55 protein-coding genes (2 of these 55 only partly in view) are annotated in these 56,769 nt (G+C 71.3%); 36 read left to right on the top strand and 19 right to left on the bottom strand.

What is annotated here, in order from left to right:
* Positions 1 to 66 carry the beginning of a hypothetical protein gene (locus ACZ7CH_RS22140; RefSeq protein ID WP_470374720.1) on the bottom strand. 618 nt of this gene lie to the left of the window's left edge, so 66 of the gene's 684 nt are visible here — the first part of the coding sequence; its start codon is at positions 64 to 66; its stop codon lies beyond the left edge, outside the window.
* A 79-nt stretch (positions 67 to 145) separates the two neighbouring features.
* On the opposite strand from ACZ7CH_RS22140, the gene ACZ7CH_RS22135 reads away from it, so the two are divergent.
* The 4 genes from ACZ7CH_RS22135 to ACZ7CH_RS22120 all read left to right on the top strand — a co-directional run bounded on the left by ACZ7CH_RS22135 (position 146) and on the right by ACZ7CH_RS22120 (position 3,605).
* Positions 146 to 766, top strand: coding sequence for a class I SAM-dependent methyltransferase (locus tag ACZ7CH_RS22135; RefSeq protein ID WP_470374719.1), 621 nt, complete (start codon positions 146 to 148; stop codon positions 764 to 766).
* A gap of 135 nt (positions 767 to 901) precedes the next feature.
* Entirely contained in the window at positions 902 to 2,584 is a 1,683-nt protein-coding gene (locus tag ACZ7CH_RS22130) for a CTP synthase (protein WP_458430917.1), read from the top strand.
* Entirely contained in the window at positions 2,581 to 3,201 is a 621-nt protein-coding gene (locus ACZ7CH_RS22125) for an NUDIX hydrolase (RefSeq protein WP_360392617.1), read from the top strand. Before ACZ7CH_RS22130 ends, ACZ7CH_RS22125 begins: the two co-directional genes overlap by 4 nt.
* Positions 3,202 to 3,209: 8 nt before the next feature.
* Positions 3,210 to 3,605: a DUF2752 domain-containing protein gene (locus ACZ7CH_RS22120; protein ID WP_360392615.1), complete on the top strand. Its 396-nt coding sequence runs from the start codon at positions 3,210 to 3,212 to the stop codon at positions 3,603 to 3,605.
* A 76-nt stretch (positions 3,606 to 3,681) separates the two neighbouring features.
* On the opposite strand, the gene ACZ7CH_RS22115 is transcribed toward ACZ7CH_RS22120, so the two are convergent.
* Complete coding sequence (locus ACZ7CH_RS22115) at positions 3,682 to 4,308, bottom strand: NINE protein (protein ID WP_360392612.1); 627 nt, start codon at positions 4,306 to 4,308, stop codon at positions 3,682 to 3,684.
* A gap of 53 nt (positions 4,309 to 4,361) precedes the next feature.
* Here ACZ7CH_RS22115 and ald point away from each other — a divergent pair, with 53 nt between their 5' ends.
* The 8 genes from ald (at position 4,362) to ACZ7CH_RS22075 (ending at position 10,490) form a co-directional block, all read left to right on the top strand.
* Entirely contained in the window at positions 4,362 to 5,435 is a 1,074-nt protein-coding gene (gene ald / locus ACZ7CH_RS22110) for an alanine dehydrogenase (RefSeq protein ID WP_458430920.1), read from the top strand.
* Between the two features lie 5 nt (positions 5,436 to 5,440).
* Positions 5,441 to 6,316, top strand: coding sequence for a site-specific tyrosine recombinase XerD (xerD, locus tag ACZ7CH_RS22105; RefSeq protein ID WP_360392705.1), 876 nt, complete (start codon positions 5,441 to 5,443; stop codon positions 6,314 to 6,316).
* A gap of 24 nt (positions 6,317 to 6,340) precedes the next feature.
* Positions 6,341 to 6,670 (top strand): ArsR/SmtB family transcription factor, encoded by a 330-nt coding sequence (locus ACZ7CH_RS22100; RefSeq protein WP_360392606.1) that lies wholly within the window; start codon positions 6,341 to 6,343, stop codon positions 6,668 to 6,670.
* A gap of 141 nt (positions 6,671 to 6,811) precedes the next feature.
* Positions 6,812 to 7,735, top strand: a complete 924-nt coding sequence (locus ACZ7CH_RS22095) for a ParA family protein (RefSeq protein ID WP_360392604.1) — start codon at positions 6,812 to 6,814, stop codon at positions 7,733 to 7,735.
* The gene (locus ACZ7CH_RS22090; RefSeq protein WP_458430921.1) at positions 7,732 to 8,061 is read left to right on the top strand and encodes a hypothetical protein; all 330 of its coding nucleotides are present in this window, start codon (positions 7,732 to 7,734) and stop codon (positions 8,059 to 8,061) included. Before ACZ7CH_RS22095 ends, ACZ7CH_RS22090 begins: the two co-directional genes overlap by 4 nt.
* Positions 8,058 to 8,891: a segregation and condensation protein A gene (locus ACZ7CH_RS22085; RefSeq protein WP_360392598.1), complete on the top strand. Its 834-nt coding sequence runs from the start codon at positions 8,058 to 8,060 to the stop codon at positions 8,889 to 8,891. Before ACZ7CH_RS22090 ends, ACZ7CH_RS22085 begins: the two co-directional genes overlap by 4 nt.
* Positions 8,888 to 9,763 carry an SMC-Scp complex subunit ScpB gene (scpB, locus tag ACZ7CH_RS22080; protein ID WP_470374718.1) on the top strand — a complete coding sequence of 292 codons (876 nt, stop codon included), beginning with the start codon at positions 8,888 to 8,890 and terminating at the stop codon, positions 9,761 to 9,763. The genes ACZ7CH_RS22085 and scpB overlap by 4 nt, the downstream gene beginning before the upstream one ends.
* A complete protein-coding gene (locus ACZ7CH_RS22075) occupies positions 9,756 to 10,490 on the top strand; it encodes a pseudouridine synthase (protein WP_360392593.1) in 735 nt (244 codons plus the stop codon). Before scpB ends, ACZ7CH_RS22075 begins: the two co-directional genes overlap by 8 nt.
* 111 nt (positions 10,491 to 10,601) lie before the next feature.
* On the opposite strand, the gene ACZ7CH_RS22070 is transcribed toward ACZ7CH_RS22075, so the two are convergent.
* Positions 10,602 to 10,835 (bottom strand): hypothetical protein, encoded by a 234-nt coding sequence (locus tag ACZ7CH_RS22070; RefSeq protein WP_360392590.1) that lies wholly within the window; start codon positions 10,833 to 10,835, stop codon positions 10,602 to 10,604.
* Between the two features lie 242 nt (positions 10,836 to 11,077).
* Here ACZ7CH_RS22070 and ACZ7CH_RS22065 point away from each other — a divergent pair, with 242 nt between their 5' ends.
* From ACZ7CH_RS22065 to ACZ7CH_RS22040, 6 genes are all read left to right on the top strand, one after another.
* On the top strand, positions 11,078 to 13,780 hold the full coding sequence (locus ACZ7CH_RS22065; RefSeq protein ID WP_470374717.1) for an nSTAND1 domain-containing NTPase: 2,703 nt from the start codon (positions 11,078 to 11,080) through the stop codon (positions 13,778 to 13,780).
* A gap of 237 nt (positions 13,781 to 14,017) precedes the next feature.
* Positions 14,018 to 16,750 carry an nSTAND1 domain-containing NTPase gene (locus ACZ7CH_RS22060; RefSeq protein WP_470374716.1) on the top strand — a complete coding sequence of 911 codons (2,733 nt, stop codon included), beginning with the start codon at positions 14,018 to 14,020 and terminating at the stop codon, positions 16,748 to 16,750.
* Between the two features lie 81 nt (positions 16,751 to 16,831).
* Positions 16,832 to 17,575, top strand: coding sequence for an ABC transporter permease (locus ACZ7CH_RS22055; protein ID WP_470374715.1), 744 nt, complete (start codon positions 16,832 to 16,834; stop codon positions 17,573 to 17,575).
* On the top strand, positions 17,572 to 18,339 hold the full coding sequence (locus ACZ7CH_RS22050) for an ABC transporter permease (RefSeq protein WP_360392580.1): 768 nt from the start codon (positions 17,572 to 17,574) through the stop codon (positions 18,337 to 18,339). Before ACZ7CH_RS22055 ends, ACZ7CH_RS22050 begins: the two co-directional genes overlap by 4 nt.
* Positions 18,323 to 19,120 carry an ABC transporter ATP-binding protein gene (locus ACZ7CH_RS22045; protein ID WP_360392578.1) on the top strand — a complete coding sequence of 266 codons (798 nt, stop codon included), beginning with the start codon at positions 18,323 to 18,325 and terminating at the stop codon, positions 19,118 to 19,120. The genes ACZ7CH_RS22050 and ACZ7CH_RS22045 overlap by 17 nt, the downstream gene beginning before the upstream one ends.
* Positions 19,121 to 19,133: 13 nt before the next feature.
* The gene (locus tag ACZ7CH_RS22040) at positions 19,134 to 19,547 is read left to right on the top strand and encodes a DUF5956 family protein (protein ID WP_360392575.1); all 414 of its coding nucleotides are present in this window, start codon (positions 19,134 to 19,136) and stop codon (positions 19,545 to 19,547) included.
* A 243-nt stretch (positions 19,548 to 19,790) separates the two neighbouring features.
* Here the strand turns inward: ACZ7CH_RS22040 and ACZ7CH_RS22035 are convergent, their stop codons facing one another.
* Both ACZ7CH_RS22035 and ACZ7CH_RS22030 read right to left on the bottom strand, forming a co-directional pair.
* Positions 19,791 to 20,522, bottom strand: coding sequence for an IniB N-terminal domain-containing protein (locus ACZ7CH_RS22035; protein ID WP_458430926.1), 732 nt, complete (start codon positions 20,520 to 20,522; stop codon positions 19,791 to 19,793).
* A gap of 154 nt (positions 20,523 to 20,676) precedes the next feature.
* Positions 20,677 to 21,846, bottom strand: coding sequence for a 4-hydroxybenzoate 3-monooxygenase (locus ACZ7CH_RS22030; protein WP_470374714.1), 1,170 nt, complete (start codon positions 21,844 to 21,846; stop codon positions 20,677 to 20,679).
* A gap of 178 nt (positions 21,847 to 22,024) precedes the next feature.
* Between ACZ7CH_RS22030 and ACZ7CH_RS22025 the strand changes: the two genes are divergently transcribed.
* The 6 genes from ACZ7CH_RS22025 to ACZ7CH_RS22000 all read left to right on the top strand — a co-directional run bounded on the left by ACZ7CH_RS22025 (position 22,025) and on the right by ACZ7CH_RS22000 (position 28,974).
* Positions 22,025 to 23,041, top strand: a complete 1,017-nt coding sequence (locus ACZ7CH_RS22025; protein ID WP_360392566.1) for an ABC transporter substrate-binding protein — start codon at positions 22,025 to 22,027, stop codon at positions 23,039 to 23,041.
* A gap of 299 nt (positions 23,042 to 23,340) precedes the next feature.
* Positions 23,341 to 26,043, top strand: coding sequence for a nitrate- and nitrite sensing domain-containing protein (locus tag ACZ7CH_RS22020; protein ID WP_360392564.1), 2,703 nt, complete (start codon positions 23,341 to 23,343; stop codon positions 26,041 to 26,043).
* Positions 26,040 to 26,462, top strand: coding sequence for a roadblock/LC7 domain-containing protein (locus ACZ7CH_RS22015; RefSeq protein ID WP_360392562.1), 423 nt, complete (start codon positions 26,040 to 26,042; stop codon positions 26,460 to 26,462). The genes ACZ7CH_RS22020 and ACZ7CH_RS22015 overlap by 4 nt, the downstream gene beginning before the upstream one ends.
* Positions 26,463 to 26,493: 31 nt before the next feature.
* The gene (locus ACZ7CH_RS22010; RefSeq protein ID WP_360392559.1) at positions 26,494 to 27,090 is read left to right on the top strand and encodes a GTP-binding protein; all 597 of its coding nucleotides are present in this window, start codon (positions 26,494 to 26,496) and stop codon (positions 27,088 to 27,090) included.
* Between the two features lie 126 nt (positions 27,091 to 27,216).
* The gene (locus ACZ7CH_RS22005; RefSeq protein ID WP_470374713.1) at positions 27,217 to 28,374 is read left to right on the top strand and encodes an alkaline phosphatase PhoX; all 1,158 of its coding nucleotides are present in this window, start codon (positions 27,217 to 27,219) and stop codon (positions 28,372 to 28,374) included.
* Between the two features lie 105 nt (positions 28,375 to 28,479).
* Positions 28,480 to 28,974, top strand: coding sequence for a snapalysin family zinc-dependent metalloprotease (locus ACZ7CH_RS22000; protein ID WP_360392554.1), 495 nt, complete (start codon positions 28,480 to 28,482; stop codon positions 28,972 to 28,974).
* Positions 28,975 to 29,157: 183 nt separating this feature from the next.
* Here ACZ7CH_RS22000 and ACZ7CH_RS21995 read toward each other — a convergent pair whose 3' ends face one another.
* The 3 genes from ACZ7CH_RS21995 to ACZ7CH_RS21985 form a co-directional block, all read right to left on the bottom strand.
* Complete coding sequence (locus ACZ7CH_RS21995) at positions 29,158 to 29,604, bottom strand: hypothetical protein (protein ID WP_360392551.1); 447 nt, start codon at positions 29,602 to 29,604, stop codon at positions 29,158 to 29,160.
* Positions 29,582 to 30,211 (bottom strand): RNA polymerase sigma factor, encoded by a 630-nt coding sequence (locus ACZ7CH_RS21990; RefSeq protein WP_360392548.1) that lies wholly within the window; start codon positions 30,209 to 30,211, stop codon positions 29,582 to 29,584. Before ACZ7CH_RS21990 ends, ACZ7CH_RS21995 begins: the two co-directional genes overlap by 23 nt.
* 65 nt (positions 30,212 to 30,276) lie before the next feature.
* Entirely contained in the window at positions 30,277 to 31,143 is an 867-nt protein-coding gene (locus ACZ7CH_RS21985; protein WP_470374712.1) for a S8 family peptidase, read from the bottom strand.
* Here ACZ7CH_RS21985 and ACZ7CH_RS21980 point away from each other — a divergent pair.
* Genes ACZ7CH_RS21980 through ACZ7CH_RS21970 form a run of 3 tightly spaced genes read left to right on the top strand, consistent with a single transcriptional unit; the run spans position 31,135 to position 35,736 of the window.
* Positions 31,135 to 31,557, top strand: coding sequence for a hypothetical protein (locus ACZ7CH_RS21980; protein ID WP_360392543.1), 423 nt, complete (start codon positions 31,135 to 31,137; stop codon positions 31,555 to 31,557). The genes ACZ7CH_RS21985 and ACZ7CH_RS21980 overlap by 9 nt on opposite strands.
* On the top strand, positions 31,554 to 34,142 hold the full coding sequence (locus ACZ7CH_RS21975) for a CHAT domain-containing protein (RefSeq protein WP_470374711.1): 2,589 nt from the start codon (positions 31,554 to 31,556) through the stop codon (positions 34,140 to 34,142). The genes ACZ7CH_RS21980 and ACZ7CH_RS21975 overlap by 4 nt, the downstream gene beginning before the upstream one ends.
* A 40-nt stretch (positions 34,143 to 34,182) precedes the next feature.
* A complete protein-coding gene (locus tag ACZ7CH_RS21970) occupies positions 34,183 to 35,736 on the top strand; it encodes an FAD-binding oxidoreductase (RefSeq protein WP_470374710.1) in 1,554 nt (517 codons plus the stop codon).
* Here the strand turns inward: ACZ7CH_RS21970 and ACZ7CH_RS21965 are convergent.
* Positions 35,699 to 35,992: a YggT family protein gene (locus ACZ7CH_RS21965; protein WP_360392534.1), complete on the bottom strand. Its 294-nt coding sequence runs from the start codon at positions 35,990 to 35,992 to the stop codon at positions 35,699 to 35,701. The genes ACZ7CH_RS21970 and ACZ7CH_RS21965 overlap by 38 nt on opposite strands.
* Before the next feature lie 147 nt (positions 35,993 to 36,139).
* On the opposite strand from ACZ7CH_RS21965, the gene ACZ7CH_RS21960 reads away from it, so the two are divergent.
* Positions 36,140 to 38,464: an immune inhibitor A domain-containing protein gene (locus ACZ7CH_RS21960; RefSeq protein WP_470374709.1), complete on the top strand. Its 2,325-nt coding sequence runs from the start codon at positions 36,140 to 36,142 to the stop codon at positions 38,462 to 38,464.
* A gap of 10 nt (positions 38,465 to 38,474) precedes the next feature.
* Positions 38,475 to 38,921, top strand: a complete 447-nt coding sequence (locus ACZ7CH_RS21955; RefSeq protein ID WP_360392528.1) for a nucleoside deaminase — start codon at positions 38,475 to 38,477, stop codon at positions 38,919 to 38,921.
* Positions 38,922 to 39,048: 127 nt separating this feature from the next.
* Here ACZ7CH_RS21955 and ACZ7CH_RS21950 read toward each other — a convergent pair whose 3' ends face one another.
* Genes ACZ7CH_RS21950 through ACZ7CH_RS21940 form a run of 3 tightly spaced genes read right to left on the bottom strand, consistent with a single transcriptional unit; the run spans position 39,049 to position 40,531 of the window.
* Positions 39,049 to 39,411, bottom strand: a complete 363-nt coding sequence (locus ACZ7CH_RS21950; protein WP_470374708.1) for an STAS domain-containing protein — start codon at positions 39,409 to 39,411, stop codon at positions 39,049 to 39,051.
* A 20-nt stretch (positions 39,412 to 39,431) separates the two neighbouring features.
* Positions 39,432 to 40,199, bottom strand: a complete 768-nt coding sequence (locus ACZ7CH_RS21945) for an iron-containing redox enzyme family protein (protein ID WP_360392523.1) — start codon at positions 40,197 to 40,199, stop codon at positions 39,432 to 39,434.
* On the bottom strand, positions 40,199 to 40,531 hold the full coding sequence (locus ACZ7CH_RS21940) for a hypothetical protein (protein ID WP_470370871.1): 333 nt from the start codon (positions 40,529 to 40,531) through the stop codon (positions 40,199 to 40,201). Before ACZ7CH_RS21940 ends, ACZ7CH_RS21945 begins: the two co-directional genes overlap by 1 nt.
* Before the next feature lie 49 nt (positions 40,532 to 40,580).
* On the opposite strand from ACZ7CH_RS21940, the gene ACZ7CH_RS21935 reads away from it, so the two are divergent.
* Positions 40,581 to 41,504, top strand: coding sequence for a DNA topoisomerase IB (locus ACZ7CH_RS21935; protein WP_360392518.1), 924 nt, complete (start codon positions 40,581 to 40,583; stop codon positions 41,502 to 41,504).
* Between the two features lie 15 nt (positions 41,505 to 41,519).
* Here ACZ7CH_RS21935 and ACZ7CH_RS21930 read toward each other — a convergent pair whose 3' ends face one another.
* The 3 genes from ACZ7CH_RS21930 to ACZ7CH_RS21920 are packed head-to-tail and all read right to left on the bottom strand — an operon-like array spanning position 41,520 to position 43,184.
* Positions 41,520 to 41,945 carry a DUF4383 domain-containing protein gene (locus ACZ7CH_RS21930; RefSeq protein WP_360392515.1) on the bottom strand — a complete coding sequence of 142 codons (426 nt, stop codon included), beginning with the start codon at positions 41,943 to 41,945 and terminating at the stop codon, positions 41,520 to 41,522.
* Between the two features lie 42 nt (positions 41,946 to 41,987).
* Positions 41,988 to 42,707, bottom strand: a complete 720-nt coding sequence (locus ACZ7CH_RS21925; protein ID WP_360392512.1) for a SigB/SigF/SigG family RNA polymerase sigma factor — start codon at positions 42,705 to 42,707, stop codon at positions 41,988 to 41,990.
* A 12-nt stretch (positions 42,708 to 42,719) separates the two neighbouring features.
* The gene (locus tag ACZ7CH_RS21920; RefSeq protein ID WP_360392510.1) at positions 42,720 to 43,184 is read right to left on the bottom strand and encodes an SRPBCC family protein; all 465 of its coding nucleotides are present in this window, start codon (positions 43,182 to 43,184) and stop codon (positions 42,720 to 42,722) included.
* Positions 43,185 to 43,626: 442 nt separating this feature from the next.
* Here ACZ7CH_RS21920 and ACZ7CH_RS21915 point away from each other — a divergent pair, with 442 nt between their 5' ends.
* Positions 43,627 to 43,890, top strand: coding sequence for a hypothetical protein (locus tag ACZ7CH_RS21915; RefSeq protein WP_470374707.1), 264 nt, complete (start codon positions 43,627 to 43,629; stop codon positions 43,888 to 43,890).
* 148 nt (positions 43,891 to 44,038) lie between these two features.
* Here ACZ7CH_RS21915 and ACZ7CH_RS21910 read toward each other — a convergent pair whose 3' ends face one another.
* Entirely contained in the window at positions 44,039 to 45,025 is a 987-nt protein-coding gene (locus tag ACZ7CH_RS21910) for a PHP domain-containing protein (RefSeq protein WP_360392505.1), read from the bottom strand.
* Between the two features lie 38 nt (positions 45,026 to 45,063).
* On the opposite strand from ACZ7CH_RS21910, the gene ACZ7CH_RS21905 reads away from it, so the two are divergent.
* The 4 genes from ACZ7CH_RS21905 to ACZ7CH_RS21890 all read left to right on the top strand — a co-directional run bounded on the left by ACZ7CH_RS21905 (position 45,064) and on the right by ACZ7CH_RS21890 (position 52,664).
* A complete protein-coding gene (locus ACZ7CH_RS21905) occupies positions 45,064 to 47,916 on the top strand; it encodes an ATP-binding protein (protein ID WP_470374736.1) in 2,853 nt (950 codons plus the stop codon).
* 113 nt (positions 47,917 to 48,029) lie between these two features.
* Positions 48,030 to 48,716 carry a zinc-binding dehydrogenase gene (locus ACZ7CH_RS21900; RefSeq protein WP_360392502.1) on the top strand — a complete coding sequence of 229 codons (687 nt, stop codon included), beginning with the start codon at positions 48,030 to 48,032 and terminating at the stop codon, positions 48,714 to 48,716.
* A complete protein-coding gene (locus ACZ7CH_RS21895) occupies positions 48,713 to 50,851 on the top strand; it encodes a molybdopterin oxidoreductase family protein (RefSeq protein WP_360392499.1) in 2,139 nt (712 codons plus the stop codon). Before ACZ7CH_RS21900 ends, ACZ7CH_RS21895 begins: the two co-directional genes overlap by 4 nt.
* 31 nt (positions 50,852 to 50,882) lie before the next feature.
* Positions 50,883 to 52,664 carry an AMP-dependent synthetase/ligase gene (locus ACZ7CH_RS21890; RefSeq protein WP_470374706.1) on the top strand — a complete coding sequence of 594 codons (1,782 nt, stop codon included), beginning with the start codon at positions 50,883 to 50,885 and terminating at the stop codon, positions 52,662 to 52,664.
* A 184-nt stretch (positions 52,665 to 52,848) separates the two neighbouring features.
* Here ACZ7CH_RS21890 and ACZ7CH_RS21885 read toward each other — a convergent pair whose 3' ends face one another.
* Both ACZ7CH_RS21885 and ACZ7CH_RS21880 read right to left on the bottom strand, forming a co-directional pair.
* Complete coding sequence (locus tag ACZ7CH_RS21885; protein WP_470374705.1) at positions 52,849 to 53,832, bottom strand: LacI family DNA-binding transcriptional regulator; 984 nt, start codon at positions 53,830 to 53,832, stop codon at positions 52,849 to 52,851.
* 90 nt (positions 53,833 to 53,922) lie between these two features.
* Positions 53,923 to 54,477, bottom strand: a complete 555-nt coding sequence (locus tag ACZ7CH_RS21880) for a TetR/AcrR family transcriptional regulator (RefSeq protein WP_458430941.1) — start codon at positions 54,475 to 54,477, stop codon at positions 53,923 to 53,925.
* A gap of 103 nt (positions 54,478 to 54,580) precedes the next feature.
* On the opposite strand from ACZ7CH_RS21880, the gene ACZ7CH_RS21875 reads away from it, so the two are divergent.
* Positions 54,581 to 55,468 carry an alpha/beta hydrolase family protein gene (locus tag ACZ7CH_RS21875; protein ID WP_470374704.1) on the top strand — a complete coding sequence of 296 codons (888 nt, stop codon included), beginning with the start codon at positions 54,581 to 54,583 and terminating at the stop codon, positions 55,466 to 55,468.
* An 88-nt stretch (positions 55,469 to 55,556) separates the two neighbouring features.
* Here ACZ7CH_RS21875 and araD read toward each other — a convergent pair whose 3' ends face one another.
* Positions 55,557 to 56,769, bottom strand: partial view of an L-arabinonate dehydratase gene (gene araD, locus ACZ7CH_RS21870; protein WP_470370876.1) — the 3' portion only. It continues 509 nt past the right edge of the window; 1,213 of the gene's 1,722 nt are visible here — the last part of the coding sequence; its start codon lies off the right edge, out of view; the stop codon is at positions 55,557 to 55,559.

Below are 56,769 nucleotides of genomic sequence, written 5' to 3'. Positions count from 1 at the left end.
GAACCGCCAGGCGGCCGCGCGGTTCCGCACCGCCCTGGCCGCCGCTCCCACCACGTCGAAGGTCACGGCACCACGATTCCCGATCGCGCGGCCCGTCGCCGGTGGTTCGGGAAATCCCGCACCGCGAAGGGCTGCGGTTTCCGCCGTGACCGCAACCGGTGCCGCCTACGACGCCGTCGCGCCGCTCTACGCCGAGCTGTTCCGCGACGTGCTCGACACCCTCCCGCTGGAACGCGCGCTGCTGGCCGCGTTCGCCGAGCTCGTGCTCGCCCACGACGGCGGCCCGGTCGCCGACGTCGGCTGCGGGCCCGGTCACGTGACGGCGCACCTGCGGGCGCTCGGGCCGGAGGTGTTCGGCATCGACCCGTCGGCGGAGATGGTCGCCCTGGCCCGCGCGGACCGGCCGCACCTGCGGTTCGAGCAGGGGGCGATGCCGGCGCTGGAGGTCGCCGACGGCGCGCTCGGCGGGGTGCTGGCGCTGTTCTCGACGATCCACCTGCCGCCACCGCAACTCCCGGTTGCCATCGCGGACCTCCATCGGGTGCTTTCACCGGGCGGTGTGCTGCTGCTCGGGTACCTCGCCGGTGACGATCCGCTGCCGCGAGAGGTCGACCACAGGGTCGCCCCGGCGTGGGAGTGGGTCCCCGCCGCGATGGCGGAGCTGCTGGGGCAGACCGGGTTCGCCGAGGTCGGACGGCTGGAGCGGGCACCGCACGACGGCGAGCGGTTCCGGTCCGGTTTCCTGCTCGCACGCAGGCAGGGATGAAGCCGGTCCACGCGCTGCGCCGATCGGGTGATGTGATCTGCCGGGTCGTGGTGCGCTGAGTGACCGGCGGCGTGTTAGCGTTATGGCCCGTGGATAGGGGGATTCACCCCCACGATTTTCACGGGAGCCCCGTTGGTGCAGCAGGCACGTACGACCAAGCACGTCTTCGTCACAGGAGGCGTCGCCTCCTCGCTGGGCAAGGGGCTCACAGCCTCCAGCCTCGGCCAGTTGCTCACCTCGCGCGGCCTGCGGGTAACGATGCAGAAGCTCGACCCGTACCTCAACGTGGACCCCGGCACGATGAACCCGTTCCAGCACGGCGAGGTCTTCGTGACCGACGACGGTGCCGAGACGGACCTCGACATCGGCCACTACGAGCGGTTCCTCGCGCGCGACCTGAGCGGTGACGCGAACGTCACGACCGGCCAGGTCTACTCCGAGGTGATCGCCAAGGAGCGGCGCGGCGAGTACCTGGGCGACACGGTCCAGGTGATCCCGCACATCACCGACGAGATCAAGCGCCGCATCCGCGCGATGGCCGAGCCGGACGCCGACGGCGTCACGCCCGACGTGGTCATCACCGAGGTCGGCGGCACGGTCGGCGACATCGAGTCGCTGCCGTTCCTGGAGGCGTGCCGCCAGGTCCGCCACGACGTCGGCCGCGACAACGTCTTCTTCCTGCACGTCAGCCTGGTGCCGTACCTGGCGCCGTCCGGCGAGCTGAAGACCAAGCCGACCCAGCACTCCGTCGCGGCGCTGCGCAACATCGGCATCCAGCCCGACGCGATCGTGTGCCGCGCGGACCGGGAGATCCCGGACTCGCTCAAGCGCAAGATCGGCCTGATGTGCGACGTCGACACCGACGCCGTCGTGGCCGCCGTGGACGCGCCGTCGATCTACGACATCCCGAAGGTGCTGCACGCCGAGGGCCTCGACGCCTACGTCGTGCGCCGCCTCGACCTGCCGTTCCGCGACGTCGACTGGACGGTGTGGGGCGACCTGCTGGAGCGCGTGCACAACCCGGCGGAGACGGTGAAGATCGCGCTCGTCGGCAAGTACGTCGACCTGCCCGACGCCTACCTGTCGGTCACCGAGGCGCTGCGCGCCGGCGGGTTCGCCCACCACGCCAAGGTCGAGATCAAGTGGGTGCCGTCGGACGAGTGCCAGACGCCCGAGGGCGCGGCGCGCGCGTTGTCCGGCATGGACGCGGTGCTGATCCCCGGCGGGTTCGGCGTGCGCGGCATCGAGGGCAAGATCGGCGCACTGAAGCACACCCGCACCCGCGGTGTGCCGACGCTGGGCCTGTGCCTGGGCCTGCAGTGCATGGTCATCGAGGCCGCGCGGAACCTCGCGGGCATCGAGGACGCGATCTCGTCGGAGTTCGACGAGGGCGGCTCGCCGGTCATCTCCACGATGGCCGACCAGGAGGACGTCGTCTCCGGCCAGCGGGACATGGGCGGCACTATGCGGCTCGGCGCGTACGTCGCGAAGCTGACGCCGGGCTCGGTGGTCGCGAACGCCTACGGCACGACCGAGGTGTCCGAACGGCACCGGCACCGCTACGAGGTGAACAACGCCTACCGCGACAAGCTCGCCGACGCCGGCCTGGTCTTCTCCGGCACCTCGCCGGACGGCCGCCTCGTCGAGTTCGTCGAGCTGCCCGCCGACGTGCACCCGTTCTACGCGGCCACGCAGGCGCACCCCGAGCTCAAGTCCCGTCCCACGAAGCCGCACCCGCTGTTCGCGGCGTTCGTGAAGGCCGCGATCGACTACCGGGTGGCTGACCGCCTCCCCCTGACCGCGGGAGCCGCGAAGTGACCACTCGGCACGACTTCCGCACCGTCGCCAGCGAGGACCTGCACGTCGGGAAGATCCTGGCGCTGCGCGTCGACGAGGTCGAGATGCCCGGCGGCGGCACGGCCAAGCGCGAGATCGTCGAGCACACCGGTGCCGTCGCGGTCGTCGCGGTCTCCGACTCCGGCGAGGTCACGCTGGTCCACCAGTACCGGCACGCGCTCGGCCGACACCTGTGGGAGCTGCCGGCGGGCCTGCTCGACCACGACGGCGAACCGCCCGTGACCGGTGCGCGCCGCGAGCTGGTCGAGGAGGTCGGCCTGGACGCCACCGAGTGGCACGTCCTGGTCGACGTGGCCGCCTCGCCCGGTTTCACCGACGAGGTCGTGCGGGTGTTCCTCGCCCGCGGCCTGACCTCGGTGGACCGCGACGTGCAGGGCGAGGAGGAGGCGGACCTGGAGGTCCACCGCTTCCCGCTCGCCGAGGCGGTGCGGATGGTGCTCTCCGGTGAGATCGTGAACGCCTCGTCGGTCGCCGGTCTGCTCGCCGCCCGCGAGGTGCTGGAGGGCCGCGCGGAGCCGCGTCCCGCCGACGCCCCGTTCCAGGACAAGCCCACCCGGTTCGCGGCGCGCGGGAAGTAGGTTCTCCCGTGAAGACGCTGAGGGGCGCCCTGCGGAGGTTGCGGGCGCCCCTCAGCGTGCTCGCGGTGGGGGGCGCGGGTGCCGTGGTGCTGCTGTTCGTCGACCCGAACCAGCCCGGCAACTTGCTGCCCAAGTGCCCGTTCAACTGGCTCACGGGCCTCAACTGCCCCGGTTGCGGCATCACGCGCATGGCACACGCACTGCTGCACGGCGACGTCGTGGCGGCGTGGCACTTCAACGCGGCCATGCTCGTCGTCGGCGTGCCGTTCGCCGTGTGGCTGTTCGCGCGGTGGATCCGGGCGTCGTGGACGGGCCAGCCCCGGCAGATCCCGAAACGGGTGCCGGGCCTGGTGATCGCGTTCGCGCTCGTGTGGGGCATCGGCCGCAACCTGGCCGGCATCTGACCCCTGCTGTTCAGGCGTCTGCAAGTACTACCGACTGGCAGTTGGTGGTACTTGCAGACGCCATGAAAGCCAGGAGTCAGCCGCGGAGGGGGCGGCCTTCGGAGTCCGTGCCGCCGTTGACCAGGATGATGATGCCGTCGACCAGCGCCCAGATGCCGCAGCCGCCGCAGGTCAGCAGCTGCGCGACCGCGATGCCCGTGTCACCCATGTAGAAGCGGCCGACGCCGAACTGGCCGAGGAACAGCTGCAGCACGCCCGCGGCGACCTTCGACTTGTCCGAGTACGGGATGCCGCTGACCGGGTCGTAGCCGTAGGGCGCGCCGGGGTAGCCCATGCCGGGAGGCGGCGGCGTGGCGTACTGCGGCTGCGCGTACTGCTGCGGCTGCGGGCCCGTGTACTGCTGCGGGTGGGGCCCGGTGTACTGCTGCTGCGGCGGGGCGTACGGCTGCGTGGGCATGGGCGGCGGAACGGCGGCGAACGGCACCGACGGCGGCGCGAGGAACGGCGGGTGCGGCTGCGGGAGGTCGCGGAACAGCTCCGCGAGCTCGGCGTAGGACTGCGCGTTCGACGCGCGGTTGACCCGGTCCTGGTACTCGGAGATGTCGAGCCGCGCTTGCGCGAAGTGGTCGTTGAGCGCGGTGATCGCCTCTTCGCGCTGTTGGTTGCCGATGCGCTGCTGCTCTGGCCCGAAAGGTTCTGACACGCCTGCGCACGTTATCCGATGCAGGAGGCCGAGTTGCGGAATACGCTGCGACGATGTTGGTCGGTGTCCCAAAGGAGATCAAGAACCACGAGTACCGCGTCGCCATCACGCCCGCCGGTGTGGTCGAGCTGGTCCGCCGCGGGCACGAGGTCGTGGTCGAGCACGAGGCCGGTGCCGGGTCGTCCTTCCCCGACGACGAGTACACGGCCGCGGGAGCGCGGATCGCCGCGACCGCGGACGAGGTGTGGGCGGCGGCCGAGCTGGTGCTGAAGGTCAAGGAACCGATCGAGCCCGAGTTCCACCGGATGCGCCGCGACCAGGTGCTCTTCACCTACCTGCACCTCGCGGCCGCGCCGGGGTGCACGCGGGCCATCGCGGAGGCCGGCGTCACGGCCATCGCCTACGAGACCGTGCAGCTGCCCGACGGGTCGCTGCCGTTGCTGGCGCCGATGAGCGAGATCGCCGGGCGGATGGCCGCCCAGGTCGGCGCACACTGCCTGGAACGCGCGCAGGGCGGCCGCGGTGTGCTGCTCGGCGGCGCACCCGGTGTCGCGGCGGGCAAGGTCGCGGTGATCGGCGCGGGCGTGGCCGGCATGAACGCGGCGACGATGGCGGTCGGCATGCAGGCCGAAGTCGTCGTGCTCGACACCAACGTCAACCGGTTGCGGCAGATCGACTTCACCTACCGCGGGCACCTGCAGACCATCGCGTCCAACGCCTACGAGGTCGAGAAGGCGTGCCGCTGGGCGGACCTCGTGATCGGCGCGGTGCTCGTGCCCGGTGCCCGCGCGCCGAAGCTCGTCGGCAACGACCTGGTGTCGCGGATGCGGCCTGGGAGCGTGCTCGTGGACATCGCGATCGACCAGGGCGGCTGTTTCGAGGACTCGCGGCCGACGACGCACGACGATCCCACCTACCGTGTGCACGACTCGGTGTTCTACTGCGTCGCGAACATGCCCGGTGCCGTGCCGAACACGTCGACCTACGCGTTGACGAACGTGACACTGCCATACGTCCTCGCGTTGGCGGACAAGGGTTTCGACCGCGCTGTCGCAGAAGACCCGGCGCTGGCCAAGGGCGTCAACGCGCGTGGAGGAGAGATCGTGCTGGAAGGACTGGCGTGGTAGCAGACCTGGTGGCGAGCTACCTCGACCACCTCGCCGTCGAACGCGGCACCGCGCGCAACACCCTCGACTCCTACACCCGCGACCTGCGCCGGTACACCGAGCACCTGGAGTCGCTCGGCATCACCGACCTGGCGGCGGTGACCGAGTCCCACGTGAGCGAGTTCCTGGCGGCGTTGCGCGAAAGCGGTTTGGCCGCTTCGTCCGCAGCGCGCACATTGGTTGCTGTGCGGGGACTTCACCGCTTCGCGCACCGTGAAGGTGTGGTGCCCCATGACGCCGCACGCGCCGTGCACCCGCCATCACCGCCCAAGAGACTGCCGAAAGCCTTGCCCGTCAACGATGTGCTGACCCTGCTCGACACCGTGGGGAACCTCAGGGACAAGGCGCTGCTGGAGTTGCTGTACTCCACGGGAGCGCGAATCTCCGAGGTCGTCGGGCTCGACGTGGACGACGTCGACGCCGCCGAACGCACCGTGCTGCTCGACGGCAAGGGCGGCAAGCAACGACTCGTCCCGGTGGGGCGCCCGGCGCTGGCGGCGGTGGACGCCTACCTCGTGAGAGCGCGCCCCGCGCTGGCGGCCAAGGGGCGTGGCACGCCCGCGTTGTTCCTGAACGCGCGCGGCGGACGGCTTTCCCGGCAGAGCGCGTGGACCGTGTTGAAGACCGCGGCGGAGGAAGCCGGCATCACCGCCGCGGTCTCCCCCCACACGTTGCGGCATTCGTTCGCCACCCATCTGCTCGAAGGGGGTGCCGACGTTCGGGTGGTGCAGGAACTTCTCGGGCACGCATCGGTTACGACCACTCAGGTGTACACACTGGTAACCGTTACGACTTTGAGGGAGGTCTACGCAACTGCACACCCTCGGGCCACTGGAACATGAGGCTTCCACGGGTACGGTGGACAGGTGCCGAACTTGGACGAGCCGTCCCCCCAGGCCATCGATCTTGCCTCCGTGCTGCACGCGCTGAGCGACCCGACGAGGCTCGCGGTCGTTCGCCAGATCCAGTCCAGCGGAGAGAGGCTGTGCGGGGCCTTCGAGGTCGACGTGGCGAAGTCGACCCTGTCCCAGCACCTGCGCGTGCTGCGGGAAGCGGGCCTCACCCGGACCCGGTGCCGCGGCAACCAGCGCTGGGTGTCACTGCGCCGCGATGACCTGGACCTCCTGTTCCCCGGCCTGCTCGACGTGGTGCTGACGGCCGCGGACCGGCGCACACGTTCGGATGTTCCGGCCTGACTGAGTCTTGACAGTCACATGCCGACCCCCGAAACATTCTCCCGCCCCCTCCAGGACACGGCGAGGCGCGTTGCCGCTCGCACGGGTGCGGCCTAGGCTGCGCCCCGAGAGACGACTACGACCAGTGAGGGAACGCCAGCCATGTCGACACCGGAGCACGCTTTCGCGCCCCGTGCCGACCTGAGCCTGGCCCCGCACGCCGCGCCGGTGGACGACGTCGCCCACGAGCAGGTCGACGGCATCGGCCCGACCGGTCGCGCCCGCCGCGCGCTCCCGGCCCCGCCGCCGTTGCTGCACCACGGCCCGGCGAAGATCCTCGCGGTGTGCAACCAGAAGGGCGGCGTCGGCAAGACGACGACGACCATCAACCTGGGCGCCGCGCTGGCCGAGTACGGCAGACGGGTGCTGCTCGTCGACTTCGACCCGCAGGGCGCGCTGTCCGTGGGCCTCGGCGTGCACCCGCACCAGCTGGAAACCACGATCTACAACGTCATCATGGAGAACGACACCGCCGTTCCCGACGTCATCCGCAAGACCATGGTCGACGACATGGACCTGCTGCCGAGCAACATCGACCTCTCGGCCGCGGAGATCCAGCTGGTGTCCGAGGTGGGCCGCGAGCACACCCTCGTGCGCACCCTCCGCCCCGTCATCGACCACTACGACTACGTGCTGGTCGACTGCCAGCCCTCGCTCGGCCTGCTCACGGTGAACGCCCTCGCGGCCGCGGACGGCGTGCTGATCCCGCTGGAGTGCGAGTTCTTCTCGCTGCGCGGGGTGGCACTGCTCATCGACACCATCGAGAAGGTCAAGGAACGGTTGAACCCCAAGCTCACCATCACCGGCATCCTCGCCACGATGTACGACCCCCGCACGCTGCACTCGCGCGAGGTCATGGCGCGGGTCGTGGAGGCGTTCGGCGAGATCGTGTTCGACTCGGTCATCAACCGCACGGTGCGCTTCCCGGAGACCACCGTGGCCGGTGAGCCGATCACCCGGTGGGCCCCGCGCTCCTCCGGTGCCAACGCCTACCGCGCGCTGGCCCGCGAGGTGATCGCCCGGTGACCCGTCGCCCCTCACTGCCGGGCGCGGCCGAGCTGTTCCGCCTGACCTCGGCACCCGCCGCCACCCCGGCAGAGGTGCCGTCCGGCGGCACGGCCGCGCAGCAGCGCCGCGGGTCCGGGCGGACCGGGCACACCACGAAGATCACCGTCTACGTGTCCGACGAGGAGCTGCTGGCGCTGGAGACCGCGCGGCTCGCGTTGCGCGCGTCGCACGGCCTCGGGGTCGACCGCGGCCGGGTGGTGCGCGAGGCGATCGCGATCGTGCTGGACGACCTGGAGGCGCACGGGGACGCGTCGTTGCTGGTGCGCAGGTTGCGCGAGCAGTGACCGAGGAAACACCCGCTGCTGCTCCCGAGGTGGTCGACGACGGCAGGTTCAAGGTCCGGCTCACGAACTTCGAGGGCCCGTTCGACCTGCTGCTGCAGCTCATCTCCCAGCACACCCTCGACGTGACCGAGGTGGCCCTGCACCGGGTCACCGACGACTTCATCGCCCACATCCGCGCGCTCGGCTCCGCCTGGGACCTCGACGAGACCACCGAGTTCCTGGTGATCGCCGCGACCCTGCTGGACCTGAAGGCGGCCCGGCTGCTGCCCGCGGGCGACGTCGAGGACGAGGACGACCTGGCCCTGCTGGAGGCGCGCGACCTGCTGTTCGCCCGCCTGCTGCAGTACCGCGCCTACAAGCAGGTCGCGGCCCTGTTCGCCGAGCTCGAACAGGGCGCCTACCGCCGCTACCCGCGCTCGGTGGCGCTGGAACCGCGCTTCGAGGGCCTGCTGCCCGAGGTGATGCTCGGCGTCACCCCCGACAAGTTCGCGCTGATCGCCGCCGCCGCGTTCCGGCCGAAGCCCAAGCGCACCCTGTCCACCGCCCACGTCCACCAGCACCGCGTGTCGATCCGCGCGACCGCAGACGAGCTGCGGACGTTCCTGGTGGAGCGCGGCACGGCGTCGTTCACGGAGATCGTCGCCGACTGCACCGAGACGATGCAGGTCGTCGCACGCTTCCTGGCGCTGCTGGAGCTGTACCGGGAGAAGTCGCTCGCCTTCGAGCAGGAGGACCCGCTCGGGCCGCTGCAGGTGACGTGGGTCGGCGGGACGTTGGAACAGGCGCAGGCCGCGGCACCGGCCGGCGACGAGGACGAGGACTACGAATGAGCGACCCAGAGGTCGGGCCGGAGCCGGTCGTCGGGCCGGACGCGGCACAGGTGGAGCGGCCGGGGCCGGCGTTCGACGGTGGCACGGGCGCGGCGGAGTACGACGCGGCGGCCGCGGCGCTGGCCGCGAAGTTCGGGGCGGGTGCCGCGGAGACGAAGCCCGCGAAGCGCCGGTCCAAGCCCCGGCCCGCCGAGCCCCAGCCGGAGCTCCCGGTCACCGAGCCCGCCGGGACGGAGACCGGGACCGGGGCCGAGGACGCCGCCCAGCTCGAAGCGCAGCTCCTCGCCGCCGCACCCGAGGAGCAGATCGAGGACTCCGGCCTGCCCGACCTCACCGACGACGCCGAGCTCGACGGCGCGCTGGAGTCGGTGCTGCTCGTCGTGGACAGCCCCATCGCGGAAGACCAGCTGAGCAGTGCCCTTGAGCAGCCGGTTAAGCGAATCAAGCAGGCACTCCGTAGACTCTCCACCCGGTACACCGAGTCCGGCAGCGGCATCGACCTGCGCAGGGCGGGGGACGGCTGGCGGTTCTACACGCGAGACCGGTTCGCCCCGTTCGTGGAGAAGCTGCTGCTCGACGGCCAGCGCGCGAAACTCACCCGCGCTGCCCTGGAGACGCTCGCGGTGATCGCCTACCGGCAGCCCGTCACGAGGGCGCGGATCGCGGCGGTTCGCGGCGTCAACGTCGACGGTGTGATCCGGACCCTGGTCGCACGGGGGCTCATCGAGGAGACGGGCACCGACAGCGACACGGGTGGGATCCTGTACCGCACGACCGAACTGTTCCTGGAGCGGTTGGGGCTGTCGTCGTTGAACGACCTGCCGCCGATCGCTCCGCTGCTGCCCGAAGTGGATGCGATCGACGATGTCTGAGAACGAGGGCGTGCGCCTGCAGAAGGTGCTCGCGCAGGCCGGTGTCGCCTCACGCCGTGCTTCGGAGGAGCTGATCGACCAGGGGCGGGTGCAGGTCGACGGCAAGGTGGTGCGCGAGCAGGGCCGCCGGATCGACCCCGAGACCGCGGTCGTGCACGTCGACGGCGTGCGGGTGCAGATCCGCGAGGACGTCGTCACGATCGCGCTGAACAAGCCGTTCGGGATCCTGTCCACCATGGAGGACGACCTGGGCCGGCCGTGCGTCGGCGACCTGGTGCGCAACCGCAAGGAGCGGCTCTTCCACGTCGGCAGGCTCGACGCGGAGACCGAGGGGTTGCTGCTGCTCACGAACGACGGTGAGCTGGCGCACCGGTTGATGCACCCGAGCTACAACGTCAAGAAGACCTACCTCGCCGAGGTGCCCGGCCCGGTCGAGCGCGGCCTGGGCAAGAAGCTCAAGGCGGGCGTCGAACTGGAGGACGGCCCGGTCAAGGTCGACTCGTTCAAGCTGGTCACGGCGGTGCCGGGCAAGGCACTCGTCGAGATCGTCGTGCACGAGGGCCGCAAGCACATCGTGCGCCGGCTGATGGAGCACGTCGGCTACCCGGTGGAGTCGCTGGTGCGCACCGCGGTCGGCGACGTGCTGCTCGGCAACCAGCGGCCCGGCTCGATGCGCGTGCTGAACCGGCAGGAGGTCGGCGGGCTGTACAAGCTCGTGGGCCTGTGAACCCGGCGCGCCGCTGAAGCCGCACCGGACCGGTGATCGGCGTGCGGCTGTCCCCGGACGGCCGCACGCTCGTGGCGAGACGGCTCGACGGCGGTCCTCGTCCGGCGCGGGTCAGTCGCCGCAGGGCAGGCCGAGGCAGCTCGCGTTGACGTGCATCGGCCGCGGGTCGTCGCGCAGCCGGCCGCGGTACCAGCCGTCGCCGACCCACGCCTCGACGAAGAACCGGGTGCCCTCCGGGATGAAGCGCAGCGGCTCACCCGGCCAGGTCACGTGCACGCCCCGCGCGATCTCGCAGACCATCCTCACCGGTGCCTGCGGTGCCGTCGTCGTCGCCTCAATGGTCACGTCAGGATCTCCCTCGTCAGCGCCGGCGCCCCGTGACCGGCACCGTCGAACCTACGGACGATCCCGTTGTCCAGCTTCGTTCCACGCGAGTGGACAACGCGCTGTTAACAAGGGTGTAGCCGTGGGCGGCATTTCGGTGTTGCCCACGGCACACCGCGGTGCCGGTTCGGCGACGTTAGGGCGAACGGGTTGTTCACGGTCAGGCGTTGGCCGCTGAACGGAGTTCTCTGAACAATGACGGGGTGCCGAGACGGGAACGCCCTCTCGACGAGGGCGAGAGCGGTCTCCTGCAGTTCGCCGCGGACCTCCGCCGGCTGCGGGAACGGGCGGGCAGCCCCACCTACCGCGAGCTCGGCCGACGGGCGCACTACTCGGCGGCGGCGCTGTCGGAGGCGGCGGGCGGGCGCAAGCTGCCGAGCCTCGCGGTGACGAGGGCGTACGCGAAGGCGTGCGCGGCGGACCCGGACGAGTGGGAGCTGCGGTGGCGCGCGGTCGCCGAGACGCAGCCGCGGGCCGGTGCCGACAGCCCGTACGTCGGCCTCAAGGCGTTCGAACCCGATGACGCACCGAAGTTCTTCGGCCGGGAGCGGCTCACGGTCGAGCTGCTGACGACGCGGCACCGCTTCACCGGCGTGTTCGGGCCGTCGGGGGTGGGCAAGTCGTCGTTGCTGAAGGCCGGTCTGGTGGCGCGCACGGACGGCCCGGTGCTGCTGTTCACGCCCGGCGCCGACCCGGTGGAGGAGTGCGCGCTCGCCCTCGCCCGGCTCACCGGGCAGGACGCGGTGGAGCTGGCCGGCGAGCTCGCGCGGCCCGAACAGCTCGGCCGCAGGCACACCGGGCTCGTCGTCGTCGACCAGTTCGAGGAGCTGTTCACGGTGTGCCGCAGCGAGGCGCGCCGGACGTGGCTCATCGAGGCGCTCACCGGGTGCGCCAAGGTCGTCATCGGCACGCGGGCCGACTACTACGGGCACTGCGCGCAGTACCCGGAGCTGGTGGAGGCGTTGCGCGGCAGCCAGGTCATGGTCGGCGCGATGACACCGGACGAGCTGCGGCTCGCGATCACCGAACCCGCCGCCCACGCCGGCGCCAAGGTGGAGACCGCGCTGCTGGCCAGGCTGATGGCCGACGCGGTCGGGCAGGCAGCCGTGCTCCCGCTGCTGTCGCACGCGCTCGCGGAGACCTGGCAGCACCGGCGGGGGATGACGCTGACGCTCGCGGCCTACGAGGAGGTCGGCGGCGTCGAGCACGCCGTGGCCCGCACCGCGCAGGACCTGCTCGCCGGGCTGCCCGCCGAGCAGGTGAAACGGGTGCTGCTGCGGCTCGTCACCGCCGAGGGCACCAAGCGCCGCGCGCACCGCGACGAGCTGGAGGCCGGCGAGACCGTGCTCGCCGCGCTGGCCGCCGCCCGGCTGGTGGTCGTCGACCGCGACGGCGTCGAGCTCGCGCACGAGGCGTTGATCCGCAGCTGGCCGGCGCTGCACCGCTGGGTCGAGGAGAACCGGGAGAACGTCAGGGCGCAGCGGGAGCTCACCGACGCCACCCGGACGTGGGAGGCGCTCGACCGCGACGCCGGGGCGCTGTTCCGCGGCCGGCGGCTCGCCAACGTGCCCGCGGGGCTCGCGCTCACCTCCCGCGAACGCGCGTTCCTGGCCGCGAGCCGCGCCGCGGAGGAGGAGGTCACGACGAGCGCGCGGCGCCGCACCCGCCGCCAGCGCCAGCTGCTCGCCGCACTGGTCGCGCTGCTGGTGGTCGCCGCCAGCTCGACGGTGTTCGCGTTGCGGGCCACCAGGACCGCCGAGGAGCAGCGCACCACGACCGCCGTGCTGAAGGCCGTCGCCGAGGCCGGTGCGCTGCGGTCGGGCAACCCCGCGCTGGCCCAGCAGGTCGCGCTCGCCGCCTACCGGCTCGTGCCGCTCCCGCAGGCCCGCAACGCGCTGCGCCAGGAGGAGGTGCCGGTGCAGACCCTGCGCGCGGCGGACGCCGAGGTCACCGCGCTCGTCGTCGGCCCGACGCAGCAGCAGGTCGTCACCGGTCACCGCGACGGGCTGGTCGTGCTGACGACCCTCGACGACCTGCCCGCGCCGCGCACGTCCTACGAGGCCACCCGGCACGCCGGCGCCGTCGTCGCGCTGGCGGTGGACCCGGCGGGCGGCCTGCTCGCGTCGGTGGGGGAGGACGGCACCGTCCACCTCGTCGACATCTCCCTGGGCAAGCCGCGCGACCTCGGCGTGCTGCCCGCCCGTGCCACCGCGGTCGCCTGGCGCGGCAGCACCCTCGTCACGACCGGCCCCGACGGCGCGGTCGGCTCCTGGACCGACCTGCGCGGCGGCCGCCCCCGGCTGCTCGCCACCGCCCAGCCCGGCCTGGGCCCGCTCGCCGGCCTCGCCTTCCGCGCCGACGGCCGCGTGCTCGCCGCTGTCACCACCGGCCGTGCCGTCCACCTGCTCGACGCCGCGGACCCGCGCCGGCTCACGCCGTTGTCGCTCACCACGGAGTTCGCGGGCCACGCCCAGTTCGCCGGCGACCTGCTGCTGACCGCCGGCCGCACCGCCGTGCACCTCTGGGACGCCCGCGACCCGCGCGCGCCGGCCCTGCGGGCGGAGCTCCCCTCCGGCGGTGGGGAGGTGACCGGCACGTGGCTGAGCGCGGACAGCCTCGCGGTCGCGACCGACGACGGCCTGGTGCGGTTGTGGCGGCTCGGCGCGGGGGAGCCGGTCGAGCTGGCGCTGCTGCGCGGGCACGCCGGACCGGTCACCGCCGTCGGGCTCACGCCGAGGGGCGACGAGGTGGTGACCGGAGGGGCGGACCGGGCGGTGCGGCTGTGGAACGTCGACCTGCGCGACCCGGCGGTGCGGATCTGCGAGCAGGCGGTCCCGCGGATGACCGGGGCCGAGTGGAACCGCTACTTCGCCGGCCTCGCCTTCACACCACCGTGCCACGACTGACCGCTCCCGGAGGGTACGCGGGGTCCCCGCGTGCCTTTCGGGGGTACGCGGGGTCCCCGCATGCACCTCAGGGGAACGCGGGGGCCCCGCGTGACACGAGGGAGAGTGGCCGAGGGTGACGGTGCGAGGTCTCGTTCGTGTGACGTTCGCGTGGCGGCGAACATCCCGGTCGCAAGCGGTTAGCGTGGTGTTAGACGCCAGGCGAACCTCTGGTGGACAATCCGGCCGGGAGGCGGCATGCCACGAGGGGAACGACCGCTGGGGCCGGAGGACACCGCGCTGCTCCGGTTCGCCGGTGACCTGCGCAGACTGCGCGACCAGGCGGGCAAACCGAGCTACCGCGAGCTCGCGGGCAGGGCGAACTACTCGCCCACGGCGCTGTCGGACGCGGCCGGTGGGCGCAAGCTGCCGTCGCTCGCGCTGACGCTGGCCTTCGTGCGCGCCTGCGAGGGCGATCCGAAGGAGTGGACGGCGCGGTGGCGGGAGCTCGCCGCCGAGCAGGTCTCGCCGTTGCAGCCGAGCGCCCCCTACGTCGGCGCGGCACCGTTCCACGAGAAGGACGCCAAGAGGTACTTCGGCCGTGAGGCGCTGGTCGAGCGGGTGCTCGCGCGCAGCGGGTCGTTCACCGCCGTGGTCGGGCCGTCCGGGTCGGGGCGCACCTCCCTGCTCGAAGCCGGTCTGCTGCCCGCGTTCGACCACGCCGTCGTCGTCACCCCCTCCGACCGCCCGCTCGACGCGCTGGCCACCGCCCTCGCCGGCCTCTTCGGCACCACCGCCGAGCAGCTGGCCGCCGAGCTCGCGGCCGACCCCGACCACCTGCGGCTGCGCGTCCGGCAGCACTGCCCCGGTCTCGTCCTGCTGGTCGACGACTTCGAGAAGGCCTTCGAGGCCACCGGCTTCGTCACCGCGCTGCTGCGCTGCCCGCGGGTCGTGGTCGCGGTCCGCTCCGACTTCCGGCGGCGCTGCCACGCGCACCCCGGGCTCGCGCGGGTCCTGCCCGGCAACGAGGTCCTGATCGAGCCGATGACCGCGGAGGAGCTGCGCCGCGCGGTCACCGAGCCCGCCGGCCAGCTCGGCGTGTCGGTCGAGACCGCACTCGTGGCGCGGCTGGTGGCGGACGTGGCGGCCCAGCCGGCGTTGCCGTTCGTGTCGCAGGCGTTGATCGAGACGTGGCGGCGCAAGCGCGGCATGACGCTGTCGCTCGCCGGGTACGAGGAGTCCGGCGGCATCGAGCACGTCATGGCGCAGGCGGCCGAGACGTTCTTCTCCGCCCTCGACGAGGCCGACCAGCGCGCCGTCCGCACCGTGTTCCTGCGGTTGGTCTCGATGCAGCGCAACGGGGTCCTGCAGCGCAAGACCAGCAAGCCCGACGTCGAGCCGCGGCTGCTCGACCTGCTCGTCCGCACCCGGCTCGTCGTCCTCGGCGAGGACGGCGCAGGACTCGCCCACGACGCGGTGCTGCGCTGGCCGCGGCTGCGCGGGTGGATCGACGAGGAGCACGAGAACCTCCGCACGCACCAGCAGCTCGTCACCGCGATCGAGCTGTGGGAGTCGAGCGACCGCGACCCCGGCGCGCTCTACCGCGGTGCCCGGCTGCGCAAGGCCCGCGGCCTGGGCGACTTCCTCACCGCGCCGGAACGCCGGTTCGTCGAGCTGAGCGCCCGGCGCGAGACCCGCCGCTCGGTGGCGCTGATCTCCGTCGCGGCGGTGCTCGCGGCGCTCGTGCCGGGCAGCGTGATCTACGCGCTCACCAACGAGCAGCGCATCACCCAGCTCACCGACGAGGCGTTCGGGCGGCAGGCGATGGCCGAGTCGACGTCGCTGATGGAGCAGGGCAAGCCGTTCGCGGACAAGTTCGCCCTCGTCGGCTACCGGGTGGCGCCCTCGCAGGACGCGGAACGCATCCTGCGCCTGGCCAACGCCTGGACCCGGCGGATCGGGTTCACCGGCACCCCGGCGGAGAACGCCAAGGTGCTCACCGGGCCGCGCGGCGAGCTGGCCGCGGTGCGCGACGGCGACGGCACCGACCGGATGTGGCGCATCGACGAGACCGACCCCGTGCCCGGTGAGCGGTTCCCGGCCGGCCACCAGGTCACCCACCTCGCCGAGCGCCGCGCCATCACCCAGGACCCCGGCGGCCGGCAGTACCTGTGGTCGGTCACCGACCACACCCGGATGTCGCTGCTCTACCGGCTGCCCGCCGGGTTCCGCGCACAGGACCTCAGCGCGGACGGCTCACGGGTCGTCGGCTACCACGACGACTCCGACCCCGGCCTGCTCAACCCGAACACCCGCGGCCGCGCCATCCTGCTCGACCTCGCCGACGGCCGGGCGCCGGAGGAGATCCAGATGCCGGTGCGCAGCCCGGACGGCGTCGGGCTGAGCCGCGACGGCCGCGAACTCGCCACCGCGCTGCACGACCGGGCCGGCGGCACCACCACGATCAGCCAGTGGCGGATCGGCGCGACCCTGGAACCGGCCGCCCAGCCGCTGGTCCGCCCCGGCCTGGTCAACCGGCTCACCTACAGCCCGGACGGCCGCTGGCTCGCGGGCGAGCACACCCCCGAGTCGACCGTCGAGGTGTGGCAGCTGGTGCCGGGCGGGACCCCGGTGCCCACCGCCACCCTGTCGACCACGGTGCCCAGCGGCGCCTGGGTCACGTTCGGCACCGACGACCGCATCGCCGTCGTGCGCGCGCAGACGTTCGAGGTGTACCGGCTCTACCCCGGCGGCAGGCAGCCCGACCGGCTCGCCTCGGTCACCGGCCACGGCGGCTCGGTGTACGCGACCTACCGGCCCGCGCACGACGACTTCCTCGTCCGCAGCGGCGGCACCGACCCGCAGCTGCTGACCTACGAGCTCGACGCCGGGCGCATCCGCCGCGAGATGTGCGCGGAGGGGCGTGCGCGGCTCACGGACTCCGAATGGGTTAAGAGCTTCGGCGAAGCGGAGCGCGTCGAGGTCTGCTGACTGCCGCTGATGTGCGGGAAACACCCCGGAGTTGCCTCGACACGCATTGTGGTTGAGTGATCAACTCTCTAGGGTGACCGAGTGCGTGCGTTCACAAGGGGACTCCTCGGCATCGCCGGGTTCCTCGCGCTCTGGGAGCTCTTAGGACGCTCCACCCTCGTCCCCGCGGAAGCCCTCGTCCCACCGTCCGTCGTGTTCGGAGAGCTGGCCGCGCAGCTGGTCGCCCCGGTCTTCCTCCGCCACGTCGTGGCCACCGTGCTGGCACTGCTGATCGCCATCGTGGTCGCCATCGCCGTCGCGGTACCGAGTGGACTCGTGCTCGGCAGCGTTCCCGCCGTGCGCCACGCGACCCGCGCGGTCGTCGAGTTCCTGCGCCCGATCCCTTCCGTCGCACTGATTCCGCTCGCGCTGGTGATCCTCGGTTTCGGACCGGAAACGAAGATCACGCTCGCGGTGTACGCGGCGGTGTGGCCGATCCTGTTCAACACCATCTACGCGCTGGACGAACTGGACCCGTTGCAGGTCGAGACGGCCAGGGTCTTCGGCACCGGCCGCGTCGGCGTGCTGTTCCGGGTGGCACTGCCCAGCGCGCTGCCGTTCGTCCTCACCGGAATCCGGCTCGCGGCCACCACCGCGCTCATCGTGATGGTCAGCGTGGAGCTGATGGCCGGCGCCGACATCGGGCTCGGCTACTTCATCATGGAGGCCCGCAGCGGCGCCGGGCGGATGGACCAGGTCCTGGCCGGCACGGTGGTCGCGGGCGTGATCGGTGTCCTGCTCAACAACGGTCTCGAGCGCGTGCGGCGCCGGTGGGTGGCCTGGTGAACCGATTCGTTCAACGGTGGACCGTGTTCGCCGTGCTGATCGTGGTGTGGCAGGTCCTCGGCTGGCTCGCGGACGACCCGTTCTTCCCGCCGCCGTCGCAGATCGTCACCGCCGCCTACGAGTGGTGGGTGCTGGAGCCGCAGAACGTCACCGAGCACATCCTGCCGTCGGTGGGCCGGCTGCTGTCGGGCTGGGCGATCGCCTGCGTGATCGGCGTGTCGCTGGGCCTGCTGCTCGGCCGGTCCGACCGGGCGATGGAGTACGCGGGGCCGCTGCTGGTGTTCCTGCGCTCGATCCCGCCGCCCGCGCTGGTGCCGGTGTTCCTGTTGCTGTTCAAAGGCGGCACGTCGATGCAGCTCGCGACGATCGTGTTCGGCGTCGTGTGGCCGGTGCTGCTCAACAGCGTCGACGGCGCCCGCTCGGTCGACGTGACCAAAGTGGACACCTCCGCGGTGTTCGGCATCCCGCGCTGGCAGTGGGTGCTCGGCGTCGTGCTGCCCGCGGCCTCCCCGAAGATCTTCGCGGGACTGCGGGTCTCGCTCTCCCTGTCGCTCGTGCTGATGGTGATCTCCGAGCTGGTGGCCACCGACAACGGCATCGGCTCGCAGCTGATGCAGGCGCAGCGCGAGTTCGACTACACGCGCATGTGGGCCGGGATCGTCCTGCTGGGCGTCCTCGGCTACGGACTCAACACCGCGTTGCTCGCGGTGGAACGCAGGGCTTTGGCTTGGCAACCGAGGAGTCGTGATGAGCAACATGCTTGAGGTGGCCGACCTGGGCCACACCTACGGCGACTACGAAGCCATTGGGGGGCTGTCGTTCACCGTGCGAGCCGGCGAGCTCGTCTGCGTGGTCGGCCCCTCTGGCTGCGGCAAGTCCACCTTGCTGCGCACCATCTCCGGGCTCATCGAGCCGTCGCGCGGGGACGTGTCCCTCAAGGGCTCGCACCTCGCCGTCGTCTTCCAGGACTACCAGCGGTCGCTGTTCCCGTGGCTCACCGTGCAGGGCAACGTGGAGTTCCCGCTGCGCGGCCTGCCGCGCGCCGAGCGCAAGGCCCGCGCGGCCGAGGCGCTGGAGTGGGTCGGGCTCGGCAAGGCGGCGAAGAAGCGGCCGTGGCAGCTCTCCGGCGGCATGCAGCAGCGCGTGGCCATCGCGCGGGCGCTGGCGTACCGGCCGGCCCTGTTGCTGATGGACGAACCGTTCGCCTCCGTCGACGCGCAGACCCGCTTCGAGCTGGAGGACCTGCTGCTGCGGGTCCGCCGCGAGCACGACACGACCGTCCTGGTCGTCACGCACGACATCGACGAGTCGGTGTACCTGGGTGACCGCATCCTGGTCCTGTCCGGCTCTCCCGCGCGTCTCGTGGCCGACCTGGAGGTGCCGCTGCCCGCCGAGCGCGACCAGGTGACCACGCGCACGGACGAGGCCTTCGTGGCACTGCGTTCGCGCGTCGCCCGGCTGCTCAACGTCGGCAAGCCCTCGCTCGACGTGGAGAAGTGGGCGGAGGCCGAGCGGGAGTCGCTCAGCGAGACCGTCAGCTCCTGACACACTCTGCCGCGTGAGCGACTGGAACCTGTTCCTCATCGTCGACGCGGAGCCGGAGGAGATCTCGGCCGCGCCACCCGGCCGCGTGGTGGCGTTGCAGGGCAGAAGGCTGCTCCCGTTGTCCGACAACGGGTTCTCGCTGCTGCTGGCGTGGGTCGCCGGCCCGCGCCGGGTCGTGCGCACCCCCGCTCCGCTGCTCCCCGACCAGGACGTCGTCAACGCGTTCGTCAACTCCTACCTCGTCGAGGCGGGCGCTCCGCCGCGACCGGCCGGGTTCTCGTGGTACCTGGACCTGCCGGCCGGTGTGGAGCCCGCCGACGTGTGGCGTCTGGCGGACACGGGCGGCGAGCGGGGGTCGCGGGTGGACCTCCGCGGTGTCCGCCGGGTGCTGGAGCGCGGAGTGGACACTTTGTACCACCGGGCGTGAGTGCAGAGCCCTACTGGGAAAACCTGGGAAAAAGACCAAGCTGCCGCAGACCCGGTGCGGACGACGGGAAATCCACGCGCAGAACGGCTCCGGACCGCGGTGGTCCGGAGCCGTTCCGCGTCGCACGGACGGGGCTGTCAGAACGCCTGTCAGCCGACGAGGAGGCCGTCACCGTGCGAGGTGTGCGGGAGGGTGGTCCGGGCGCTCACAGGTGGCGGCAAGCGCCCGTGCGCTGCCGGTGGCTCAGAAGTGGATGTTCAGGTCGTTGCCGTTGCCCAGGCCGCCGTCGAGCAGGTCGAGGTCGCCGACGTTGAGGTCGCCCACGACCTGGCCGACGGAGTTGTGGACGTCGCCGACCTGCGCCACGTCCTGCACGACGTTGTCGCTCACGTCCACGACGTTCTCGACGTCCAGGTCGAGGTTCGCGACGTCCTTCACCAGCACGTCGGTGTCCTTGAGCAGCACGTCGGTGTTCGCGACGTCCTTGACGAGCACGTCGGTGTCGAGGTCCTTGACCAGCACGTCGGTGTTCACGACGTCCTGCACGTCCGCGACGTGGGTGACCGTGCTGACGACCGAGTTGTCCTGCACGACGGTCGTGACGTCCGAGACGACGTCGAGGGTGCCGGCGACGTCGCCGACGTTGCCGAAGTCGGTGACCAGCGCGGTCACGGCGGACGGAGCGCCCAGGTTCGCGACGTCGGCGATCGAGGTGAGGCCGTCGAGGTTGCCGGTGACGAGCTTCAGCTGGTCCGCGGCGGCGATGTCGCCGGCGTTCGCGAGCACGTCGTCGAGGGCGTCGACCTTGGCCACGGAGGCGGTGTCGAGCACCAGCGGCAGGATCTCCTGGATCTCACCGGGGGTGATGTCGCCCAGCCCGGCGGACTCGAGCACGCCCTGCGGGTCCAGCTGGAACGCCTCGCGGGCGTCGAGGTCGCTCAGCAGGGAGAGGGTGAAGTCGTGCAGGGTGCTCATGGAACCAGGCTCCTGATGTGGTGATCGGGGGATGTCGGGTTGAACCGTATGGATGACCGACACCCCCCGGCATCGGGAGTTGGCCCCAGATCGTGACGAAACGAGGTCCCTAGGGGGTCGGGATCACTCGTTAGGGGACCCGGGATTTCACCCGTTAGGGCCCCACATAGTTCTCGGCGAAGGTCGCCCGGTAGGCAGGGGACTCGGCCAGGTGTTCCAACCTGGCCTGCGCCAACCGTCCGAAGAAGGGGGAGCTCACATCGGTGTGGATCATGTTGACCATCCACTGCGAGAACTCCTGGGCCCGCCAGACCCTTTTGAGACAGTCGTCTGAGTAGGTCTTCAGCCCGTTCTCGGAACCGGTGTCGTAGTAGGCGATCAGTGCACGTCCGAAGGTTGCGGCGTCGTTCATGGCGAGGTTCATGCCCTTGGCGCCGACCGGGGTGATGATGTGGGCTGCGTCACCCAGCAGGTACAGCCGCCCGTAGGACATCGGCTCGACCACATGGCTGCGCATGTCGAGGACGCGCTTTTCGATGATCTTGCCCTCGTTCAGCTCCCACGACGAGTCGCGCAGCGCGAAGCGTTTGTGCAACGCCTCCCAGACCTGTTCGTCCGACCAATCTTCAGCTTTTGTCCCGACCGGCACCTGGAGGTAGAAACGCGATACCGAGGGGCTGCGCAGCATGTGTCCGGCGAAACCGTCGGCGTGCAGCGCGTAAATCACGGCTTTAGTCGACGGAGGGGCCTCCGCGAGAATGGTGAGCCACTCGATCCCGTGCTGGTGCGTGAACTCCGTCAGCACTCCCTCGGGAATGCTCGGACGGGACACCCCGTGGAATCCGTCGCAGCCCGCCACGAAGTCACATGAAACTTCTTCGCGTACCCCGTCTGCGCTGGTCCAGGCCACGGACGGGTGAGAGCTGGTCAGATCCCGCAACTCGACGTCACTGACCTCGAACCGGATGTCACCACCGGCGGCCAGGAATGCTCCGATCAGGTCTTTGACCACTTCCTGCTGGGGGTAGACGTAGTGCTCCCGGCCGCCGTACAAGTCGGAGTACGCGACCTGGAACACCTGTCCACTCACCCGGAATTCGCACGTTCCGTGACGGTCTGCTTCCATCAGCAAACGATCGGCGAGTCCGAGCGACTCCAGCATCGTCACGGAGCGGTGTTCGAGGACTCCCGCCCGTGGCCGGGTTTCCACGTGGGTACGACTGGCCCTTTCCAGCACCACGCAGTCGATGCCTGACTGCTGGATCAAGTTTGCCAAGGTCAGACCGGCCGGCCCGGCGCCGACGACGGCTACAGCGCGCTTCAACTGGGGTTCTCCTAGCCCTAGACCTGCTGTGCTTAGATGCTCACCGCAGGTAGTGGACTGGAACCTGCTCGTGTCGGTCAACTGGGGTCTTTTGGAGCAGCGTCATTACTCTGAGTGGTTGACCGTCGCGACAAAATCCCCGCAACGACGACACCGCTCCGACAGGAGAGTGCTCCCGATGACTCGAAGAGTCCGCCGCACCGCCGTCCGTGGCATCGCCCTCGCCACGCTGCTCGCCACCGTGGCGAGCTGTGGACTGCTCGGCGGCGAAGAGCAGTCACCCCCGGCCGACCAGAACAGCGGCGGCAAGGTCGAGAAGGCCAAGATCACCCTGGGGGTGCTGCCGATCCTCGACGTGGCCTCGGTCCACGTCGCGATGAAGAAGGGCTACTTCGCCCAGGAGGGCCTTGAGGTCAACCTCAAGGTCATCGACGGTGGCGCGAAGGCGATCCCCGGCCTGATCAGCAAGGACCTGGACTTCACGTTCGGCAACTGGGTCTCGTTCTTCGCCGCGGAGGCGAAGGACACCGCGAAGGCGGTCGACGGCCTCAAGCTGATCTCCGACGGCTACCAGGCCAAGCCGGACATGTTCCTGATCCTGGCCAACGGTGACTCGGCCATCAAGAGTCCTGCCGACCTCGCCGGCAAGACCATCGGGATCAACACCTTCAGGAACATCGCGGAGCTCACCGCGAAGGCCACCCTCGAAGCCGCGAACGTCGACGTGAACTCGGTGAAGTTCAAGGAGATGCCGTTCCCGGACATGCAGGCGGCGGTCCAGAACAAGACCGTCGACGCGGCCTTCATGGTCGAGCCGTTCATCACCCGCGCCCAGCGCGCCGCCGGCCAGATCAAGGTCCTGGACGCCGCGACCGGCCCGACGGACAACATCCCGATCGCGGGCTACGCCACCACCGGCGCGTTCGCCAAGGAGAACCCGAAGACCGTCGCCGCGTTCCAGCGCGCGATGGCCAAGGGCCAGGCCGACGCCACCGACCGCCCCACGGTGGAGCCGCTGCTGGTCGAGTACGCCAAGGTCGACAAGGAAACCGCAGGTCTTGTCCACTTCGGCGCGTTCCCGACGACGCTCGACGCGACCCGCCTGCAGCGCGTGGTCCAGCTGATGGTGCGCTACGGGATGCTGGACAAGGAGCTCGACGTGAAGCCGATGCTCATCCAGCCCTCCGGTAGTTGACGAACAGCGCGGGGGGCTGTGATCGCGCCGTGATCGAAAGCCCCCCGCGGCGGTCGTCTGCGCCGCAAGAATTATCGGCAAGGGGCCGTTTAGCCGCCCCTGCACAGTTGTTGATTCTCGAACCAGCTGTTTTGTCGTCCGAACGGCGGTATGAGAACGGTGCGTTTTACTCCAAGATCCACCAGGTTTGCAGCTATTAAACGGGGCGGGGAGTGTTGACGGTGCGCGGTCGTGAGGACCAGCGAGGCATCGACCGGTTCCGCCTACGCAACTGGCGGTTGCGGAGCAAGCTCGCAGTGGTGTTGTTGGTTCCGGCCCTGAGCACCGCGACTCTCGCGGGCCTGCGGCTGAACACCCAGCTCGACGACGTCGAACTCTTCGGCAAAGTCCAGCGCGAGCTCGCTGTCAGCCACCAGGCGGCGAAGGTGGAGAGCGCTCTGCAGGTCGAGCGCGACTGGGCGGTCCAGTGTGTGGCCGCCGGCAGGCAGAACGCGTGCCCCGAGCACGCGGCGAAGACCGGTCTTACCGACACGGAGTTGGACAAGTACCGGAACTCGGGCGCGACGGCCTCCGGCCTGAGCGCGCCCCTCCAGGAGTCGTTCACCAAGTCGCTGCAGTCCCTCGACGGACTGGCGAGCCTGCGGGTGACCATCCTGAGCACGAAGTACCCGGACGTCGCTGTCATCAGCGCGTACAACCAGATCAGCGCCTCGCTCAGCCAGGTGCACCGTGCCGTGGTGTCGAGCCTGAGCGAGCCGGAGATCGTGCCGCTGGTCACGGCCGCGCAGGCGCTCTACAGCGCCCAGGAGCAGCTCGGCCAGCAGAACGCGATCCTGACGTCCACCGCGCTGCGCAGGGGCTTCGCGCCCGGTGCCGCCGACGAGCTGCGTGCCGCGCAGTCCCGTCTGGACGCCGCGTTCACGGAGTTCAACGACCTGGCGTCGGCGGAGAACCGGCAGCGGTTCCAGGACGTCGTGTCCGGTTCCGCCGTGGACGGTCGCAACCGGCTGGTGCGGCTCGCGCTCGCGCAGGACTTCGAGCGCGAGACGATCACCATCACCGACGCCGAGGTGCTGAAGATCGGCCAGGACACCGCGAACCTGGTCGCCCAGGTCGCGGGCGACCTGGAGGGCCAGGCCGACGCGACGACCACGCGTCTCGCCGACACGGCGCGTTCGGACGCCTGGCGGGACGCGGCACTGGTCGCGATCTCGCTGCTGCTCGCGTTCGGTCTCATGGCGATGGTCGCGCAGTCCATGCTGCGGCCGCTGCGCATCCTGCGCCGCAGCGCGCTCGACGTGGCGCGCAACCAGCTGCCGGAGGCGATCAAGCGAATCCGGTCGCACCGCGACCCGGAACGCGCCGCCGAGGAGGCGATCGTCCCGGTGCCGCTCAACACGACCGAGGAGGTCGGCCAGGTCGCGCGGGCGTTCGACCTGGTGCAGCGCGAAGCAGTCCGCCTCGCCGTCGAGCAGGTGGCCCTGCGCGCGAACGTCAACGACATGTTCATCAACCTGTCGCGGCGCTCGCAGGCGTTGGTGGAGCGGCAGATCAGCGTGATCGACCGGCTCGAGCAGGATGAGCAGGACCCCGACCACCTGGCGTCGCTGTTCGAGCTCGACCACCTCGCGACGCAGATGCGCCGCAACAGCGAGAACCTGCTCGTGCTCTCCGGCACGACGGTCAACCGCCGCGTCACCCGGCCCGTCGCGATCGCCGAGGTCCTCGGCGCCGCGGTCTCCGAGGTCGAGAAGTACGCGCGCGTGCAGATCGCGCCGACGCCGGAGCTCATGGTGCAGGGCCGCGTGGTCAACGACCTCGCGCACCTCGTGGCCGAGCTGCTCGACAACGCCACGGCCTTCTCCAAGCCCACCAGCAAGGTGACGGTGCGGACGATAGAGACCCGCAAGGGCGAGGTCGCGATCCGCATCCACGACCGCGGTGTCGGCATGCAGGAGCAGGACGTCGTCGAGTTCAACGCGAAGCTCGCCGAGCCGCCGGAGGTCGACGTCTCCGTGGCCCGCGAGATGGGCCTGTACGTGGTCGGCCAGCTCGCCAAGCGGCACGACATCCGCGTGACGCTGGCGAACAACGACGACATAGAGGGTGGTGTCACCGCCCAGGTCGTGCTGCCGGCCTCGTTGCTGCACAAGGGCCCGCCGCCCGCGCTGCCGCTCCCGGCCGTCGCGCCCTCGCCGGCACCCGCCGTCGAGAGCACCGGCGAGGGCCTCTCCGGTGTTCCGAAGTGGACGCCGGAGTACCCGGTCGTGGTGTCGTCGGCGGAGACGGCGGAGGAGGAGCCCAGCGGGCGCCACCGCATCGAGCAGACGTCCGCGGACGGCCTGTTCACCGCGCGGATCGAGGCGGAGGAGACCGCCGTCGAGGACCGGTACTCCTACGAGCCGCCGGTCGAACGACCCGTCGAGGCCGCCACCGAGATCTTCCCCGCGGTGAGCGACGACGACGAGGAGATCTCCGCGGACGCGTTGTCGCGGTGGTTCCAGACGCCGGCCGCTCCCGAGTCCGCGTCCCCGTCGGTGCCCGCACCGGCAGGGGTCCCGGCGGTGGAGCACACGTCCGACGAGGAAGAGGAAGAACCGAGCACGGTGAACGGCCTGCCCAAGCGGCAGCGTTCGCCGGAGTCCGTGAAGACCGAGGCCCCGACGGCCGTGCCGCGTGCCGTCGCCGACTTCGCGTCCGACTGGGGCTCGGCCGACGAGGGCTGGCGTGCCGCCGGTGCGCTGGAGTCCGGCACCCCCGCGCAGACGACGGAGAACGGGCTGCCCAAGCGCGTCCCCAAGGCGCGCCTGGTGCCCGGCTCCACCCCGAAGCCGTCCTCACCGGTGCCCCAGCTGGCGACCGTCGCCGCGAGCGGTCGTTCCGCTGAACGGTTGCGCCAGCGGTTCGCCACGTACCAGAAGGGTGTCCAGATGGGCCGCGACTCGCTCTTCGACTCGGCCGTCGGGGACATCCCCGTGATCGCAGAAAGGGAACACCAGTGACCACCGCGACTGAGGAACTGGACAACTTCAGCTGGCTGGTCGAGGACTTCGTCAGCAGGGTCGCCGGTGTCGCTCACGCGATCGTCGTCTCGGCGGACGGGCTGCTGCTCGCCACGTCGGAGCGACTGCCGCACGACCGGGCGGAGCAGCTCGCCGCCGTCTCGTCCGGTCTCGTCTCGCTCAACCTCGGCGCGGCGCGCTGCTTCGAGGCCGGCGACGTCAAGCAGACCGTCGTCGAGATGGAACGCGGCTACCTCTTCCTGATGTCCATCAGCGACGGGTCCTGCCTCGCCGTGCTCGCCGCACCCAACTGCGACATCGGGCTCATCGGCTACGCGATGACCCGCCTGGTGGAGCGGGTCGGTCTCCAGCTCACGCCGGAGATCCGCGCCCAGCTGCACGTCTCGATGCGAGCCTGAGCAGTTCTGTCCTGAGTAGAGAGAAGTTCCCATGAGCAACGGTGCTCCGGGTCGTCCGGGGTCACCTGGGGCCGACCTGACCACGACATCGGCGAAGATCGTCGTCGCGGGCGGGTTCGGCGTCGGCAAGACGACGTTCGTCGGCTCGGTCTCGGAGATCACCCCGCTGACCACCGAGGCCGTCATGACCCAGGCCTCGGTAGGGGTCGACGACCTGTCCGCGGTACCGGGCAAGGTCACCACCACGGTGGCCATGGACTTCGGCCGGGTGTCGCTGGACAAGGACCTGATCCTGTACCTGTTCGGCACGCCGGGGCAGCACCGGTTCTGGTTCATGTGGGACGACCTGGTCCGCGGCGCCATCGGCGCCGTGGTCATGGTCGACACCCGCCGCATCGACGACGCGTTCGCGCCCATCGACTTCTTCGAGGACCGCGACCTGCCGTACGTGGTCGCGGTGAACTGCTTCGACGGGTTGATGCACCACCGCGCGGAGGAGGTGCGGGACGCGCTGACGATCGCCTCGTCGGTGCCGATAATCCCGTGCGACGCCCGCAACCGGCAGTCCACCAAGCAGATCCTCATCACCCTGGTGGAGCACGCGCTGCGGCAACCGTCGTTCGCCTGAACGCGGACGGGGGCGGCGAACCCGCCGCCCCCGTCCCGCGTCCGCCGCGGGTTCACCCCGGCGCGTCAACGGTCATTCGCCTGACCTTCATCCCGGGCGGCCCCCATCTGCGGCACGCTCCAAGGCATGGAGCGTCGGAACTTTCTTCGTGTCGCAGTCGTCGGGACCGCAGCGGCGGCGTTCGGTGGCGCCGACTGGCGTGAGGCCTTCGCCGCCGGGGCCCAGCCCGGTCCCAGCCCCTACGGTTCCCTGCAACCGGTCAACAGCAGCGGGCTCATGCTGCCCCAGGGCTTCTCCAGCCGCGTGATCGCGCGCTCCGGCCAGCGCGTCGCGGGCACGGGCTACACCTGGCACCCCGCACCGGACGGCGGCGCGTGCTTCGCCGACGGCACCGGCTGGATCTACGTGTCCAACAGCGAGGTGTCCTCCACCGGTGGCGTGGGCGCCGTGAGGTTCGACCAGTCGGGCACGATCACCGGTGCCTACCGGACCCTCAGCGGCACCAACGTGAACTGCGCCGGCGGTGCCACGCCCTGGAACACGTGGCTGTCGTGCGAGGAGGTCGACCGCGGCTACGTCTACGAGACCGACCCGTGGGGCGTCAAGGCGGCCGTCCAGCGCCCGGCGATGGGCCGGTTCAAGCACGAGGCGTGCGCGGCCGACCCGGTGCGCAAGGTCGTCTACCTGACCGAGGACGTGCCGGACGGGTGCCTGTACCGCTTCACGCCCACCACGTGGGGCGACCTGAGCTCCGGCACGCTGGAGGTCATGACCGGCGGCAGCGGCACGTCCGGCAGCGTCGGCTGGGCGCGGGTGCCCGACCCGGACGGCAGCCCGACGGCCACGCGCAACCAGGTGAGCGGCGCCAAGCGGTTCAACGGCGGCGAAGGCTGCTATTACGCCGACGACACCTGTTGGTTCACCACCAAAGGCGACGGCCGGGTGTGGGCTTACAACGCATCACAAAGCACCATCAGCCTCACTTATGACGACTCGCTCGTGACGAGCGGAACGGCTCCGCTCACCGGTGTCGACAACGTGACCCGGTCGTCGGGCGGCGACCTGTTCGTCGCCGAGGACGGCGGGAACATGGAGATCTGCATCATCACGCCGGCCGGTGTCGTGGCCCCCTTCCTGCGGGTTCCCGGCCAGAGCAGCAGCGAGATCACCGGTCCCGCGTTCTCGCCCGACGGCAGCAGGCTGTACTTCTCCTCGCAGCGCGGCACGTCCGGCAGCAGCAGCGGCGGGATCACCTACGAAGTGTCTGGACCGTTCCGGCGCTGATTGACACTTGACTCTTCTTGTGCGGCAACGCTGCTTCGATACAGTCGGGGAGCAATTACCCTGCATTGCGAGGAGATTCCTGTGTTCCTGCGCAAAACAATTGCCGTGGTTGCCAGCGCTGCCGCCCTGTCAGTCGGCCTCGTCGGAACCGCGGAAGCTGCGCCCCGCACCCTCACGTACAACTCGAGCGGTGCCGGTGAGTTCCAGGCGGCCGTCGACCAGGGCGCCCAGGTGTGGAACAACAGCGTGGTGAACGTGCGGCTGGTCAAGGTGACCGGCGCCGCGAACATCACCGTCACCGTGGACAACCAGTGGCCCCGCGCCTACGTCACGAGCCTCGGCCGTGGCCGGTGGGTCATGGGTCGTCAGGCGGTCAACGAGGGCCACGACACGGTGCGCATCTCGTCCCACGAGTTCGGGCACCTGCTGGGCATGCCCGACCGCAGGACGGGGCTGTGCACCGACCTGATGTCCGGTGCGAGCGCCGGCACGTCGTGCAAGAACCCCAACCCGAACGCCAAGGAGAAGGCCGAGGTGGAGGCGAACTTCCGTTCCGCCGCGGTGACCGTCGGCCCGTCCACGTTCGTGGACGCCGCCTGATGTGAAGTGCACGCGGGGGCCCTGCGTGACCCTGAGGGGAACGCGGGGCCCCCGCGTGACAGCAAGAAGCACCCGATCGGGTGTGCTGCCGGCGTCCGGAGCTCGGCCGGGCGCCGGTGGCGTGCGCGCCGGACTCGTGCAGCGGTACGTGCACCACGGCAGCGCAGCTCTCGCGAGGTCTGGTCAGAGGATGAACCAGTCGGTGCAGCCGCCGGCGAACCGGAACCGCACCGGGCCGCGCGGACCGGGGCCCATCACGAACATGCCCAGCTCGTCGGCCGGCGCCGTCTCCACGTCGCCGGCGGGCGACACCAGCGTCACGTCGCCGTCCGCGGGCACCAGCTGCCCGGTCACGCCGGCCGCCGACACCTCGACCTGCAGCGTGACGCCGTCCGCGTCGAACACCAGCTGCCGCGCCGTGGACGTCGAGCGGGCGCGGGCGAAGAGCGTGTCGTCCAGCACCGAGTCGTACGAGGTGATCAGCAGCAGCTCCGCGTCGACGGTGCGCCAGGTGAAGGCCGCCTTGGCGGCTTCGAGGAACTCCGGTGGAACCGCATCGGCGGGCGGTGTGCTCACCGCGTCGCGCAAGGCGTCGAGCAACACCTCGTCACTGTCCCAGTCGTGCCGCACCCAACACACCTCCTCTCACCTGCGTGGCCTTCTTGGCTGGCGATCCCAGGAACGCCGAGATCGCCGTCGTCTTGCGCAGCTTCTCCAGGCAGCGGATGCGGGTCGGCCCGATGCTGCCGACCGGCATCGCCAGCTCTTCGCTCACGACCTGGTAGCTCGGCGGCGGGTCGGTCATCAGCTTGGTCAGCAACCGCTTGCACTGCTCGGTGAGCTCGGCGAACCCGTCGCGCAGCGCCTGCCGCCGTTCCACCGCCAGCAGGTCCGCCTCCACGTCCGCGTCCTGCTCCGACTCCAGCGCGTCGGACTCCGACAGCGGGTCGTACAGGTGCGTCCGCTGCTGCACGCGCAACACGCGCAGGCACTCGTTGCGGGTGGTCGTCATGATCCAGCCGGGCAGCGCCTCGGGCTCGCGGAGCCGGCCGATCTGCTCCACGAGCCGAAGCCACAGCGTCTGGTTCACGTCGGCCGCGTCCGCGGGGCGCAGCCGGTGCTTGTAGATCACCGACACGACCAGCGGCGTGTAGCGGTCCACGATCTCGTTCCACGCACCCTGATCGCCCTCGGCCGCCGCGCTGACGAGCGCGGCGATCGGGGATGCTGAGGTCACGTCGACTCCTTGCGGTCACGACCTGCGGAGGCCGGGGTTGCTCCCCAGATACAACTCCTCGCCGGTTATTTGACGAAGGTCCCGTAACCGGCGTGGAACTCCGGGTCCACCAGCAGTTTGTCACGGGCCTGAGCTGCGGTGAGGCCGTCTTTCACCATCGTGGCCGCGATCCGCCCGGTGACCCAGGGCGCGGCGAACGACGTGCCGGCCCAGTTCGCCCACAGCGCGAACGGCGTCGCGTCGCCCTCGCCGGGCAGCTTCCACTCGCCCTTGAGGTAGGTCGAGGAGCGGTTGCCGATCGCGCACGCGTCGACCCAGTGCCCGAAGCTCGAGTAGCAGGCGGGCACGATCGAGCCGTCCCCGTTCAGCGCGAGCGCGGCGACGGCCGTGACCCGGGAGAACGCGGCGGGCCAGCTCGGGCGCTGGTCGCCGCGGTTGCCCGCGGAGGCGACCACGACCATCTCCTGCGGCAGCGCGGTGATCGCGACGCGCAGCGGCTCGGACGCGACGTCGTCGGCGGTGTAGCAGCCGAGGGACAGGTTGAGCAGGTCGACCTTCTTGCGGCCCATCTCGGCGATCTTGGCGACCAGCCGCTCCTCGTCGCCGAAGCCGTTCAGGTCGAGGGCGATCTCGGGGTCGAGCGCGACACCGCACGCCGCGCTCTGCACGACGCCCGCGACGAACGTGCCGTGGCCGCCCTGCAGCCCGAAGAGCGCGCCGCTGGTGTAGGCGGGGTCGACGTCGTCGGGCTCCTTGACGAACCGGTTCTTGAACCAGTCCGCGTGCTCCAGCTGCGCGCCGGAGGAGATGCCGGTGTCGAGGATGCCGACGCGGATGCCGGAGAGCCGGTCGTCGGCCTTCGGCGGGGTGAGCGGGTCGGTCGGCCGCGGCCGGTCGCCGGGGTTGCCCATGACGTTTCCGCCGTGTCCCACGACGACGTGGTGCGGCTGGACGAGCGGTACGCGTTCGTTCGGCCAGTTCCGTTGATCCCTCAACAACCGGACGATCTGCGGAATGTCTTCGGGGTTGTTCGGCAGGATCAACCGGGCCATTCCACCGAATCCGGCCGCGGGACGCGCGTCGACATTGTTTTGCCGCAGTTTCGCGATCACCCGGTCGAGGTCGGCCGGCGCGACGAGCAGCTGACCTGGGCGATAAAGGAATTCACGCCCGCGTTCGGCGTGGAAGCTGATGTTCTTGTCCTCGGCGATGAGCTGCTGAAAAGCTCTTTCGTACAGCTCAGCACGTTCCGGCGATTTCGACACCACGGCCTCACAAAGCAGCGTTTGACGGGGGCCCCGACCGAGCTTGATCAAGCTACCACAGCGGATAAAGTGACGCCGTGACCGACTTTTGTGCGGAGGACGCGCTGGCGGCCAGGCAGCGCAACCCGCGTGCGGCCGTCGAGATGGCCCGCGCCGTCCTCCGCGCGACGGAAGACCGTTCCGAATGGGCGATCGCCGAACGCGCGATCGGTCTCGCGTTGCGCGAGCTGCACGACTACAGCGGCTCGATCCGCCACCTGCGCCGCTCGATCCGCATCGCGACGGACGCAGGACTGCCCCGTTTGTCGGCCTTGGCGCAGATGTCGCTGGCGTGGGTGCTCGCCTACACCGGCCGCCACCGCGCCGCACTGCGCGCGCTGGACGTGGCCATGCCGTCGTTGTCGGGTGCGGACGCGGTCGCCGCTCTCATGCAACGCGGTGTCGTCTTCCACTACCTGACCCGATACGACGAAGCACAGCGCGACTACACGGCCGCCATCGCCGGCGCACGGCGCGTGGACGACAAACTGGTCGAGGCGCGCGCTCACAACAACCGCGGTCTTGTGCGCGCGTACGTGGGCAACATGCGTGAGGCCTCCGCCGACTTCGACGTGGCCGCCGCGCTGCTCGGCTCGCTGGGCCAGGAGCTCGGTGTCGCGGACGTGCACTGGAACGCCGGCATCATGGCCACCCGCTCGGGCGACGTGCCCGCGGCCCTGACGTTGTTCGACAAGGCCGACGAGGTCTACCGCAGCCTGGACGTGCCCCGCCCCGCCCTGCTGGTGAACCGGCTGGAGCTGCTGGTGTCGGTGCCCCTGGTGGACGAGGCACGGGTGGCCGCGGACCGCGCCATCACCGAGCTGAAGGCCCTTCGCAACCCCTTCGCGACCTCCGAGGCGTTGTTCTTCCGCGCCCGCATCGCCCTGCTGGACGACGACCTGGACGCCGCCAACGCCTTCGCGGCGGAGGCCCGGCGCCGGTTCCGCCGCGAGCAGCGCCTGCTGTGGGCGGCCGGAGCGCGTTACCTCGAACTGCACGCGGCGGTCCTGCGCGGTGACCGCACCCGTTCGCTGCGGGTGGCGTTGTCGCGGGTGGCCGACGAGCTCGACGCGATGGACTGGCGGCTGCCGGCGTTGGAGGCCCGCATCGACGCCGGTCTGGTGGCCGCCGACCTCGGTCATCGCGTGCGGGCGGTGGCCGAGCTCTCCAGGGCCGCCGCGTCGCGTTCCCGCGGCCCGGCCGGTCTGCGCGTCCGCGGCTGGTACGCGGAGGCGTTGCGGCGCAAGCTCTCCGGTGACGTCCGCGGCACCTCCTCCGCGTTGCGCCGCGGCATCGCCCTGCTCGACGAGTACCGCGTGTCGCTGGGCGCCGCCGAGCTGCGCGCGTTGACCGGCGCGCAGGGCCAGGCCCTGGCAGAGGAGGGCCTGCGCCTGGCCGTGGCCTCCGGCAACGCGGCCCGCGTGCTGTCGTGGACCGAGAGCTGGCGCGCCGGCGCCCTGCGGATGAAGTCGGTGTCACCCCCCGACGACCCCCGCCTGGAGGACGCGCTGGCCACCCTGCGCGCCGTCACCTCCGACGTCGAGTCGGCCGTGCTGGCCGGCAAACCCGCCGGGGCGCTGCGCGCGCAGCTGGTCCGCGCCGAACAACGCGTCCGCGACCTGACCCGGCAGATGTCGGGCGGGGGAGCGGTGTTCAAGCCGCCGCCGGTGTCCTCGCTGGCGGCGGCCCTGGGCTCCTCCGCCTTGGTCGAGTTCGTCGAGTACGACGGCTCCCTGCTGGCCGTGGTCCTGGCCGACGGCCGGACGTCCCTGCACGTGCTGGGTGCCCTTGAGGGCGTGGTCCGCGAGATCCGCCTGCTGCGCTTCGCGTTGCACCGCCTCGTGACCCTGCCGCCGGGGCTGCCGAACCTGGAGGTGGTCCGCTCCTCCGCCGCCCATGCCGCTTCTCTGCTGTCTGCGCGGCTGTTGTCACCTTTGGCGCCACACATCGACGGCCGTCCACTGGTGGTGGTACCGACCGGTGCGCTGAACAGCCTGCCGTGGGGCGTGCTCGGCCGTCAGGTGACCGTGGCGCCGTCAGCGTCCGTGTGGCTGCGTGCTGCCGCTGCGCCTGACGCGTCCGGAGAAGCCGTCCTGGCCGCCGGCCCGCGGATGGCCGCCGCACCCGACGAGATCAAGGCCGTCTCCGCGCACGTGCCCGGCCGTGTGCTCATTGATGACGACGCAACCGTTTCGGCCGTGGCGTCCGCAATGGACGGTGCCGCTCTCGCACACATCGCGGCACACGGCTCGTTCCGCGTCGACAACCCGTTGTTCAGCGCGTTGGAACTGGCCGATGGACCTCTGACGGTCTACGACATCGAACGACTGCGTACACCGCCTACGCGCGTGGTGCTGTCCGCGTGTGACACCGGGCAGTCCGCCGTGCGTCCCGGCGATGAGCTGATGGGGTTCACGGCGGCGCTGCTGGGGCTGGGGACGCGGACGCTGATCGCGCCCGTGGTGCCGGTGCCGACCGACGGGACCGCACCGGTGATGGTGGAGCTGCACCGGAAGCTGGCCGACGGGCTGTCGCCGGCGGAGGCGCTGGCGGAGGTGCAGCGGGCCGCTTCCGACGACGGTTCGTACGCGGCGGCGGTCGGTTTCGTGTGCTTCGGCGCCGGATAGCTCTTACGAAACGCGTGCGTCTTGCTTACCGTTGCTCGCCATGGCAACGAGGTCGTGGTGGGGCTGGGGCAACGTCGAGGACGCCGTCACCCCAGCCGAACGGCAGCAGCTGGTCGACCGGGTCCGCGCCGTGCTCCCGGACGCGGACCTGACGTTCCACGAGCCACCGGACCCCGCGGACCTCGACCTCCCGCCGTCCCGCGTCCCACCGTCGGACCTGTGCTCCACCGACCCGGTCGACCGCCTCACCCACGCCCGCGGCCAGGCCTATCGCGACGTCGTCCGCAACCTGGCCGGCGACATCGGCCCGATTCCCGACGCCGTCGCAAGGCCGCGCACCGAGCAGGACGTCGTGGACGTGCTGGACCACTGCGGCAGCAACGGCATCGCCGTGATCCCGTTCGGCGGCGGCACGTCGGTCGTCGGCGGCGTCGAACCGCGGGACATCGACGCGCCCGTGGTGACGCTCGACCTGCGGAACCTGGACCGCGTCCTGGAGGTCGACCCGACGAGCCGGGCCGCGCGGGTCCAGGCCGGTGTGCTCGGGCCGGACCTGGAGGCGCAGCTCAAGCCGCACGGGCTCACGCTGCGGCACTTCCCGCAGTCCTTCGAGTTCTCGACGCTGGGCGGGTGGCTCGCGACGCGCGCGGGTGGGCACTACGCGACGGCGACCACGCACATCGATGACTTCACCGAGTCGCTGCGGGTCGTGACCCCGGTGGGAACGAGCGAGTCGCTCAGGGTGCCGGCCAGTGGGGCCGGGCCGTCGCCGGACCGGCTGTTCCTCGGCTCGGAGGGAACCCTCGGCGTGATCACCGAGGCGTGGCTGCGGTTGCAGGCCCCGCCGGTCCACCGGGCCGGCGCGTCGGTGCGGTTCGCGGACTGGGGGCAGGCGGTCGAGGCGGTGCGGGCGGTCGTGCAGTCCGGGCTGCGGCCGGCGAACTGCCGGCTGCTCGACCCGGCGGAGGCGTTCCTCAACGCCGGGTCGAGCAGGTCTGTGCTCGTGCTGGCGTTCGAGTCGGCCGACCACCCCGTGGACGCGCAGCTCGCCAGGGCGCTGGAGCTCTGCGCGGGCGGGGAGGTGGTCGAGGGGACGGCGCGGAGGTGGCGGGCGTCGTTCCTGCGCATGCCCTACCAGCGCGATGCGATGGCGCAGCACGCGATGATCACCGAGACGTTCGAGACGGCCTGCACGTGGGACCGGTTCGCCGACCTGCACGCGGCCGTCACGGAAGCGGCGACGGCCGTGCTCAGGCAGGTGTGCGGGGCCGGGATCGTGACGTGCCGCTTCACCCACGTCCACCCGGACGGGCCCGCGCCCTACTACGGCATCTACGCGCCAGGGCGGTGGGGCAGCCTGCGGCAGCAGTGGGACGAGATCAAGACCGCCGTGTCCGAGGCGCTCAGCGGCGCCGGGGGCACCATCACCCACCACCACGCCGTCGGGCGCGACCACATGCCCTGGTACACCCGTCAGCGGCCGGACGTGTTCGGGACGGCGCTGGCCGCCGCCAAGGCCGCCCTCGACCCCGCCGGGGTGCTCAACCCCGGCGTCCTCACCACACGATCGAGCGCAGGACCAGCGCCGCGATGAACACCACCGTGAACGCCAGGTCCAGCCCGAACCCGCCGAACCGCACCGGGGGCAGCACCTTGCGCACCGGCGACAGCACCGGTTCGGTCACCGCGTACGCCACCCGCTGCACCTTGGGCACCCAGGCGCCGCGCGCCCGCAGCGCCACCGCCCAGTCGACGACCATCCTGGCGATCATCACGAGGATGAACAGCGTCAGCAGCCAGCCGAGCACGAAGCCGATCACGATGGGCCCCTCCACTTCCGGTACGTCCATCAAGCCACAGGAAGCTGAGAGGCGCCTGGCAACTCGCTGAGACGACGTTCAGCATGTGGTCCCGGGTCCGACAACCGACTTTCGGACGTGCCGGGCGGCAGGCCAACTACGTAGCGTCGCCCTCCGGATTCCGAGGAGGGGACCTACGTGCGAAGAACACTGGCGGGAGCAGCGGCGCTCGCGGTGCTGACGACCGGCCTGGCCGTCCCGGCCGTCGCGACGCCGGTCGAGCGGCCCGAGGCGCAGGTGCGGCAGCAGAGCGACGAGCAGCCGCACGAGCTGGAGCTCAAGCGGCGTGCGCTGAAGCAGCAGGCGCTGGCCGAGGTGCTGACCGGGGAGGTGACCGCGGAGAAGCGCGGTGCCAGCACCGTGGCGAAGGTCGGCAAGAAGCAGGCGAAGGACCAGTACGTCGAGCTCAAGCGGGAGAAGACCGACAAGGTCTTCGTCGTTCTGGCGGAGTTCGGCGACGAGCGGCACCCCGACTACCCCGACCGCGACACGAACCCGAACACCCCGGGCCCGGTGCGGTTCGACGGGCCGCTGCGCAACCAGATCCCCGAGCCGGACAGGGCCGTGGACAACACCACGATCTGGCGGCCCGACTTCAGCCGGCAGTACTTCCAGGACCTGTACTTCTCGCGGGCGAAGGACGCCAACTCGGTCGCGAACTTCTACGACCGGCAGTCCTCCGGCCGCTACACGGTCGACGGGCTCGTCACGGACTGGGTGAAGGTCCGCTACAACGAGGCGCGCTACGGCCGCAGCAACGGCTACCCGTGCGGCGACAACATCTGCAACAACTCCCGCGAGCTGATCAAGGACGCCGTCACCCAGTGGGTCGCCGACCGCAAGGCCGCGGGGGAGACCACCGAGCAGATCACGGCGGCGCTGCGCGAGTACGACGTGTGGGACCGCTACGACTACGACTCCGACGGCGACTTCAACGAGCCCGACGGTTACATCGACCACTTCCAGATCGTGCACGCCGGTGGTGACCAGGCAGACGGTGACCCGTGGCAGGGCGAGGACGCGCTGTGGAGCCACCGCGGCTACGCGTTCAAGAACTACAACTCCGGCCCCGGCACCAACAAGCTCGGCGGCGCGCCCATCGGTGACACCGGCCTGTGGGTCGGCGACTACACCGTGCAGCCCGAGAACGGCGGCGTCGGCGTGTTCGCGCACGAGTACGGCCACGACCTCGGTCTGCCCGACCACTACGACACCAACGGCGGCACGAACGGCGTCAACTGGTGGTCGATCATGGGCCAGAACCGGGTCAACGCCCCCGGCGAGGCGACCGGTGAGCGCGCCAACGAGTTCTCCGCGTGGGACAAGCTGCAGCTGGGCTGGCTCGACTACGAGATCGCGGTCGCGGGCCAGGAGCGCACGTTCCAGCTCGGCCCGCACGAGTACAACACCGCCAAGGCCCAGGGGCTGGTGGTCGTGCTGCCGGACATCTCCAGGTCGTTCGACTACGGCGCCCCGTTCGCGGGCACGAAGATGTGGTGGAGCGAGAAGGGCAACGACCTCGACCACTCGATGACCGCGCCCGTGGACCTGCGCGGCAAGACCACGGCGTCGCTGTCGCTGAAGGCCCGCTACGACATCGAGGCGGACTACGACTACCTCTACGTCGAAGCGTCCAACGCGGACGGCAGCTGGACCCAGCTCGACGGCACCGCCGGCGGTCAGCCGTTCGTGCGCGACTCCGGCAACGCCCCCGCGGTCAGCGGCTCGTCCGGTGGCCAGTGGGTGGACATCACCGTCCCCCTCGACGCCTACGCCGGCAAGGACACCAAGCTGCGCCTGGCCTACCGCACCGACGGAGCGCTGGCACCGCAGGGCTTCTTCGCCGACCAGATCACGGTCGTCGCGGACGGCACCCCGGTGCTGACCGACGGCGGCGAGACGGCCGGGGTGTGGACCACGCGCGGTTTCCGCACCACCGAGGGCAAGGAGACGAAGGCGTTCGACCAGTTCTACATCGCGTCGAACCGCACCTACGAGTCCTACGGCCAGTACAACCGCACCGGCCCGTACCGGTACAGCTTCCCGGACAGGCCCGACCTCGTGGAGCACTTCCCGTACCAGGACGGCCTGCTCGTCTCGCTGTGGAACACGTACTACCTCGACAACAACGTGAGCGAGCACCCCGGTGAGGGCCTGGTCCTGCCGATCGACGCCAACCCGGCGCCGCTCCACAACCTCGAAGGCCAGCGCTGGTCGCCCACCATCGGCGGCTACGACGCGCCGTTCTCGCTGCAGAAGTCGGACTCCTTCACGCTGCACGTCAACGGCAAGGCGTCCTACGTCCGCGGTGCCGCAGCCCAGCCGGTGTTCGACGACACCAGGCAGTACTGGTTCGCCGAGCAGCCCAACGCGGGTGTGAAGCTGCCCGCCGTCGGCGTCGGCCTGCGGGTGACCAAGCAGTCGGGCACGTCGATGACGGTGAAACTGTTCAAGACGAAGTAGCTTGAACGGCATGACCGCTGCTTCCGACATGCTGGCCGTCGCCGTCGAAGAGGCGCGCACGGGACTCGCCGAGGGCGGGATACCCATCGGCGCCGCGCTCTTCGACGGCGACGGCCGCCTGCTCGGCCGGGGCCGCAACCGCCGCGTCCAGGACGGCGACGCCTCGATGCACGCCGAGACCTCCGCCTTCCGCAACGCCGGCCGCCAGCGCGGCTACCGCGGGACGACCATGGTCACGACGCTGTCGCCGTGCTGGTACTGCAGCGGGCTGGTGCGGCAGTTCGGCATCTCGAACGTGCTGATCGGGGAGGCCACGACGTTCTCCGGCGGGCACGACTGGCTGGCGGAGCACGGGGTCGGGATCACGGTGGTCGAGGACCCGGCGTGCGTCGAGATGATGACGAGGTTCATCGCCGAGCAGCCGGAGCTGTGGTTCGAGGACATCGGCCAGGATTGACCTGGTGGAACGGTCCGGTGAGCACGCTCACCACCCCCGGGAACACCGCAGCACGACCACCCGGGGGCACGTGCCGGCGGTCCAGCGCGCGAAGGCGTTTCCCGGACGCGGTGGCCGGGTGCGAGGTTCAGGCCGAGTAGCGCTCCACCGCCTCGTCCACGGACCGCAGGATCGTGAAGACCGTGTCCAGCCCGGTCGCCTCGATCGGCCGCAGTGCTGCACGGGTGGACGCGACCAGCACGAACTCGACGCCGGTGCGGCCGGCGCGCTGCTGGCCGAGCACGAGGGCCTCGAGGCCGGCGGAGCCGAGGAAGCGGACGCCGCCGAGGTCGACGACCACCGCCCGGTTCGCGTCCACCACGTGCGTGTCGAGCGGAGCGATGAGCTCGCTCGAGCTGGTGGTGTCGAGCTCCCCGGCCACGCGCAGCACTACGACGTCGGATGCGATCCGGTCGACTACCACGGTGGCCAGTGTGGTGGGGTCGGGCACGCTTGCTCCTTTCGCGGCGTTCAGCATCCCACGTTAACGCGGCCCCTGGTGAGCAGCCAGCGGCCCCGCAGGGAAGAGCGGCCTGCCTCACAGGCGGTGTGGACGTGCTGGACGAGCCGGGCGTGCAGCTCGTGGCACGCCGTGAAGCCGAGCCGGACGTCGTCCGGCGGGCACTGGACGGGCAGCAGCTGGGCGAACGGGTCGCCGCCGATCGTGTCGACCGCCGTCAGGAAGCCCACGAGCGCGCCGACGAGGCGCCGGTGGAGGCCGAACAGGCTCAGCGCGTTGGCCAGCGCCAGGGTGGCGACGGGCATGTCGTCGACGCCGGTGCCGCAGTCGAGGTCCCGCAGCGTCACGGTGAACAGCACCGAGTGCGTGCGTTCGTCGCGGGAGCCGTAGGCGTCGCCGTGGAGGTCGCGCAGGGCCGAGCGCATCTCGCGGCGCGGGTGCCAGAACGCGTGGTGCTTGCGCAGCTCGGCTCGTGCGGCGGGGTCGAGCGGCACCGCCGGGGTCGTCTCCTCCAGCGCGCGCAGGCCCTGTTCCCAGCGGGCCTCCAGGACGGCGAGGAACTGGGCCGCCGCCGGGTGGTCGTCCCAGGCCGGGTGCACGTCGTCGAAGTTGCGGGTGCGCAGCTCGTAGCAGATCCACAGCGACAGCTGCAGGTCGTCGTCCGCCGCGGGCTCCCTGGTGCCGCCGCTGACGAGCAGGGCCGGTCGCGGCCCCGGTGCCGAGCGGAGTGCGGCGACCAGCGCGGCGCTCATGTGGCCGCGGGGAGCAGGGAGGCGCATCAGGTTTCCTCACGCGTTCGGGCGATCAGCATGTCCACGGGGGACTCGGGGTCGGAGCGACGGCATGCGGCTCCGCAGCCGTTGTGCCGCAGCCAGTCGATCTGGCGCTCCACAGTAGACAGCGCGCCGCGTTCGCGCAGCGCGGGTGCGACGAGTGCACCAGCAGCGCCGGCGACCAGGGCCGCAGCGCGTTCGACGCCTCCGGCGCCGCCGCCGTCGAAGGCACCCCCACGTGCGCGTGCAGCCCGCGGTGCGAGTGCCACCGGCCGCCGTGACCAGGGGTCGACGAGGAGGAACCCCCGTTCCACACCGACGGCGCAGTCATCTTTCATCGGCGAGCGGGTACCCGGCACCCATGCTGATCAACCACGAGGTGTCCAGGTGAGACTCCGCCGCAGCAACACCGCAGGTCCTGGCTGGACCCGCCGTCGTCACGGCAAGGGTTTCCGCTACGCGACCACCGCGGGCGAGCCCCTCGGCCCCGACGAGGTCGCGCGGGTGAAGGCCCTGGTCATCCCGCCGGCGTGGCGGGACGTGTGGATCAGCCCGCACCCGAACGGGCACATCCAGGCGATCGGTGTGGACGACGCCGGCCGGCGCCAGTACCTCTACCACGAGCAGTGGCGCACGAACCGGGACGCGGAGAAGTTCGACCGCGTCCTGAAGCTGGCCCCGAAGCTGCCGAAGTTCCGCGCGCAGATCGTCGCCGACATGAGGAAGCGCGGCCGCACCCGCCTGCTCGCCATCGCCCTGCGCATGCTCGACCTCGGCGTCTTCCGCGTCGGCCACGAGGAGTACGCGGAGGAGAACGGCAGCCACGGCGTGGCCACGCTGCTCTGCGAGCACCTCCAGGTGCGCGGCGACCGGGTCAGGTTCCGCTTCCCGGCCAAGCACGGCGTGCAGGTCGACGAGGAGATCACCGACCCGCAGCTGGCCCGCGCCGTCCGGACGCTGCTCAGGGACCGGACCCCGGACTGCCGCGTGTTCGACATGACCGCCTACGACGTGAACGAGCGGTTCCGCGAGCTGGTCGGCGACGAGTTCACGGTCAAGGACCTGCGGACCTGGCACGCCACGGTGGCCGCGGCCAAGGCGTTCGCCGAGGCGCTGCGCGAGCGCGGCAAGCCCACCAAGCGAGCCATCAGCGCGGTGATGAAGGACGTGGCCGAGCACCTGGGCAACACCCCGGCCGTCGCGCGGAAGTCCTACGTGGACCCGCGCCTGGTCGAGGCGTTCGAGAGCGGCACGGTGATCGGCGGCGGCGACCCGGAACGGGCGGTGCTGCGGTTGCTCAGGACGCCCTGAGCCGCGGGCCCCGGCTCAGGACCTCCTGAGCCGCGGGGCGCGGTCGCACCGGCGGCACCAGACCGCGCCCTGCGCCACCGCCAGTGCGGCGAACCCGGCGAGGAGGTGCAGCACGTTGCTGCCGGGGTTGACGTTCAGCACGTTCACGACCTGCTCGTCGTAGCGGGCCGTGCCCAGGCCGAACGTGACCAGGAGTGCCGCTGCCACCAGCAACGCCGTGCCGCTCAGCGCCCTGAGGTTGCGGAACGACAGCAGCAGCGCGACCCCGAACACGAGGTGCAGCGCGTTCTGCAGCGGGTTGACCCGCAGGCCGAGCACCCACGTGCCGGTCTCGGTGGCGAACGGCGAGAAACCGGTCACGAAGAAGCCGGCGACGGCCCACAGCGCGAGCAGGGCGCCGGTGCCGATCGCCAGCTTCTGGGGCCACCGCAACCGGGTCATCCCGTCAGTATCACCAGGGACGGGCGTTCCCGCTCGCCCACGTCACTCGTCTGCCAGCAGGTCGTTGCGCAGCTGTTCCAGCGACTTCGTCAGCAGTCGCGAGACGTGCATCTGGGAGATGCCGACCCTGCGGGCGATCTCCGTCTGGGTGAGCCGGCCGAAGAACCGCAGCACCACGATCGTGCGTTCCCGACGGGGAAGGCCCCGCAGCATGGGCTGCAGGGCCTCGTGGATCTCCACGCCTTCCAGTGCCGGGTCGTCCGCCGAGTTGTCCTGCAGCGCCTCCAGCGGGGCGACCGCGACGTTCTTCTCGACGCGCAACCCCTCGTAGACGTCCGCGAGCCCGACGCCGAGGTGCCGGGCGATCTCCGAGGGGGTGGGAGACCGCCCGGAACGGTGCGACAGCTCGGCGGTGGCCCCGTCGATCGAGTCGCACAGCTCCTTCAGGCGCCGGGGCACGCGGACGGCCCAGCACTGGTCGCGGAAGTGGCGGCGGACCTCGCCGGTGATCGTGGGCACGGCGTAGGACAGGAAGTCCGTCTGCCGGCCCACGTCGAACCGGTCGATGGCGTTGATCAGCCCGACCGCCGCCACCTGGGCGAGGTCCTCCATCGGCTCGCCGCGTTCGCTGAAGCGGCGAGCGATGTGCCGGGCGAGCGGCAGGTACTCGCGCACGAGCCGGTCCCGCAGCGCGTAGTAGCGCGACGAGTCACGGGCGGTGCGGGCGAGCTCCTCGAACGCCGCGTGCTGGTCTGGCGTCAACGGGCACCACGATCAGACCTGGGGCGGCGGCGTCACGTCGCCCCGCCACGCTCCGGTCTCGACACCGCGGTTCTCGATGAACTCCTTGAACCGCTTCAGGTCGCCCTCCACCCGGTGGCCGACGACGCCGAGCGCCGCTCCGGCCTTCTCGGTGATGGTCTCCGGGGTGAACTCCATCTGGACGTGCACCCGCGTCGTGTCGTTGTCGATCCGGTGGAACGTGACCACGCCGGCCTGCGGCGTGCCCTCGACGGCCGTCCACGCGACGCGCTCGTCGGGGTGCTGCTCGGTGATCTCCGCGTCGAACTCGCGGACGACACCACCGATCTTCGTGGTCCAGTGGGTCCTGGTCGGCGTGATCTGGTCGATCTTCTCGACGCCGTCCATGAACGCCGGGAAGGATTCGAACTGGGTCCACTGGTTGTACGCCGTGCTCACCGGCACGTGGACGTCCACCGACTTCTCAATGGTGGTCACGAAACCTCCTCCTCAGATTGGGTCGTCGAAGGGTGAGTACCCGTCGCTCCCGGTGTTACACATCGGGCTTAGTCCACTTCGGACGGTCACTCGGAGTGATGACGTGCGTGCTGTCCGCGCATCGCGACATCACCCGTGGACCGCGAGGGCATGCTTCCTTCGGGTGCAGATGGTTTTTCCGCTTCGCCCCAGGACGCGACATTCCGCCGGACGCTCGTCCGCGAGCCCGGCGACGCCGCCCGACCGGAGTCTCGCTGGTGGAGGACTTCTCCACCGCACGGAATTCCGAGTTCGAGAAGCCCTGCTGCCGGTGAACCGAACGGGTGATGGCGGCATCTGGTGCGGCGCGGTCGTGGCTAGTCTCGCCGTGAAACAGGGTTGCAGGAAGGGTGCAGCGGTGTTGACGTGCGTGGAAGTTCGCCGTGCCGCAGGAGGGCTCCGGTTGTTCGTCCGTCCCCCGGCCGCGGTGCGGTGGAGCACGCGGCTGGGGTACGAGCGGGTGTCGGAGCTGCTGATCGCGATCCGCGCGGCCGAGTCGTGCTCGGTGCCGGACGTGGAGCTCACGTACGTGCCGGACCAGCGGACCGGGGAGGCCGAGCTGGCCTGCGCCGGTGGTTCCCTGGTGCTGGACGCCGCCGGGGTGTCGTCGCTGCACGACGCGCTGCGGGCGCACATGCCGGACCGGATGAGGCCGTTGCCGGTGTAGCGGTACGCGCTGGGCACCCCGACCGGCGCGCGACGGGGCGGTGGAACCGGCGCGTGAGCTGGCCGCGCTGGTCGGCGCCGGGGACCCGGAACCGGTGTGCGAGCTGTGCCGCGCGGCACCGGTCCGCCGGTGTCCTGCTACGAGCACCTCACCCGGCTGTCAGCAGCGCTGCCGGTCGGGTGTTGATCACGCTGTCCGGGTCGACCCCGCACTCCTGCGCCCGCGCGCAGCCGTAGCTCAGCCAGTCCAGCTGGCCGGGCGCGTGCGCGTCGCTGTCGATCGAGAACGTGCACCCGGCGTCGACCGCCAGCGACAGCAGCCGCCGCGGCGGGTCGAGCCGCTCCGGCCGTGAGTTGATCTCCACCGCGGTGCCGTGCTCGGCGCACGCCTCGAACACCCGCTCGGCGTCGAACTGCGACTCGGGCCGCCCCTTGCCGACGACGAGCCGTCCGGTGCAGTGGCCGAGGATGTCGACGTGCGGGTTCGCCACGGCCGTGAGCATCCGCTCGGTCATCTCCGCGCGCGGCATCCTGAGTTTCGAGTGGACGCTCGCGACCACGACGTCCAGCCGCTCCAACAGGTCGTCGTCCTGGTCGAGCGACCCGTCGTCGAGGATGTCGACCTCGATCCCGGTCAGCACGAGGAACGGCGCCAGCTCCGCGTTCAGCTCCGCCACGACGTCGAGCTGCCTCAGCAACCGCTCCCGCGACAGTCCGTTCGCGACGGTCAGCCGCGGCGAGTGGTCGGTCAGCACCATCCACTCGTGCCCGAGGTCGCGCGCCGCCTCCGCCATGTCCCTGATCGGGCTGCCGCCGTCGGACCAGTCGGAGTGCACGTGGCAGTCGCCCCGCAGCCGCGCCCGCAGCTCCTCGCCGCCGGTGAGGTCGACGTGGCGGAGCTTGGCGAGGTACCGCGGCTCCCGGTTCGCGAGGGCGTCGGCGACGACGCCGGCGGTGGACTTCCCGACGCCCTTCAGGTCGGTCAGCGTGCCGAGCCGCGCGCGTTCCTCGACGTCCTCCGGCGTGAGCTCGGCCAGCACGGCGGCAGCGTTGCGGAAGGCCTGGACGCGGTAGGTCGGCTCGCCCGCTCGTTCGAGGTGGAAGGCCACCTGCTTCAACGCCTTGACCGGATCCATACCCCCTTCCTACCCCGTGCACCCGGCCCCGCAACCGGATCGCACCCGCCGTCCCGCCTCCGTGGAACACTGCGGAGCAGCCCTGCCCGACCCAGGAGGCCGTCATCCCCGACACTCCGCTGCGCGCCACCCCGCGGTTCTTCGGCCGCGCCGCCGAGCTGGACGCCGTCCTGACCTGCGTCGAGCACGCCCCGGCCACCGGCACGGTCGCGGTGGCGATCACCGGTGAACCGGGCATCGGCAAGACCAGCCTCCTCACCGAGCTCGCCCGCCGCCTGCGGGAACGCGGCTGCGGCGTCCTCACCTCCGCCTCCGACGTGCTGGGCAAGCGCATCCCGTACGGCGCGGTGCTCGCCGCGGTGCGGAGCCTCGACCCCGGCACGCCGGCCGTCGGCGCGCACGCGGAAGCACTGGCGGCGCTGGAGGTCACCGACGACTCCGGTGCCTGGTTCGGGCGCGCCTGCGACCGGGTCGTGCGGTTGCTGACCGAGCTCACCGCCACGCGGCCGGCGGCGCTGCTGGTCGACGACCTCGACCACGTCGACGACGACTCGCTGGCGTTGCTCGGGCTGGTGCTGCGGCGGGTGGCGGCGGCCCCGCTCGTGCTGGTCACCGCGAGCCGGTCGCACGTCGGCGAGCCGGGGGCGGAGCACCTGCTGGACCGGGTCGAGCAGCACGCGGAGGTCGTGCGGATCGAGCTGGCCCCGCTGCCGGACGCGGACGTCGCGCGGATCGTGGCGGCGGTGCTGCAGGCACCCGTGGACGAGGCACTGGCCAGGGAGGTCCAGCAGCGGGCCGACGGGAACCCGTTCTTCGTCACCGAGATCGCGCGGTCGCTGCGGGAGCTCGACCTGGTGGCGCTCGACGGCGGGCGGGTGCGGCTGTCCGTGCCGCCGGACGCGATCCGGTTGACCCGGCGGGAGGCCGTTCTGCGCAGGGTGGCGCCGCTGGAGGACGACACGCGGGTGGTCGCGCGGGCCGTGTCGGTGTTCCGGCGCGTGCGGCTCGACCAGATCCCGTTGCTGGCGAGGGTCGCGTCGTTGCCGGAGCTCACGGTCATCGAGGCGTTCGACGAGTTGCTGCGCGCGCACATCGTGGTGCACGACGACGAGCGCGGGTACCGGTTCTCGCACGCGTTGGTCGGCGAGGCGCTCTACCACGAGGTCGGCCCTGCCCAGCGCCGCCACCTGCACAGCCTGATCTCCGCGCGGCTGCTCGACGACCGCGCGCAGGGGTTGCCCGTCGACCTGCTGCAGCTCGCGTGGCACCTCGCCGAGTCCGCCGCGCCCGGTGACCGGGCCGCGGTCGCGGTGCTCGCCGAGGCCGCCGGCCTCGCGCGGTCCACGGCACCCGAGACGGCGGCGGCGCTGTGCGGGCGGGCCTTGCAGTTGTTGCCGCACAACGCACCCGAGCGCGGTGAGCTGCTCGCGCTGCAGTGCAGGGTGCTCGCGCGGGCGTCCCGGCCCGCGCTCGCGGTCGGTCCCGGCCTGGCCGCGCTGGAGACCCTGCCGGCGGGGACGGAACGCGCCCGCGTCGCCACGGCCGTGATCTCCTCGCTGTTCTCCGTCGGGCGCATTGCCGAGGCGATGGAGCTGGCCGACCGCGAGGTGGCCGGCACCGGCGCGCCCGCGACGTTGCAGGCCCAGCGCGCGGTGCTGCTCGTCCACACCGGGCGGCACGCGGCCGCGGCGGCCGAGGTGGCGCGGGTCGCGGCGGTGCCGGTCGGCTCACCGGCCGAGGGCGTGATCGTCAACGAGCACCTCGCGATGCTGACGTCGCTGCTGTTCCGCCACGACGAGACGGTCGAGTACGCGAACCGCGCGCTGGCGTGCAGCGCGGGGCAGCCGATGCTGGAGCTGCAGGCGTTGTCGGTGTGCGCCTCGACCAGCGCGCTGACCGGGCTGGTGCACGACGCGTCGTGGCGGCTGCGGCGGGCCGAGGAGCTCGTCGACCAGGTGGGCTCGCACGGGTTCCGCGCCGAACGTGCCTCCGCCCGCGTGATGCTCGACTGGCTCGGCGGGCGCTGGGACGCGGCGCTCGACGGCATCGGCCGCTGGCGGGCCGACGTCGAGGCCGCGCGAGCCGACCAGGCGCTGGGCGTGCTGCAGGCGGTCGAGCTCTCCATCCGCACGTGGCGCGGCGAGCTGGACGTGGCCGCGCGGCTGGCGGAGCTGCCCGCGCCGCGGTCGGTGAACATGGCGCGGCTGCACACCATCGCGCTGGCCGACCACCTCGTCGCCCGCGGTGCCGTCCAGGACGCCTGCGCGCTGCTGCTGACCGACGTCGGCGACCGGTTCGAGGCCCCCTACTCGTGCGTCCTCGTCGCGCGCACCATCGAGCTCGACCTGGACCGCGGCCGCACGGACAGCGCGCTCGACACCCTCGACCGGCTCACCGCCGTCTCGTCGCAGCGGGTGTCACCGTGGTCGCGCACGACCCTGCGGCGGGTCACCGGCCTGGTGCACCGCGATCCGGACCCCGTGCGGGAGGCCGTGACCGAGGCCGCGCTGGGCGGGCTGGAGTTCGAGAAGGCCCGTGCGCAGCTGGCCCTCGGCGAGGTCACCGGCGACGAGGTGCCGGCGCTCGTGCAGGCGTACACGACGTTCCAGCGGCTCGGCGTCCACGGTCTGCGCCGCCGGGCGGGAACGCGCCTGCGGGCGTTGGGCGCCAAGGTGCCGCGAGCGCGGTCGAAGGCACCGGGGCTGCTCACCGAGGCCGAGGAGAACGTGGCGCGGCTGGTGCAGCAGGGGATGCGCAACCGGGACATCGCCGCCGCCCTGCACTACAGCCCGCGCACGGTCGAGGTCTACCTGTCCCGCGTCTACGCCAAGCTGCACGTGTCGTCGCGGCTGGAGCTCGCCCGCGTCCTGGACGCCCGGCAGCAGCGCTGAGCCGGGTTCCCAGCCGGGTAGTGGGCTCACCCGGCCGCACCGGGGCGCCGGTTCCTTAGCTGTTGTGGAAGCCGCACTACAGCCCGGCGCCGCGCACCCCTGAGATGGGGTTCATGCGCACAGCGGCGGCGGTCGACGAGGTCCGGGTCGAGGACGGTGGCCGTCGGGTCGTCGTCATCGCCGGCCGGGTGCACCTGCCCGTCCCCGCCGGTGTCACCGATGACGAAGCACTGGTGCTGGCCAGAGCGGGCACGACGGCGTGGCACCTCCTCCGCACGTGCGCGCACCTCGGGCCGGACGAGACGATCGTCGTGCACGACGCGATGAGCGAGGTCGGTGCGATAGCCGTCCAACTCGCGCGCAGCTTCGGAGCGGGCCGTGTGATCGCCACGGAATCGAGCGAGGACCGTCGGCGAACGGCGGTGGCGCTCGGCGCGGACGTCGCCGTCGACTCCGGCCGGGACGGTCTGGCCGCGCGGCTCGTCCGGGCGAACGAGGACCAGCGGGTCGACGTCGTGCTCGACCCCGGCGGCGCGCTGGAGGCCTCCCTGGCCGCTCTGGCGCCGTTCGGGCGGGTCGTCTGCCACGGCCCCGACCAGGACGAGTCGGTGCACCTGACCGGGCTGCTCGGCGGTTCGCGCGCGGTCGTCGGCTTCCGCTTCGAGCACACCCTGCGCCGGCCCGACATGATTGCGGGGGCGGTCAGTGAGCTGTTCGGGTTGACCTCGGCAGGGCGCTTGCGCCCGGTGGCCGCCGATCGGTACGCGTTGGGGAAAAAAGCCGGACAAGGGGACGCATGAGCACCGTGTTCACGACCTGCCCGCTGTGCGAGGCGACGTGCGGGCTGGAGCTGACGGTCGACGGCGACCGCATCACGAAGGTGCGCGGTGACCGCGACGACGAGTTCAGCAGGGGCTTCATCTGCCCCAAGGGCGCTTCGCTGGGGGCGCTCGACGCCGACCCGGACCGCCTGCGGGCGCCGCTGGTCAAGCGGGACGGCGAGTTCGTCGAGGTCACGTGGGCCGAGGCGTTCGCGCACGTCGACGAGCGGCTGAAGGACTTCCCCGACCGCGACTCCGTGGCGATGTACCTGGGCAACCCCGTGGTGCACTCGCTCGCGGGCGGCCTGTACGCCGGACCGCTGCGCAAGGCGCTCGGCAGCCGCAACGTCTTCACCGCCAGCACCGTCGACCAGATGCCCAAGCAGGTCCAGTGCGGCCACATGTACGGCAGCGTCTTCTCGATCCCGGTGCCCGACATCGACCGCACCGACTTCATGCTCGTGCTGGGCGCGGACCCGTTCTCCTCCAACGGCAGCCTGTGGACGGTGCCGGACGTGCCGGGCCGGTTCCGCGAGCTGCAGCGGCGCGGCGGGTCGTTCGTCGTGGTCGACCCGCGCCGCAGCCGCACCGCTGCTGCCGCCGACCAGCACGTGGTGATCCGGCCGGGCACCGACGTGTTCCTGCTGCTGGCCCTCGTCCACGAGCTGTTCGCGCAGGACCTGGTCGACCTCAAGGACCTCGCGGAGCACGTCACCGACCACACCCGGGTCCGCGCGCTCGTCGCCGGCTTCGGCCCGGACGCCGTGGCGGAGCGCACCGGCGTGCCCGCGGCGACCATCCGCGCCCTGGCCCGGCAGCTCGCCGCTGCCGAGCGCGCCGCCGTCTACGGGCGCATCGGCACCACGACCGTCGAGTTCGGCACGGTCGCGTCGTGGGCGATCGACACGCTCAACGTCCTCACCGGCAACCTCGACCGGCCGGGCGGCGTGATGTGGCCGTTGCCCGCCCACACCCGGCGCGGCCCCGGACGGGGCAAGGGGTTCGGCGTCGGCCGCTGGCACAGCCGGGTCAAGGGCCACCCCGAGGTGATGGGGGAGTTCCCCGCCGTCACGATGGTCGACGAGATCGAGACGCCCGGCGAAGGCCAGGTGCGCGCGCTGTTCACGATCGGCGGCAACCCCGCGTTGTCGCTGCCGAACTCCGCACGCGTGAGCGACGCCCTCGCGTCGTTGGAGTTCATGGTCAGCGTCGACCCGTACCTCAACGAGACCACCCGGCACGCGGACGTCATCCTGCCCACGCCGCCGCCGTCCCGGCGCGCGCACTACGACCTCGCGTTCTTCAGCAACTCCGTGCGCAACGTCGTGAAGTACTCGCGCGCACCGATCCCGCTGGAGGAGGACCGCGTCGACGAGGCGGACATCTTCTTCCGGCTCGCGACCATCCTCAGCGGACTCGGCCCGGACGCCGACCTCGACGCGGTGGCCGCGGTCCAGCTCGCGGGGCTGAAGGAGAAGGCCGGCGCCGACTTCGAGCCAGAGGGGGAGACGCGCGAGGAACGCCTGCTGGACCTCAAGCTCCGCACCGGCGCGTACGGGGTGTCGTTGCGGCAGCTGCTGGAGAATCCGCACGGCATCGACCTCGGTCCGCTGACCCCGCGCCTGCCGGAGGTCCTGCGCACCGCGTCCGGCAAGGTCGAGCTCACCCCGCAGGCCGTCGTGGACGACCTGCCGCGCGTGCTCTCCGCGCTCACCGCGCCCGAGACCGACCTGGTCCTCGTGGGCCGCAGGCACCTGCGCACCAACAACTCCTGGATGCACAACGTGCCCGCGCTGGTGAAGGGCAAGCCGTTGTGCACGCTGCAGGTGAACCCCGCTGACGCCGAGCGGATCGGGCTGACCGACGGCGGCACCGCCCAGGTGACCTCCCGCGTCGGCAAGGTCGAGGTGCTCGTCGAGGTCACCGCCGACATCGCGCCCGGTGTCGTGTCGATGCCGCACGGCTGGGGCCACGACCAGCCCGGCACGCGGATGTCCGTGGCCCGCGAGCACGCCGGCGTGAACGTCAACCTCCTCACCGACGACCTCCGGATCGACCCGCTCTCCGGGACCGCCGTGCTCAACGGCACCCGCGTCCAGGTCGTTCCCGCCTGATCCCCCCACCCCGACGCGCGCAGGAGCCGCAATGACCGCAGGAGTCACCAGCCCGAACGCCCTGAAAGCCGTCCGCCGCACCGCCGACCTGCCGTTCCTCGCGGAGCAGGCGTACGGCGACGCGGTGGCGTGGCGGTACAAGGAGGACGGCCGGTGGCACCAGCGGACCTTCGCCGAGGTCGCGGAGCTGGTGCTGGAGCTCGCGTCCGGGTTCGTCCACGCGGGACTGTCCTCCGGGGACCGGGTGTGCGTGCTCGCCGGCACCCGGTACGAGTGGGTGGCGGTCGAGCTGGCCGTGCTGGCGGCGGGCGGCATCGTCGTGCCGATCTACCCGTCCAGCACGCCGGAGGAGATCGCCTGGGTGATCGGCGACTCCGGTGCGTCCGTCGTGGTCGCCGAGAACGAGGAGCAGTGCGCCAAGGTCGAGGCGGTGCGCGGTGAGCTGCCCGAGCTGCGCGCGGTGTTCACGATCGAGCCCGCCGGCGACCGGCCGACGGTGGCGCAGCTGGGCGACACCGGCCGCACCTCGCCGCTGGCCGCCGAGCTCGACTCCCGCCGCGCGGCGGTCCACCCGGACGACCCGAGCCTGATCATCTACACCTCCGGCACCACCGGCCCGCCCAAGGGGTGCGTGCTGACCAGCGGCAACTGGGTCGCCCTGTGCCTGCTGGCCGAGGAGACCCGGATCGACGCCATGCAGGGCACGGTCTACCTGTTCCTGCCGCTGGCGCACGTCTTCGCGCAGATCGTCATGTTCAGCACGATGTACCGCGGCGGCGAGCTCGCCTACTTCGGCGGCGACATGAAGGCGGTCATCCCCGAGCTCGCCGAGGTCAGGCCGACGTTCCTGCCGTCGGTGCCGCGGATCTTCGAGAAGATCTACACGTTCGTCACGTCGGCCGTCGAACCCGCGCAACTGTCCCAGGCGGTCGCGCTGGGCCTGGAGGTGCGGCGCCGCAGGGCCGCGGGCGAACCGGTGCCCGCCGAGATGGCGGCGGCGTTCGAGCAGGCCGACGCGCTGTTCGCGAACGTGCGCGCGGTGTTCGGCGGCCGGCTGGAGCAGGCGCTGTCCGGTGCCGCGCCGATCTCCACCGAGGTGCTGCGGTTCTTCCACGCGGCCGGGGTGCCGGTGCTGGAGGGCTACGGCATGACCGAGTCGACCGCGATCGGCACCATCAACACCTTGGAGCGCTTCAAGCTCGGCTCGGTCGGTGCCACCGGCATCGCGGGGCTGGAGATGCGGCTGGGGGAGGACGGCGAGCTGCTGATGCGCGGCCCGCACGTGTTCGCGGGCTACTGGCGCAACCCCGAGGCGACGGCGGAGACCATCGAGGACGGTTGGCTGCACACCGGCGACCTCGGCGAGATCGACGAGGACGGTTTCGTGACGATCACCGGGCGCAAGAAGGACATCATCATCACCGCGGGCGGCAAGAACATCGCGCCCGCCAACGTGGAGAACGCCCTGCGGCAGTCCCGGTGGATCTCGCACGCGGTGCTGTACGGCGACCGCAAACCGTACTGTGTGGCTCTGATCACACTGGACGCGGACGAGATCGGTCCGTGGGCGGCGTCGCGTGGACTTCCCGGCGACGTCGAGTCACTGGTGGCTCACCCGGACGTGCGCGCGCTCGTGCAGGAAGTCGTCGACGAAGCGAACTCGCACTTCGCCGGTGTTTCCCAGGTGAAGAAGTTCGTGCTGCTGGCAAGGGATCTGTCGCAGGAGGAAGGTGAGCTCACGCCCACGTTGAAGGTCAAGCGGTCCGTGGTGCACCGCCTTCACTCCCCGTTGTACGAAGGTCTCTACGCGTAACCCGTACGTACGAGAAATCCAAAAACAGGTACATCCACCCTGGCTTTCTTCCCGATCCCAGGGCAGAGTGGTGCACCAGCGGCGCACGGCCCCCTCCCCCCTCGGGCCCAGCCGCTCTCGCGGCCCCGGCTTTCAGCGCACTCCCCCCAGGCGCTGGCCGGGGCCGCCTTTTGCTTGCCGGGCCCTACTTCTTCGGCGGTGTGGTGGTCCCGCGCACGATCAGCTGCGTGCCGAGCACGACCTGCGGCACCTCGTCGTGGTCGGAGTCGAACCAGCCCAGCAGCAGGTTCACCGCGGTCCGCCCTGCCTGTGCGACGGGCATCGCGACGGTGGAGAGCGCGGGCGAGCACAGCGCCGCGTAGGTGAGGTCGTCGAACCCGGTCACCGACACCTCGCCCGGCACGGAGATCCCGCGGTCCCGCAACCGCGCCAGCACCCCGAGCGCCATGATGTCGTTGTAGGCGACCACCGCCGTCGTGTCCGCCGCCACCGCCAGGTCCGCCGCCTGCAACCCGCCCTCGTAGCGCGGCGCGAACGGGCCGAGGTCGACGAGCTCGATCCCGTGCCGTGCCACCGCTGTCAGCAGCCCGCGCCGGCGCTCCTGGTTGGACCACGACGTGCGCGGCCCGTTGAGGTAGGCGATCCGCCGGTGTCCCAACGCGACCAGGTGGTCGACGACCGCCTGCATCCCGCCCGCCGAGTCCATCAGCACCGACGGCACCCCGGGCAGCCGCCGGTTCAGCAGCACCAGCGACGTCGCCCCGGCCACCTCGTAGACCTGCGAGTCCTCCAGCCCCGGCGCGCACAGCACGACCCCGTCCACCTGCTTGGCCATCGCGTGCACCAGCCGCGCCTCGGCCACCGGGTCCTCGTCGCTGTCGGCCACGAACACCGCGTAGTCCGCCTGCAGAGCCCGCGCCTGCACCGCTTTCAGCACACCGGTGAAGAACGGGTTGTCGAGGTCCGGCACGACGATGCCGATGTTGCCCGTCTTGCCGGTGATCAACCCCCGTGCCGCGCGGTTGGGCTGGTACCCCAGCTCCGCGGCGGCGGCCAGCACCCGCGACCGGGTCTCCGGCCGCACCAGCTCGGGTGAGGTCAGCGCGCGCGACACGGTGGCGACCGACACGTGCGCCCTGCGTGCCACGTCGCGGATGGTGACTGCCACTGGTACCTCGCCCTCAGCTGCCGGTTGGGCCAATCATGACGGGTGCGCAGGGCGGTCGGCGTCAAGTCCCGGCGGGGGCGGTGCGGGGAGTCAGGTCCGGCGGAGCCCGTCCAGCAGCAGCGCGATCAGCCGCCGCGGGTCGTACCGCTCGTCGGCCTGCCCGATGCACAGGTTCCCGATGCCGCGCATCAGCTCGTACGGCTGGACGTCCCCGCGAACCTCCCCGGCGTCGGCCGCCGCGGTCAGCAGCGCGTGGCACACCGGCCCGAGCGTGTCCAGGAAGTAGGCGTGCAGCGAGGCGAACCCGCTGTCGTCGGACTGCAGCGCCTGCGCCAGGCCGTGCTTGGTCACCAGGAAGTCGACGAACAGGTCGACCCACCGTCGCAATGCGACGAACGCGGAGTCCGCGGCGGCCAGCAGTTCCGGGCCCGCCGCCGCGCACGACTCGACCTGGTGGCGGTAGACGGCCACGACGAGGTCGGCGCGGGTGGGGAAGTGGCGGTAGATCGTGCCCATGCCGACGCCGGCCTCGGCCGCGATCTCCCTGATCGGGGCGTCGACGCCGGAACGGACGAACACGGCCGCCGCGGCGGCGAGCAGGGTCTGCTCGTTGCGCACGGCGTCGGACCGCTTGCGTGGTGGCACGGCACTCCTCTCCGAGGCACGGTTGACAAAGCGGAACAGTGCTCCGTATCGTTCCGGAACGTCGCTCCGATTACGCGGCTGAAGCTTACTCGAAGGGAAACCCATGACCGTCCTCACGGTGAGCCCCGTCGTGCTCCAGATCCCCGGCAGGCCCGTCGACCTGCAGTTGAAGGTCTCCGCGCCGACCGAGGGCACCGCGCTGCCGATCATCCTGCTGTCGCACGGGCAGGGCTACTCGAACCACCTGTCCTCGCTGCACGGCTACGCGCCGCTGGCCGACCACTGGGCCGAGCAGGGCTTCGTCGTCCTGCAGCCGACGCACCTCAGCTCCCGCACCCTGGACCTGCCCGCGGACACGCCGGGGGCACCGCTGTTCTGGCGTTCCAGGGCCGAGGACCTGTCGCACCTGCTCGACCGGCTCGACGAGGTCGTCAAGGCCGTGCCGCAGCTGCAGGGTCGCCTCGACACCGGCCGCGTCGCCGTCGTCGGGCACTCCATGGGCGGCCACACCGCGAGCCTGCTGCTCGGCATGACCACCGAGGGCGTCAGCCTGAGGGACGAGCGGGTCAGGGCCGGCGTCCTGCTCGCCGCGACCGGCGGTGGTGACGCGCTGACCGACTTCGTCAAGGAGCACTACGGGTTCATGGCCACCACGGACTTCACGGGCATGACCACCCCCGCGCTCGTGGTGGCCGGGGACAACGACGGCTCCGAGCACCTCACCACCGCCGGTCCGTCGTGGCACGCCGACCCGTACCACCTGGCGCCCGGCCGCAAGGCGCTGCTCACGCTCGCCGGCGGCGAGCACGGTCTCGGTGGCGTCTCCGGCTACGACGTCGCCGAGACCACCGACGAGAACCCGCAGCGCCTGCAGGCGGTCCGCGAGCTCGCAGCCGCCTACCTGCGCACGGAGCTCTACGGCACGACCGACTGGCAGGACGCCCAGAACCGCCTCCCGGCCGCCCTCGGCACCATCGTCTCCAAGCCCTGACCCCCTGCCCGGAAGCGCTGTCGGTAGTGGAAAAGTGCCTGTTGATGTTGAGTTGGTGGTACTTGCGGATGCCGGCGGAGCAAGGGGGTCAGTGGGCGTTCGGGTCGGGGGTGGTGCCGGGGCGGGCCAGGAACTCGAAGTCGCAGCCCTCGTTCGCCTGCGTGATGTGCTCGTAGTAGAGAGCGCCGTACCCGCGTTCGAACGTCGGCGCCGGCGGGACCCAGGCGGCCCGCCGCCGGTCCAGCTCCTCGTCGGGGAGCTCGACGCGCAGCACCCGCGCCTCGACGTCCAGCGTCACGAGGTCGCCGTCGCGCACCAACGCCAGCGGCCCGCCGACGTGGGCCTCCGGTGCGACGTGCAGAACGCAGGCACCGTAGGAAGTTCCGCTCATCCGGGCGTCCGACACGCGGACCATGTCCCGGACACCCCGCCGCAGCAGCTTGTCCGGGATCGGCAGCATCCCGTACTCGGGCATGCCGGGCCCGCCCTTCGGGCCGGCTCCCGCGAGCACGATCACCGAGTCCTCCGCGACCTCCAGCGAGGGCGAGTCGATGCGCGCCCGCAGGTCCTCGTACCCGTGGAACACCACGGCGGGACCGGTGTGCTTGCACAGCGCGGGGTCCGCCGCCACGTACTTGATCACCGCACCGTCCGGCGCGAGGTTGCCGCGCAGCACCGCGAGCCCGCCCTCGGGTGAGATCGGGTCGTCGAGCGGCCGGATCACCGACGGGTCGTGCACCTCGGCACCGTCGAGGTCCTCGCCGAACGTGCGGCCGGTGACGGTGGTCCGGTCCAGGTGCAGGGTGTCCCTCAACCGCGACAGCAGTCCGCGCAGCCCACCGGCGTAGTGGAAGTCCTCCATGAGGTGCTCGCCGGCGGGCTGCACGGACGCGAGCACCGGCACCTCGCGCGACAGCCGGTCGAAGTCGGTCAGCGACAACGGGATCCCGGACCGCCCGGCCATCGCGATCAGGTGGATGCACGAGTTCGTCGACCCGCCGAGCGCCAGCACGGTGCGCACCGCGTCCTCGTAGGCCTCGCGCGACAGCACGTCGCCGATCGCCAGTCCTTCCCCGACCATCTCGACGACGCGCAGACCGGCGGCGGCCGCCATCCGGTGGTGCGCCGAGTCCACGGCCGGGATCGACGACGCACCGGGCAGCGTGAGGCCGAGCGCCTCCGCCGCCGCGGTCATCGTCGACGCCGTGCCCATCGTCATGCACGTGCCGGGGGAGCGGGCGAGCCCTGACTGGATCTCCGCCCAGTCGGCGTCCGTGATCGTCCCCGCGCGCTTCTCGTCC

The organism is Lentzea sp. NPDC037011, assembly GCF_055607425.1.
Note: the sequence above shows the minus strand (reverse complement) of the source record. Positions and strands in the feature narration are given on the sequence as shown.

Bases quoted from the DNA above. Each gene is read 5' to 3' on its own strand.
- ACZ7CH_RS21945 (WP_360392523.1), bottom strand. From the start codon at position 40,199: ATGCGCCTCCCTGCTCCCCGCGGCCACATGAGCGCCGCGCTGGTCGCC.
- ACZ7CH_RS21900 (WP_360392502.1), top strand. From the start codon at position 48,030: ATGCGCACAGCGGCGGCGGTCGACGAGGTCCGGGTCGAGGACGGTGGC.
- ACZ7CH_RS22060 (WP_470374716.1), top strand. From the start codon at position 14,018: ATGCCACGAGGGGAACGACCGCTGGGGCCGGAGGACACCGCGCTGCTC.
- ACZ7CH_RS22035 (WP_458430926.1), bottom strand. From the start codon at position 20,522: ATGAGCACCCTGCACGACTTCACCCTCTCCCTGCTGAGCGACCTCGAC.
- ACZ7CH_RS22010 (WP_360392559.1), top strand. From the start codon at position 26,494: ATGAGCAACGGTGCTCCGGGTCGTCCGGGGTCACCTGGGGCCGACCTG.
- ACZ7CH_RS21895 (WP_360392499.1), top strand. From the start codon at position 48,713: ATGAGCACCGTGTTCACGACCTGCCCGCTGTGCGAGGCGACGTGCGGG.
- ACZ7CH_RS22045 (WP_360392578.1), top strand. From the start codon at position 18,323: ATGAGCAACATGCTTGAGGTGGCCGACCTGGGCCACACCTACGGCGAC.
- ACZ7CH_RS22005 (WP_470374713.1), top strand. From the start codon at position 27,217: ATGGAGCGTCGGAACTTTCTTCGTGTCGCAGTCGTCGGGACCGCAGCG.
- ald (WP_458430920.1), top strand. From the start codon at position 4,362: ATGTTGGTCGGTGTCCCAAAGGAGATCAAGAACCACGAGTACCGCGTC.
- ACZ7CH_RS21890 (WP_470374706.1), top strand. From the start codon at position 50,883: ATGACCGCAGGAGTCACCAGCCCGAACGCCCTGAAAGCCGTCCGCCGC.
- ACZ7CH_RS21910 (WP_360392505.1), bottom strand. From the start codon at position 45,025: ATGGATCCGGTCAAGGCGTTGAAGCAGGTGGCCTTCCACCTCGAACGA.
- ACZ7CH_RS21930 (WP_360392515.1), bottom strand. From the start codon at position 41,945: ATGACCCGGTTGCGGTGGCCCCAGAAGCTGGCGATCGGCACCGGCGCC.
- ACZ7CH_RS22095 (WP_360392604.1), top strand. From the start codon at position 6,812: ATGTCGACACCGGAGCACGCTTTCGCGCCCCGTGCCGACCTGAGCCTG.
- ACZ7CH_RS22075 (WP_360392593.1), top strand. From the start codon at position 9,756: ATGTCTGAGAACGAGGGCGTGCGCCTGCAGAAGGTGCTCGCGCAGGCC.
- ACZ7CH_RS21970 (WP_470374710.1), top strand. From the start codon at position 34,183: ATGGCAACGAGGTCGTGGTGGGGCTGGGGCAACGTCGAGGACGCCGTC.
- ACZ7CH_RS22025 (WP_360392566.1), top strand. From the start codon at position 22,025: ATGACTCGAAGAGTCCGCCGCACCGCCGTCCGTGGCATCGCCCTCGCC.
- ACZ7CH_RS21955 (WP_360392528.1), top strand. From the start codon at position 38,475: ATGACCGCTGCTTCCGACATGCTGGCCGTCGCCGTCGAAGAGGCGCGC.
- ACZ7CH_RS21875 (WP_470374704.1), top strand. From the start codon at position 54,581: ATGACCGTCCTCACGGTGAGCCCCGTCGTGCTCCAGATCCCCGGCAGG.
- scpB (WP_470374718.1), top strand. From the start codon at position 8,888: ATGAGCGACCCAGAGGTCGGGCCGGAGCCGGTCGTCGGGCCGGACGCG.
- ACZ7CH_RS21940 (WP_470370871.1), bottom strand. From the start codon at position 40,531: ATGAAAGATGACTGCGCCGTCGGTGTGGAACGGGGGTTCCTCCTCGTC.
- ACZ7CH_RS21965 (WP_360392534.1), bottom strand. From the start codon at position 35,992: ATGGACGTACCGGAAGTGGAGGGGCCCATCGTGATCGGCTTCGTGCTC.